Genomic DNA, 55,316 nt, shown 5'->3' with positions numbered 1-55,316 from the left:
CTGGTTGAGGGACCGCGCTCAGCGAGGACACCGCGACGGCCCGGGGCCGGTCGGACTCGGCCAGGAGCGGGCGCAGGGCCTCCAGGGTCGCCAGGGTGCCGAAGAAGTCGAGCCGCACGGTGGGCGGCGACGGCAGGCCGGCCCCGGCCGCGGCGACCACGCCGTCGATCCGTCCTCCCGTAGCCTTCTCCTCCTGGGACACGAGCTGCTCGGCTTAGCCGGTCGTAGTGATCCGGTGGCACAGTGTCACATGCACGCCCGGTGTCCAGGCGACGTCGGGCGCCCTCCCCGGTCGGCATCCGGAGGGACGTGTCACGCGGGTCTATGGCTCCGGTCATCGGTACCAGGGCACGAAGGCGGGCTGCACGGCATATGGTCGTACCCTGGTCCTGTGCGAGATGCGGGATCACTAAGCCAATCAGGGACGCTTCGAGACGGGCGGGAACGGATCAGCTCGGCGTCGCAGATTGTTGTCAAGGTCGGCTCCTCGTCGCTCACCACTCCCCAGGGAACGATCGACGTCGATCGTGTGGACGCCCTGGTGGACGTGCTGGCGGCGCGGCGCCGTGCCGGGACGCAGGTCGTCCTGGTCTCCTCCGGGGCGATCGCGGCGGGTCTCGGCCCGCTCGGGCTGACCGCGCGACCGCGCGACCTCGCCACCCAGCAGGCGGCCGCGTCCGTCGGACAAGGCGTCCTGGTGGCCCGCTACACCTCCTCCTTCGCCCGCTACGGGCTGCGCGTCGGCCAGGTCCTGCTGACCGCCGACGACATGATGCGCCGTGCCCACCACGTCAACGCGCAGCGCACCCTGACCCGGCTGCTGGAGCTGGGCATCGTCCCCATCGTCAACGAGAACGACACGGTGGCCACCGACGAGATCCGCTTCGGCGACAACGACCGGCTGGCGGCGCTGGTGTCCCATCTGATCAGGGCCGACGCGCTGGTGCTGCTGTCGGACGTGGACGCGCTCTACGACGGCCCGCCCAGCCGTGGCGGCGCCCGCCGCCTGGCGGAGATCCGCGGGCCCGAAGACCTGGTCGGCGTCGAGCTGGGCAGGAGCGGCGCGGCCGTCGGCACCGGCGGCATGGTGACCAAGGTGCAGGCGGCCAGGATCGCCACCGGGGCGGGCGTCCCCGTGGTGCTCACCGCGGCCGCTCACGCGGCCCAGGCGCTGAGCGGCGCCGACGTCGGCACCTACTTCCACCCCGGCGGCCGCCATCCCGGCACGCGCCTGCTGTGGCTCGCGCACGCCACCACCGGGCGCGGCCGGCTCCACCTCGACGAGGGCGCGGTGGAGGCCATCGTGACGCGGCGCAAGTCGCTGCTGCCGGCCGGGGTGACGTCCGTGGAGGGTGACTTCGCGGCCGGCGACCCGGTGGACCTGTGCGCGCCGCAGGGCCGCGTGGTGGCCCGCGGGCTGGTCAACTTCGACGCCGGTGAGATCCCCGGCCTGCTCGGACGCTCCACGAGAGAGCTGGCGAGCGCGCTCGGTCCGGAATATGAACGCGAACTCATCCACCGCGACGACATCGTCATACTGGAAGCCCACTCTTGACGGCCCGGCAGGCTTTGCACCGGGCGGCGGGGTGGCGAGGGAAGAGCGGGCTGGAGCAGCCCGGAGCAGCGAAGCGGAGCAAGCCATGAGTACAGAGTTCCTGAAGGTCGCCCACGCGGCACGAGAGGCCGCCGCCGAGCTGGCCCCGCTGCCGCGGGCGCCGAAGGACCGGGCGCTGCGCGCGATCGCCGGCGCCCTCGTCGCGCACGCCGCCGAGATCGTCGAGGCCAACGCCAAGGACGTCGAGCAGGCCGGGGCGCAGGGCACCTCCGAGGCGATGATCGACCGGCTGCGGCTCGACGAGGCCAGGGTCGCCAAGATCGCCGACGCCGTGCGCGAGGTGGCCGATCTGCCCGACCCGGTCGGCGAGGTCGTCCGGGGCGCCACGCTGCCCAACGGGCTGGAGCTGCGCCAGCTCAGGGTGCCGCTGGGCGTGATCGGCATCATCTACGAGGGCCGCCCCAACGTCACGGTCGACGCCGCCGCGCTCTGCCTCAAGAGCGGCAACGCCGTGCTGCTCAGGGGCTCCTCCAGCGCCTACTCCTCCAACACCGCCCTGGTGAAGATCATGCAGGCCGCGCTGGAGGGCACCGAGGTGCCCGCAGGAGCCGTCCAGCTCGTGCCCGGGCAGACCCGCGACTCGGTCAAGGAGCTGATGCGGGCGCGCGGGCTGGTCGACGTGCTGATCCCGCGCGGCGGCGCGTCACTGATCAACTCGGTGGTCGAGGAGTCCACGGTGCCGGTCATCGAGACCGGCGTCGGCAACTGCCACGTCTACGTCGACGCCGAGGCCGACGTGGACCTCGCCGTGCAGATCCTGGTCAACGCCAAGGCGCAGCGGCCGTCGGTGTGCAACGCGGCCGAGACGTTCCTCGTCCACGAGGCCGTCGCCGACGCGTTCGTGCCGAAGGCGCTGCAGGCGCTGGCCGAGGCGGGCGTGACCGTGCACGGCGACGAGCGCATCGCCGGCTACGGCTCCGGCGTCGTGCCCGCCACCGAGGACGACTTCTACGCCGAATACCTCTCGCTCGACATCGCCGCCGCGGTCGTCGGCTCGCTGGAGGAGGCCGTCGCCCACATCCGGCGCTACGGCTCCGCCCACACCGACGCCATCGTCACCAGGTCGCAGAAGGCCGCCCGCCGGTTCGTGGCGCTGGTCGACTCGGCGGCCGTGGCGGTCAACGCCTCGACGAGGTTCACCGACGGCGGCGAGTTCGGGTTCGGGGCGGAGATCGGCATCTCCACGCAGAAGCTGCACGCACGCGGCCCGATGGGGCTGCCGGAGTTGACGTCCACCAAGTGGATCTATACCGGTGAGGGGCATCTGCGCACGTCAGAAGGTACGGTGCTGCCCTGCTGACCGGCGTGTCGGGCTGACCGGCGCCGCGCATCGCGGCTTGACTGGGGGACATGGACATTGTCGTCGCCCTCATGTTCTCGGCTGCGGTGCTGCTCGGCGCCGACCGGCTGATGCTGTGGCTGGAGAGCCGCGGCCACGTCCGCTGGCGCAGGAAGGGCCGCAGGCGGCTGTCGGAGGAGCCCACGGCCCGGCTCGACAGCATGCTGTCCGAGCCCACACGCCGATCATGAAGGCCCGGCGGACCCGGTGCCGGGGTGCCGTGCAGGGCGGAGGCGTGGACTGAGGGATACGGCTTGAAGCGCATCGGCCACGGCGGGGAGCGCTTCGAAATCCTTCGGCGTGCCTCGAGCGGCGACTCGCGTACCGGCGCTAGGGTTGTGTCCCTTATGGGCGCGCCCGGCGGGGAGGGACGGTGAGCAAGCTCGGCAAGGTCGGGCCGTACACCCTGGTCGAGCGGCTCGGCCGAGGCGGCATGGGCGAGGTCTATCTCGCCACCACCCGCCGCGGCGAGCGCGTCGCTCTCAAGGTCCTGCACGACCTGGCGGAGGACGAGACCTCGCGGGTCCGGCTGGAGCGCGAGGTCCGCGCGCTGCGCAGGGTCGAGAGCCCGTACGTCGCCAAGGTGCTCGACGCGGATCTGAGCTGCGCGCGGCCGTACCTCGTCATGGAGCACATCGAGGGCGCCACGCTGCTGGAGCGGGTGCGCCAGAACGGCCCTCTCGACGTCTCCGAGCTCGTGGAGCTGGCGCAGGGCATCGCCGCGGCGCTCGCGATCATCCACGCGGCCGGGGTGGTGCACCGTGACCTCAAACCCGGCAACATCATCATGGGCGCCGAGGGCCCGGTTCTGATCGACTTCGGGATCGCGCAGGTGCTGGACGCGACCCGGCTGACCATGACCGGCACGTTCCTCGGCACGCCCGGCTACACGGCGCCGGAGATCTTCGCCGACGAGCAGGTCGACTCGCCCGCCGACGTGCACGCGTGGGCGGCGACGGTGGCGTTCGCGGCGACGGGGCGGCCGACGTTCGGGCGGGGGACGGCCGAGGCGCAGATGTACGCGGTGCTGAACGGGCAGGCCGACCTCAAGGGCGTGCCCGTCGAGCTGCTGCCGCTGGTGCGCGCCGCGCTCAACCGGGAGCCCGGCAAGCGGCCCACGGCGGCGCTGCTGGCCGACCGGCTGTCGCGGCTGGCCAGGGCCACCAGCGCGCCGGAGCCCGAGCCGCCGGCGGTCGGCGCGCGCGCCGCGGCCGACGTGGCGGAGGAGGCTGGCAAGGGAGGGCCCGCGCGGAGCCGCACCGCCGAGGACGCGGCGGCGAGGTCGGCGCGCGGCCGGCCCAACAGCCTGGGCGCGGACGGCAAGGTGCCCCCGCCCCGGGGCCGCACGAGCACCAACCGCACCACCGGCACGGACGGCAAGGGCGCCGCGACGCGCGGCCGTGCGGGCGCCGAAGGGACGGCGGCACGCGGCCGCACGGCTGGGGACGGGACGGCGGCGCGCGGCCGGACGGCTGGGGACGGCACCGCGGCGCGCGGCCGGACCGGCTCGGACGGAGCTGTGGCGCGCAGCCGGATGGACGGTCCGGCCGTGGCGCGGAGCCGTACCGGCGCGGACGGCAAGGTGCCCGCGCCGCGGGGCCGTACGAGCGTCGACGGGAAGAACACCGGGCCGCGCGCCAAGCTGGGCACCCCGCGCCAGCGCGCGGCGGCGGCCGTCAGGAGCAGGCCGCAGAGCAAGCGGAGCGCCGACTCCCCCACCACGCTGCCTGCGGGCAACGGCGCCCTGCTGCTGCTCGCGGTGCTGGCCGTGCCGTGCGTGGTGACCTCGGTGATCTGGCCGATCGCCTCGATCGCGATCACGACGCTGTTCGTGGTGCTGACCAGGACGCTGTGGATGGGTCACTGGATGGTCAGGAACCGCAGCTCGCGGCGTACCCGGGTGACGCTGCGCGTGCTGCTGTTCCCGATCGCGCTGACGGGCGCGGCGGCGACCGCCGTGGTGTGGCCAGGCGTGCCCGTCGCGGTGGCGTCGGGTGGCGCGCTCTGGGTGACCGGCGGCGGTGAGATAGACAGTGATTGGTGGCAACAGCCCGCGCCCGTGACGGTGGCGGGCGTGGTGTTCGGGATGTTGTGCGGCGGCATCACCGGGCGCGAGATCGAGCGGATCGGTGGCCGGCTGCCGGAGCTGCGCAGGGAAGGGCTGCGGGCGCTGGCCGTGCTCGGCGGGTTCGTCGCCCTGTGCGCGGCCGCCGTGCGCGCGATCGCCCTCCTGCTCTGACGCCGGGAGGGCGTGACCGTCCTCCTGCTGTGACGGGAGGGCGTGATCGTCATCCCGCTCTGACCGGTGGGCTCCACTGATGTGGCATCCGGCCCCGCCGCGCCCGGGCCCTGTCCCGCATGATCGCCTCCGCACGATTGGTCACCAAGGACCCGAAGGGCGACACGGGGTCGATCATGCGGACTGTGGGCCCGGGGCGGCGGGTCGGACGCGGCCGATCACGTCGATCGGCCGCGTGCGGCGAGCAGGCTAGCCCTGACCGCCGTCGCGGCGCGAGAAGCGGTTGAAGATGCGCTCGCCCGCGCTCACGGCGCCCTCGGCCACGTCGCGCAGGACGCCGATGAACGGGTCCTGCGACTGCGACCAGGACGCGCGGTAGGACTCGGCCGCCGCCTTGATCTCGTCGGTCACTCGTGCGTTGGGGTCGTCCTCCCGGCGTGGGTAGTCCCCACCGATAATTCTGTCGTACTCGCCGCTGCGCTGCCACTTGTCCAGCTCGGCCACGCGCACCACGGCGAACGGGTGCGTGGTGCCGAGCAGGTTGAGCACCTTGAGGAAGCCGTCGCGAAGGTCGCCCGCGGTGTCGTATTCCTGGTACTGCTCCAGGAATGCCTCGATGTTCATCTCGTGGGTGTAGTCGCCGCCGGCGAGCTTCATCAGCGCCCTCTTGGCCGCCTCGGGGTCCTGGCCGACGAGCAGGCCGCCGCGGTCGGAGGACAGCTCCGACTTGCGGTACCACTCCTCCAGGCCCGCGACGATCGCCCGCAGGCCGATGTAGCCGAGCGGGATCCAGGCGACGCGGGTGGCGAGGCGGGTGAGGATGTCGAGCATCGTGCGGTAGACCGCGTGCCCCGAGAGGATGTGCGCGGTCTCGTGGCCGATGACGAAGCGCTGCTCCTCCTCGTTCATGAGGTTGAGGAGACCGGTGGTGACGACGATGAACGGGTCGTCGAAGCCGATGGCCTTGGCCTGGACCGCCGGATCCTGCTGGATGTAGATCTCCGGGATCCGGTGCAGGTCGAGGGTGTAGGCGGCGTCGCGGCCCATGTCGTAGACGGAGCGGAACTGGGTCTCGCTCACGCGCACGGCCGACGCCAGGTACATCAGGCGCAGCCGCCGCTCACTGATGAGGCCGGACATCTGCTTGAGAACCGTGTCGAACCCACTCAACTTACGCAGAGCGACCAGGGCGGACCGGTCTGCGGGGTGTTCGTAGGCTCGGGACGAGATGCCGGGCAGTTGGACGCGGTTGCGGTCCGGGGTGGTCGTCATGCCCGGCATGCTACGTCCGCAACGGAAGTGATGCGCGGTCATCACCAAGGGGGGTGCCATCATGTTGTGGAGAGTGTCCGCGTAAGGTCCGTTTCATGATGAATGCGCCTGGTGTTCATGGGATCCGGCGAGTGGGTGTGATGGGTGGGACGTTCGATCCCATTCACCACGGGCACTTGGTCGCGGCCAGCGAGGTGGCTCACCATTTCCAGCTCGACGAGGTCGTCTTCGTGCCGACCGGGCGGCCGTACCAGAAGTCGGAGCGCGAGGTCTCCGCGGCCGAGGACCGCTACCTGATGACGGTCATCGCGACCGCTTCCAACCCCCGGTTCTCCGTGAGCAGGGTGGACGTGGATCGGCCGGGACCGACCTTCACCATCGACACGTTGCGCGACATCGCGGAGATCTACGGCCCTGAGGTCGAGCTCTACTTCATCACCGGCGCCGACGCGCTCGGGGCCATCCTCGGCTGGCAGAACGCCGAGGAGTTGTTCGAGCTGGCCCATTTCGTCGGCTGCACGCGCCCCGGGCACCACCTGCACGACCCCGGCCTGCCCGAGGGCAGGGTGACGTTGCTGGAAATTCCCGCGCTGTCCATCTCGTCGTCGGAATGCCGCCAGCGGGTGGCCAAGGGTGAACCGATTTGGTATTTGGTGCCAGACGGAATCGTTCAGTACATCAACAAACGAGGGCTCTATCGCGCGCACGGGTGAAGGCCGCCCGCGCCATTCGTGAGGGGTTTCGGCCCGGAAGGGTACCCTCAACATATGGGCATGCTGCCGACACAGGAGGACAGACCCGCATCGTGACCGCATCCGACAGATCCGTCCAGCTCGTGCGCATCGCCGCGGAGGCCGCGGCCGACAAGCTGGCCGATGACATCCTCGCCTACGACGTGAGCGAGCAGCTCGTCATCACCGACGCCTTCCTGCTCTGCTCCGCCACCAACGACCGTCAGGTCCGCGCCATCGTCGACGAGATCGAGGAGCGCCTGCGCACCGAGGCGGACGCCAAGCCCGTGCGCCGCGAGGGCGAGCGCGAGGGCCGCTGGGTGCTGCTCGACTACATCGACATCGTCGTGCACGTCCAGCACGAGGAAGACCGCACCTTCTACGCCCTCGAGCGCCTGTGGAAGGACTGCCCGGCCATCTCGCTGCCGGAGAGCGTCATGCAGGCCAACCTCCAGCGGGCGCGCACTTGAGTAAAAGGATCGTTTGTCTGCGTCACGGGCAGACTCTGTGGAACGTTGAGCAGCGTTTCCAAGGACACTCCGACATTCCGCTCGACGAGACGGGCATCGCGCAGGCCGCCCGTGCCGCGTCGCTGCTGGCCTCGCTCAGACCCACCCTCATCGTCTCCTCCGACCTGCAACGGGCCAACGACACCGCGCTCGCACTCGGGCGTGTCGTCGGGCTCGACGTGGCCGTCGACAAGGACTTCCGCGAGCGCGGAGGCGGCCAGTGGGAGGGGCTGACGCGGGAGGAGATCGCCGCGCGCTGGCCCGAGGAATACGCCGCCTGGGAGGCCCCGGACGGCGAGCCGGTCACGGACGTCGCCGCCCGGGTGGCGGCCGCCATGCGCCGGTGGGCGGCCCGGCTGGACGACGGCGGGCTCCTGGTGGTGGCCTCGCACGGCGCCGCGCTTCGGCTGGGCATCTGCGAGCTGCTGGGGCTGCCCGAGCAGCTGTGGCCGGCGATCGGCGGCCTGGGCAACTGCTCCTGGTCCGTCCTGCAGGAGGGGCGCAAGGGCTGGCGGCTGCTGGAGCACAACGCCGGCACCCTGCCCGAGCCGGTCAACAGCGACGACCGGCCGGACGCCGAGGCATAACGATTCCGTACGGCTCGGGGGCCGTACGGCGGGCGATCTCGTTCGAATAGATCGGCGACAGACATCCGGGGTCGGAGAGGTTCGCCGATGGAGATCCGGTCATTGCGTTATGCGGTCACGCTCGCGGAAGAGCTGCATTTCGGTCGCGCCGCGCAGCGGCATTTCATCGCGCCGCAACCGTTCGGGCGGCACATCCAGCGGCTCGAACGCGAGGTCGGCAAACGTTTGTTCGAGCGTACGAGCCGGCGGGTCGCGTTGACGCCGGCGGGGGAGCGGGTGGTCGCCGAGGCGCGCAGGGTGCTGGCGGCGGTGGACGGGCTCGCCGACGTGGCCCGTGACGACGCGCCGCACGACGGGGCGCCGATCAGTGTGGGGGCATCGTCCAGTACGCCGGGACCGTGGACGGTCTCGTGTCCGACCGGGCCAGGTCGGTGCCGCGGGTGGGCACCGTGAGCTCGCCCGCCGCGAGCCCCACGGCGGTGGCGGTCACCGGCAGGCTCGGGCCGCACGCCGAGGCGGCGAGCACGCCGGCGTGCGGCACGTGCCTCTGGGGCCCGCGTGCCAGGCGGCGATCGCGACACGCGAGTCGGATGATCGGCCGGGCGTGGCGGCGTTCCGGCGCGCGGCCCGGCTGCGGCGCGGATCGTAACCTTTCTGGCTGATGATCCCCGTCCGCGTTCCGTGATGAAGTCTGACGCATCGGACAAGGGGGATGCTCGATGCCACAATCGCGAAGGAACGCCAGGCTGGAGGCGGCGGCGCTGCACGAGATCGTTCCGGGGGTGCGCGCCTGGGTGCAGCCGGACGGCACCTGGTGGGTCAACAACGCCGGCGCGGTGACCGGCGACGACGGCACCGTCATCATCGACACGTGCGCCACCCAGGAGCGCACCCGCCGGTTCCTGGATGCTGTCGCCGAGGCCACAGGGGACGCGCCGGTGCGCGCCGCGGTCAACACCCACCAGCACGGCGACCACACCTACGGCAACTGCCTGCTGCCCGAGCAGGCCGTGGTCATCGGCCACGAGAGCGTGCGCGCGGAGGTGCTGGTCGACTTCGTCATCGACGGCTGCCCGCCGTTCTGGTCGCCGGTGCCCGACTGGGGCGGGGTGACGCGGCGGCCGCCGTCGCTGGTGTTCCGCTCCGAGCTGACGCTCCACAGCAGCGGGCGGCGGATCGACCTGATCCATCCCGGACATCGCGCGCACACGGCCGGGGACGTGGTCGCCTGGTTGCCGGACGAGCGGGTGCTGTTCACCGGCGACCTGCTGTTCCACGGTTTGACGCCGCTGGTGCTGATGGGCTCGGTCGAGGGGGCGCTGCGCTCGCTGGACTGGCTGGTCGGCTTCGGAGCCGGCTACGTCGTGCCGGGGCACGGGCCGCTGGCCCGCGCGGGCGAGCTGCCGCGCATCCTGGCTGAGCACGAGCGCTACTACCGCTTCGTGCTGGAGACCGCGCGTTCCGGGCGCGAGCGCGGGCTCAGCCCGCTGGACGCGGCCCGGCGCGCGGACCTGAGCGAGTTCAAGGACTGGCCGGACGCCGAGCGCCTGGTGCTCAACCTGTACCGGGCCTACGCCGACGCCGAAGGAGGCGAGGTGGATCTCGTGGCCGCCTTCACCGATGCCGTGGCCTGGAACCGCGGCCCCTTCCCGACGGTGGTGTGAGGTCATGCGATTCGTCACGTACGACGCCGAGGACTCCCGTGGGACCGATGTCCGGCCTGGCGACGTGCTGGGGTCCGGGACGTGCGGCGGCGGATGCCTGGCCGAGCTGTGGGGGTGGCTGGGGTTCGAGGCGCACGCGCCGCTCGCGCCCGGGGACACGGTGACGATCAGCGTGGAGCACCTGGGCGTGCAGCGGTGCCGGATCGTCGAGGGGCCGGAGCCGATCCCCGATGATCTGAGGGCGCGGCGTAGTCCTCGAGCGCGATCGGTTTCGGCGCGGTGAGCCTGTTGATCAGGCTCTTACCCGGCAAACGGGACAGAAGGCGCATCGTCTGGTTGCGTCGCCAGATCTGGGTCCTCTTTTGGGGGACCAGATACTTGCCGGCTCCCCGCGCCTGCTTCTGGCACGCCTCGACGTGGGGGCGGAGGGTTTGCTCGTAGCGGGCGAAGGCGGTGTGGTGGTCGGCCGCCCTCGCCAGCTCGCCGGCCAGCACGTAGGCGCCGATCAGAGCCAGGCCCGTGCCCATCCCGCCCGGGCCGGGGGCGTAGCCCGCGTCGCCCAGCAGGGCCACCCGGCCGCGGGAGTAACGCGGCAGCACGACCTGGGCGGCGGGGGCGAAATAGAAGTCCTCCGCCGTCCGCATCGAGCTCAGCAAGGACGGGATCTCCCAGCCCAGACCCTCGAAGGCGGAGGCGATCAGCTCGCGCTGCCGTCGCCGGTCGCGGTGGTCGTAGGCCAGCGGGGGCGAGGCGAAGTCCAGCGCCGCCCTCGTCTCGCCGCCCGTGCGCATGATCGTGGCGCATCTGCCGGGGACGCTGTACATCAGGCCCGCGTGGTCCAGGCCGTACGTGCCGGGGACCGAGAAGATCGCGCCGTACAGGCCCAGGTGGTGAAGCTCCGTCGCCGGGAAGGCCAGCTCGCGTACTTTCGAGCGCAGGCCGTCCGCGCCCACGACCAGGTCGAACGTGCGGGGCGGGGACCGGTCGAAGGTCACGCGCACGCCGTCGGCGGTCTCGGTCAGCGAGGTGATGGAGTCGTCGAAGACGTACTCGGAGGACGACGCGTCGTGCAGGATGCGGCTCAGGGCGCCGCGGAGGATCTCGATCTCGCCGCTGAACAACGCCGACGGGATGCTCGACAGGCGCCTGCCTCCGGCGTCGACGATCGTGATGTCGCCCATGTGGGTCTGGGCGTCCTCGACGGCCGGTCGGACGCCCATGCGGTCCAGGACCTCCAGCTGAGCGCTGCCGCGGAAGTCGACGGCCTGGCCGCCGGGGCGGAGGGCCGGGGCCCGTTCGACGATCGTGGCGCGGCAGCCGTGGCGGGTCAGCCAGTGGGCGAGCGCGGGGCCGGCGATGCCGCCGCCCGAGATCAGGACGTCGAGGTCGCGCATGGCGGCTCCTTGGGGTAGTGCGGACTTTACGCCGTACGCCGACCCTAGGATGATGACGATTCATCAGGCAATAAGGCGACATGCTGCACTAGTGCGCCCGATGGCGTTCATGTGGTTGGATGGCGGCTGGTGCACTAGGGCACCTGCGGGGGAGGCGACGGCGTGAACCGAGGCGATGCTCCCTACCTTCGGATCGCCGAGGAGCTTCGGCGGCGCATCGCGTCCGGGGAGCTCGCGGCGGGTGACAAGGTGCCCTCCACCCGGCAGATCATGCGGGAGTGGGGCGTCGCGATGGCGACCGCCGGCAAGGTGCTCGCCCGGCTCCGGGAGGAGGGGCTGACGCGGGCCGTACGCGGCGTCGGGACCGTGGTGGCCGGGCGCGAAGGGCCGCCCCGCGCGCCCGGCCAGGACCTCACCAGGCAGCGCATCGTCCGGGCCGCCGTCAGGATCGCCGACGGGGAGGGCCTGGCCGCCGTCTCCATGCGGCGCATCGCCACCGAGCTGGACTCCTCCGCCATGTCGCTGTACCGGCACGTGGCCGGCAAGGACGAGCTCGTGCACCTGATGGCCGACGCCGTCTACGGCGAGGACCCGCCGCCCGACCGGATCCCGCGCGGCTGGCGGGCCCAGCTCGAGCTGGTGCTGCGCCAGCAGTGGAGCATCCACCGCCGTCACCCCTGGCTGGCCCAGGCCGTCTCCCTGACCAGGCCCCGGTTCGTCCCGAACGGCATGGCCCACACCGACCGCCTCCTGCGCGCCGTGGACGGGCTCGGCCTCGACGCGGGCACCATGCTGCACGCCGCCACGTCGCTGATGAACTTCGTCCGCGGCACGGCCGTGAGCTTGGAGGTAGAGCAGCAGGCCCGGACGGAGACGGGGATCACCGACGACGAGTGGATGCAGGCCCGTGAGGCGGAGCTGGGCGAGCTGCTCGCCTCCGGCGCTTACCCCACGATCGCCAAGGTGGTGGCGCAGCCGGGACTCGACATGGACCTGGACTCGATCTTCGAGTTCGGGCTGCGCCGCCAGCTCGACGGGCTGGTCGTCCTGGTGGCCAGGGCCCGGGACGGGCGGCGCGATTAGGCGAATCGGGCTGGGTGGCTATATGCTCTCGGAGCGCCGCAACGGGTGGACTCGTAGCGGTGACCAGGGGCTATAGCGCAGTTGGTAGCGCGCCTCCATGGCATGGAGGAGGTCTGGGGTTCGAATCCCCATAGCTCCACCCGTTCTTTTCGCAAAACCCCTCCTGGTCGGAGGGGTTTTCGCGTTAGGTGGTGATGACCACCTCGCCCTGCCCCCTCCGCTACAGGGCCGAGACCGCGCGGCTGGTACGGAAGGCGGCAGTCGGCCGCCACCGGAGGAGTGGTGCGACCACCAGTCGTTCGATCGCCGCCGCCACCCGCGTGATCCGCCGGGACGTGGCCGTTCCGGTCGCCCCGGGCGTGTGATCCACCGCGACATGCCGTTTCCGCCGCCACGAGCACTCGCTTGGCGTCGACTCTCGCCGAGCTGCCCCTAACCGAGGCAGGACCTGATCGTCCCGGCCTCATCCGCTGTTTGGGGGCGCGTACTCGGTCGTCGGGTGTGTGGAGAGGGCGGGTCGCGGCGCACGATGGGGGAGCCGTCGATGCCGGGGGCGTCCGAGTCCGTGATGATCGGCGGTAGCCGAACGGGCCCCCTGCCACCCTCGGAACGGTCAGCGGCCCTTCTCGTACACGAGGAGGCCGTGTGACAGGCGCAGCGGGACCATGATCAGCTCGACCACCATGGCCTTCCAGGCGTAGTAGAGGTTGACGGCCTTGTTCAGGTAGACGAAGGGGAGATTGAACAGGACCTGGTGCAGCGGAAGGCGGCGGCGTCTGGCCGCGTAGAGGAGGGCGGGGACGGTCAGGAGCAGCTCGCTGCCGGCCCACCAGGCCATCGTCGTGGCCACCGGCTCGTGCAGGGCCAGCGTGAGGATCAGCGGGGTGGCCCACCACAGCGGAGCCAGGAGGATCTCCAGGAGGGCCACCACGATCCACGTGGCCAGCATCGGCTTGCGGGTGAGCAGCCTGGGGAGGTGGAGGCGGACGTTCTGCATGAAGCCCGCCATCCAGCGCCACACCTGTCTGCGCAAGTAGGTGAGGGTTTCCGGGTCGGCGGCCCAGGCCGTGGCGTCGGCCACGTAAACCGCCCTGCGGCCCTCCAGTTGCTGGCTCCAGGTGAAGTCCATGTCCTCGACGATGGTGCGCTCGGGGAAGCCGCCGAAGGCGGCGAGCGTGGTGCGCCTGAACACCGAGCAGCAGCCCGAGCACACCATGGGACTGTCGGCGAGTTGCTGGATCGGGCGGTGCCAGTGGAAGCCGAACAGGTATTCCGTCGATCTGCCGCGTTCCCACGGGGTGCGGGCGAACCGGGTCTGCACGTTGCCCGCGGCCACGCCCACGTCCGGGTCGTCGAAGGCGGGCTTGACGCGTTCGATGTAGTCGGGGGCGAGCACGGTGTCGGCGTCCACGGCCAGGACCAGGTCGGCGTGGCAGTGGGGGAGCGCGTAGTTTTGCGCCTTGGCCTTGCTGCCCAGGTTGCGGGGTGGGCGCAGGACCGTCGCGCCGAAGGCGGCCGCCACCTCGCCGGTGCGGTCGATCGAGCCGTCGTCGACGACGATCACCTCCTCGGGCGGGACGGATTGGGCGGCTATGGAGCGCAGGGTCGCCGGGAGGCCGTGCTCCTCGTTGTGGGCGGGGACGATGACCGTGAGGGTCTTCACCTGCGTCGCCTCCTCAGCTTGAGTGAGATCAGGGTCACCAGGCCGACCAAGGCGTAGATGATCAGGCTGAACCCGAGTGTGGGCGGGCCTCCGGGCATCTCGTGCTTCCTCTCGACGGGGGTGGTTGGCGGGTACGAGGATGCTCGGTCGGGCGGGGTCGGCGTGGAGGTGAATCCGGTTCTGGGGATGGCGGGTAGGTGTCGGAATTGTCCTGTGGATGAGGTCCCCGGTTCCCCGGTTCCCCGGGTCCCCGGGTCCCCGGTCCCGAGTCCCGGAAGCCTCTGCCGTGTCGTCGGCGGCTCTCGTGGGTGTGCCGTGTCATGGGCGTCCGGTGGTGAGGAGCCCGACAAGGTCTCTGGCGGTGAGGAGCGCGATGAGGTGTCTGGTGGTGAGGAGTCCGGCGACGGCGGCCGGGAGCCCCGGCCGCCGTCGCCGGTTGCGTTTCACCTCAGCGCATACGCGCGATCGATCGTCTGCGTGACCGACCCGCCCCCCGTGTCCGACGCCGTGATCCGCAGCGACACGTACCCGCTCGTCTCGGCCCGCGCCGGATGCGTCAGCTCCACCTGGAACCGCCCACCGCCCCGCGGTCTCACCCGGGAGGCGTCGCGCCACGTCGCTCCGTCGTCCACCGAGTACTCCACCCTGACCCGGTTGACCGCGGGCGCCCGGCGTACGGCCGAATGCGGAGCGGCCCGCAGGTCGAAGGCGAAGCGGGTCCCGGCCGCCGCCCGGTTGAGCAGATCCAGCGGCAGGTCGTACGTGAGCTGCACGGCCGGCTGGAACGCGCAACCCGTCCCGAAGCTGCACGCGTACCCGCGCGGTGAATCCAAGACCGGCGGCGGGGTGGAGGCGAAGCGGGAGGTCGTGGTCACCTTTCTCGACAGGGCGCGGTCCGTCGTGTCCACCGCCTCCAGACGGTACGGGCCCGCCGCCCGAGGGACGACGAACGACCTGGGCCGCCGCCCCTGCACCGGCACCTCCTGATCGCCGACGAGCAACCGGGGCGCGGACGTGACCGGGCCCAGCCCGCTGTAGTGCCGCGGATCGGAGTCCCGCCACTGCTCGGCGGGCACGAACCGGTCGCCGTCCCGGCACAGCGCGCAGGGCACCTCGACCGGGTATCGGCCGGGCAGGTCGGCGGCGCCCGGCGTCAGCGGCGCCTTGAACCACTGCTCGGTCAGCCGCCGGTCGTGTCCCGTGAACCGGTCGTCGGAGCGTAGGTCCAGCCCGTGGTTGGTGATCGTGCGCGACCAGGTCACCTCGTCCGAGACCGGGCCGAAGTACTCGGTGCGGGCCACCGGCATGCGCAGTGAGCCGCCGTACGTCATGCGCCCCGGCTCCTCTCCGGTCGACGACTCCCCGTACTCCCAGCCGCTCGTGTCGGGCTGGTCGGCGTGGTACGCGGCGTCGATCCGGACGAGCTCTCCCATACCGACCTTGACCGGTTTGGCGGGCACCCGGCCGCGCTCGTCGAAGCGGAGGTGGTAGGTCACCTTCGGACCCGCATAGGGTTCCAGCCGCAGGGAGACGGGGCCGCCGGCGAGCGCGGACCGCACGGCGCGGCCCTCGGCGGCGCTCAGGCCCAGCCGCAGGAACGCCGGGCCGCCCGCGGGCACCCGCGCCCGGGCGCCGTCGGCGTCCAGGAAGCCGAGGATGCCTGCCGCTCCGCGCCGGGCGGCGTTCTGGGCGGCGTCGTCCATGGCGGCGCTCGCGGTCACGTACGGCCGCTCCCCGCCCTCGACCGGGATCCCGGCCAGGACGACCTTGCCCGTCACGTCCACCCCGGCGAAGTCCTCCGGCCGGCCCCGGCCGACGTAAATGACGGGATATGTCGTGACGGAGGCGAGCGAGCGCAGGGCGTCCATGTCGTACGCCGGCCGCAATCCGACCGGCCCGGCCGTCGCGGAGGCGAGGACCGGAGGCTCCAGGTTCCACTGGTGCGACAACCGCAGCTTGCCTGCCTTGGGCGCGCGGACCGGCGTGACGTACAGGTCGTGGCCGCCGCCCACCGAGCCGCCGTACAGGGAGACGGGCGAATTCCGGTCCGTGAACGTGCGCACGTAGTACGCCTGCCCGCCCCCGTCCGCCGCCTTCGGGGTGTCCGGCCTGATGGGCACCGTCTTGCGGGCGTCCAGGGTGACCGTCTCGTCCCCGTCCAGGGTGACGGTCTCGATCACCCAGCTGTTGCGGTTGCTGATCCGGTTCTCGACGGCCACGCCGATCAGCTCGTGGTCGCCCGCGGGCAACATGAACTCGCCGTGCCCCGAGAAGTCCGTGCGCAGGTAGTAGTACCCGTACGGGTTGAACGGGTCCTCAGGGCTGTTGGGCCGCTTCAGCGGGATGGCGTACACGATCGGCTCGGCCTGGTAGCCGGGGAAGAACTCCTTGGTCCCGTACGAGTTGACCAGCGACACCCCGAGCCGGTGCGTGGCCGGTCCCGTGTAGTAACTGAACGGCGTCACCAGCCGCACGTCGTCGCCCCCCGCGGCCGTCACCCAGCCGCCGCAGGCCCCGATCGGCCCCGCCGCCGGATCCACCTTGAGATCCACGGTCGCGGTGCCGTTCGCGGGGACGGTGACGCTGTCCGCGCCGAGGGCGACGGCCCTGGCGGGGCCGGGCTTGCCGCTCCAGCCTCGGGTGAGGAGGGAGAGGGACAGCGTGACGGGGGCGGCGCCGGTGTTGCGGTACGTGATCTGGCGGGTGGCACGCGATGCGCCCAGGAGGCGGAAGTCGACCACGGAGGTCGCGAAGACGGACTGGCCGATCGCGCGGGCCACGTCGACCCGTCCGCTGCCCTGCTCGAACCAGTTGTACGCGTCATTGCGCACCGCCGTGGAGGTCAGCGCGTCGCGCAGCTCGCCCGCCCGCCAGTCCGGATGCCGCTGGGCCAGGATCGCGGCCGCGCCGGCCACGTGCGGGGCCGCCATCGAGGTGCCGCTGTTGGAGGTGTAACGGTCGTCCCCGGGCGCCGGGGGAGCGCCGGAGGCGGCCGAGCGGGCGGCCACGATGTCCACGCCGGGGGCGACGAGGTTGGGCTTGACCGCCGCGTCGCCGAGCCTCGGGCCCTTGCTGGAGAAGCCGGCGAGGGTCGTGCCCGCGGTCTTGTCCACGGCGCCCACGGCCAGCGCCTCGTCGGCCGCGGCCGGGACGCTCACGGTGAGCGGGTGCGACGCGTTGCCCGCCGCCGTGACGAAGAGTGTGCCGTGCTTCTTCGTCAGCTCGTCCAGCGCCCGGCTCATGGGGTCGGTGCCGTCGCCGCAGCAGGTGCCCAGGCTCATGTTGACCACGTCGGCGCCCTGCTCGGCGGCCCACTCCATGCCGGCGATCGCCCACGACCAGTCGCCGCGGCCCCCGTCCCCCAGCACCTTGCCGACGAGCAGGGACGCGGCCGGCGCCACGCCCCGGTACTTCTCCCCGGCGCCCGCGATCGTCGAGGCGACGTGCGTGCCGTGCCCCTGCCGGTCGGCGATGCCGGGGGCGTCGGAGAAGTTCTCGGTGGCCAGGATGCGGCCGGCGAAGTCGGCGTGGCCGACGTCGATGCCGGTGTCGAGGACGGCGACCTTCACGCCCTTGCCGTCGTAGCCCCGCTCCCACGCCGTGGGCGCGCCGATCAGGGGGACGCTGCGGTCGAGTGACGCCTCCGTCCTGCGGTCCAGCCAGATCTCGGCGATGCCGGAGGCGGTCCTGGCGGTGCGGAGCCCGGCCCAGAACTCGTCCGTCCCGTCCGCGGGCACGGTGACCGCGGCGCCGTTGACGCTGTCGAGCACGCGGACGTTCTCGGCGGCCGGAAGGGCGGCCGCGGCCCGCGCGAGCGGCTGCTCGCCGGTGTACGTGATGATCAGCGGGATCGCCGCGGACCGCTGGTCGCGGGCCAGCGTCTCGACGTCGAACAGCTCCTCGTCCAGGGTCCCGGCGGCGACCATGGAGGCGGCGTCCGAGGGCAGGACCAGATGGCCCCCGTCCCTGCTGGGCAGCGTGGCGAACGTGATCGGGACGCCGTCCGGCCTGGGCGCCGGTCGGATGGCGACCGACGGGGCGCCGCCCTGTCCTGGCCGGTAGTCGACGACGTCTCCGGTGATGAGGGCGAGGGTGACGGCACCGGTGGGTCGGGTCTCAGCGGGTGCGGTGGCCGCGGGAGCCGCCTGGTGGTGCGGTGCGGCGGCGCTGGGCGCGGTGCCGGCGGCGAGGACTAGTGCGGTGCCCGCCAAGACCGCCGCGAGCCGGGTCCGTAAGGCCGGACGCCGCGTTCGTAACGCCGGGGTTCGTGAAGGGGACAAAGCCTGCCTTTCAGCTGCGATCAGGGCGCTCGTGCGGGAGCGCTCCCACCTCTTCCGAGACGGCTTATATCCAACAAATGATCAAGCCAATCGCAACCGGGATCAGGTCCGGCCGCCCCTCATCCGTCACAGCCGGTGGGACGGCGTCCGGCGGGGCGGTGGCCCAGGAGCCGCACTCCCCTCAGGAGCGCCGAAGACGCCGGCCTGTTTGGTCACGTGCGAACCCCGGGCGGCGGGCCGCGATTCCCTTCCAGGGATGTGAGGCCGCGCACCGCCCGGGGGACCGGCCGTCAGGTGCAGGCGGTGCCGTTGAGGGTGAAGGCGCCCGGCCGGGAGGTGTTGCCGTTGTGGGTGGCCTGGAAGCCGAACTGGGCGGAGCCGCCCGGCGCGAGGGTGCCGTTGTAGCTCACGTTCCTGGCCGTGACCTGGCCGGAGGTGGGGGAGATCGTCGCGTTCCACGCGGAGGTGACGGTCTGGCCGGCGGGCAGCGCGAAGGCCAGCGCCCAGGAGGAGAGCTGCGCCGTGCCCGTGTTGGTGATCGTGACGGTGGCCGTGAAGCCGGTGTTCCACGTGTTCATGGCGTACGTGACCCGGCACGGCCCCGGCGGCGGGGGAGTCGGCGTCTGCGACGGGCCGGGACCGCCGGTGTCCAGGCCGAGGAACGCGATCGCGGCGGCGGCCATCCCGCCCTGCGGCAGGTTGTGCCCGACGCCCGGGAGGCTGATGCCCTCGACCGGGACGGTGGTGCCGGTGCCGCCGTACCTGGTGCGCATCCAGCCGGGGCGGGGCTGGTCGGACAGGCTCGGGGTCTGGCTCAGGCCGTGGACGTCGGTCCACTGCTTGATCTGCTCCTGGAAGTTCGGGTAGCGCAGCGTGGAGTCCTCGGTGCCGTGCCACACCTGGATGCGCGGGCGGGGGCCGCTGTAGCCGGGGTACGCGGCGCGTACCAGGTCGCCCCACTGCTGCGGGGTCATGATGCGCTGGCCGTTGGCGCACTGGCTGTTCCAGCTCGACCCGTCGGTGGTGGCGAAGCAGCCGAACGGCACGCCCATGAACGACACTCCCGCCCTGAACACGTCGGGGTAGGCGCCCAGCAGCACGTTCGTCATCATGCCGCCGGAGGACGCGCCGGTGACGTACGTGCGGCCGGGGTCGGTGTTGTAGCGCTGCTGGACGTACCTGACCATGGAGACGATGCCGACCGGGTCGCTGCCGCCGTCGTGCCGCAGCGCCTGCGGCGAGGAGACGTCGAAGCAGGAGCCGCTCCTGGTCGCCGACGGGTAGATCACGATGAACTTGTGCTGGTCGGCCAGCGAGGCGAACTCGGTGCCCGAGTAGAAGGCGGGGCCGGATCCGGTGCAGTAGTGGACGGCCACCAGCAGTGCCGGGCGGGCGGGGACGCCGTCGGGGACGTATAAGTGCATGCGCAGGTTCGTCGGGTTGGTGCCGAAGTTGGTCACCTCCGTGAGCTGGGCCGAGGCGGCCGGTGGGGCGGCGATCAGGCCCGCGACGATCAGCGTCACCGCGGCCATCACGGCGCCTGCGATTCTGGCTTTCACCTTCATGGGGCTCCTCTCATGCCTGAAACATTGCGAGTGTGTGATGAAAGTTTCACGGTCGCACTGTGCCTGGTGGAGTCCCCGTGAGTGTCCCTTTGTGGGCTTGACGACGGCATGGATCAAGCGGCGAACGGTATGAAACTTTCGACGAACGGTCGTCCTCAGGCCCTGAGCGCGGAAGCCGTCAGCTCCCGCCGCCACCGCTCCCGTACCGCTCGGCGAGCACCTTGGCCGTGGCCGCCAGCCGGTCGCGCAGCTCCCCGGGCGCCAGCACCTCGGCGTCCACGCCCAGCCTCAGGAACTCGGCCAGCGCGTGCTCGATCGACTCGATCGGCACCGTGACCCGCGTCCAGCCCTCCTCGTCCGGCGGCTCCGCGGTCTCCCGCGCCGCGGCCACCACGCCCGGCGTCATGAGATCGGCCAGCCGCTCCACGCCGCGCGGCGAGAGCCGCACGACCGCCTCGCCCCACCGCAGTCTGGCCTCGAACTCCGCCAGGTACCCCTGCCAGTACGCCGCCAGGTCGAAGCCCTCGGGCCGGGTGAACCGCTCGTCGAGCGGGTGCAGGTCGAGGATCTGGGAGACGCGGTAGGTGCGCACGTCCTCGCCCACCGCCGCCACGAGATACCACCGCCCCGCCTTGACGACCAGCCCGTACGGGTCCAGCCGCCGCTCCACCTCCTGTGGCGCCCTCCACCGCCGGTACCTGACCTGGACGCGGCGCTCGTTCCAGACGGCGTCGGCCACGGCCGGCAGGTACGTGACGGGCTCCCGTTCCCGGTACCACGTGGGCGCGTCCAGGTGGAAGCGCTCCTGAATGCGCCCGGCCCGGTCGCGCAGCTCCACCGGCAGCGCGGCCATGAGCTTGAGCTGCGCGGCCGTCACCACCGCGCCCAGCCCCAGCTCGGCCGCCGGGCCCGGCAGCCCGGCCAGGAACAGCGACTCGGCCTCGTCCGCGGTCAGGCCGGTGAGCCGGGTGCGGTAGCCGTCGAGCAGCTGGTAGCCGCCCTTCGGGCCCGCGTCGCCGTACAGGGGGATGCCGGCCGCGTGGAGCGACTCGACGTCCCGGTAGATCGTGCGGACCGAGACCTCGAGCCGGTCGGCCAGCTCCTGCGCGGTCATCCGGCCGCGCGTCTGCAGGAGCAGCAGGATCGAAACCAGGCGAGAGGCACGCATAGACGCTGACACTACCTGTCAGTGACCCGGGCCTACGGTCGGCCGCATGAACGACTTCGACTTTCTCGCCGGCCGCTGGAACGTCACCAACCGCCGCCTGGTGAAACCCCTCTCCGGGAGCGACGAATGGGACGAGTTCCCCGGCCGTTCCGTCGCCACCCGGCACTTCGACGGGGCCGCCAGCTTCGACGAGATCACATTTCCGACCAAGGGGTCCAGCGGACTGACCGTGCGCGTGTACAACCCCGAGACGAGGCAGTGGTCCATCTACTGGGCCAGCAGCACCCGCGGGGTGCTCGACACCTCCCCGATGGTCGGCGCGTTCGAGGGGGAGCGGGGCGAGTTCCACGGTGAGGAGACCTGTGAGGGCAGGCGGGTGCCGTGCCGGTTCGTCTGGACCGTGCTCGGCCCGGACCGCGCCCGCTGGGAGCAGGCGTTCTCGGCGGACGGCGGGGAGACCTGGGAGACGAACTGGATCATGGAGTTCACCCGAGCGTGACGGTCCCCAGCGCGCGCGGCGTGGTGGACGGGGCCACGCCGGCGGTGCTGCGCACCCACAGGACCGCGGCCACGGCCAGGGCCGCGATCAGCAGCACCAGCCCGCCCACCACGACCACCCACCACCAGGCGGACCTCGGCGGCTTGGTCTCGTAGTGGGTGACGTCGGGCAGCATGTCCGGCGTGTACGGCAGTCGCTGCGTCGAGGGCACCTCGGGCGGGTCCGCCCGCGGCGGCTGCGTGGGGCGGGGGTAGCGGCGGCGGACCGTCTTGTCGGGATCCGCCTCCTGTCCGTCATGCTGGTCTGGGTTCATGATCCCCTCGAGCACGCTGCGGAGTGTGGGTTTCCGCGAACATTGTCACACTCGTGAGGGCTGTCCCGTCCAGATGGCATGACATGTGTGCTGGTGACGGGAGGGAGCGGCCGCCTCGGCCGCGTCGTGGTGGAGCGGCTGGTCGAGGCCGGGTTCGAGGTGCGGGCGGCCAGCCGGTCCGCGCGCGCCCCGGGCGGTGGCGTGCGCTGGGTCGCGGCGGATCTGACCACCGGCCGGGGCCTGGCCGAAGCGGTGGCCGGGGCGGATGCCGTCGTGCACCTGGCCTCGGCGCCGTACAAGGGCCGCTACACGCTGCGGGTGGAGCTCGACGGCACGTCCGCGCTGCTCGCGGCGGCCCGCGAGGCAGGGGTGGGACACATTCTCTACACCTCGATCGTGGGCACGGACCGGGTGCCCTGGGGCTACTTCAGGACGAAGGTCCGGGCCGAGCGGCTCATCCAGGAGGGCGGGGTGCCGTGGACGATCCTGCGGGCCACGCAGTTCCACGAGTTCATCGAGCAGGCCCTGCGCGGCATGGCCAGGCTCGGTGTGCTGGTCGCCGATCCCGGGATCCCGGCGCAGCCGGTGGACGTCAGGGACGTGGCCCGTCATCTGGTGTCCCTGATCGAGCGCGGGCCCGGCCGGGAGATCGAGGACTTCGGCGGACCCGAGGTGATGACCATGGCGGAGGCCGCCGAGCGCTGGTTGCGGGCCCGGGGGCTGCGGCGGCCGGTGCTGCGGGTGCGGGTGCCCGGCACGCTGGGCCGGGCGTTCCGGGCCGGCCACCTGACCACGAAGGCCCAGCCCACCGGCGAGATCACCTGGGGCGACTACCTGAGGGGAGCGTGACCGGCTCAGCCCTGCGGCGGGCCCTGCCAGCCCGGGGGCTGCTGCTGGAACGGCGGCTGCCCCCATGGCGGCTGCTGCGGTTGCTGCCAGCCCGGCCTCTGGGGCGGCGCGGGCTGCTGTGGGTTGCGCCGGGCCACCACGGCGAAGATCAGCAGGCCAGTGCCGATCAGGCTGAAGCCGAAGGAGATCACTGTCGAGATGGTGAAGGCCACTCCCAAGTCGAACAGGTCGGCCAGCATGCCGTCCAGGAAGCCCCGTGCGACGTTGAACAACGCTCCCAGCAGGAGCACCACGCAGCCCAGGATCCCGATCACCGCCCCCCGCCCGTGCTCGCGTCGGCGCGCCGCCATGAGGGCGATCCCGGCGATCAGCAGGATGCCCAACAGGACGACCCCGATGAGGCTGAGGATGCTGATGAGTTGGTAGGGGGGCGTTTCCTCCATCAAGCTACTCCCGCGCGTAGAGGGGTATCCCACAGTAGCGTCAACGGGACGGGTGCATCGAAGGATGTATGGCAGGTTCGATCCGCTGGAGGAGGCGTCCACCCCGGCCTGACCAGCAGGATCGCTGTATGACAATCGGACTGATGCTCACCCTCGCCGCCCTGGCGGTGATCGACAGCACCAGCTTCGGCACCCTGGTCATCCCCGTCTACCTGCTGCTGGCCTCGGAGCGGTCGAGGGCGACGCGGCTGCTGATCTATCTCGGCACCATCGCGGTCTTCTACTTCCTGGTCGGGGTCGCGCTGATGCTGGGGCTGTCGGCGGCCATGGAGAGCTTCGGCGACGCGCTGCACAGCCGCCCGGCGTACTGGGCGCAGCTCGCCCTCGGCGTGGGGCTGTTCGTGCTGAGCTACCGGTTCGATCCCAAGTGGCGGGCGAAGCACGGCAAGCCGGAACGCCGGCTCGAGCCGCGGACGGGCGGGCCCCGTGTGATGGTGCTGCTGGCGCTCACGGCCGGGGTGATCGAGGTGGCCACGATGGTGCCGTACTTGGCGGCCGTCGGCGTCATGACGACCTCCGGCCTGGCCGCCGGTCAGTGGCTGCCGCTGCTCGCCGGCTACGTGATCGTCATGATCCTGCCGCCGCTGGCGCTCATGGGCCTGCGCGGGATCGCCGGGCACCGGCTGGAGCCGAAGCTGGAGCGGCTGCGGGCGTGGCTGACCAAGCACTCGGCCTCCATGGTGAGCTGGACCCTCGCGATCGTCGGCTTCCTGCTGGCCCGAGATGCCGCGTTCTACCTGTTCTTCCAGTCCGATTGATCAATAATTTCGTGCTATGTCGCGGCTCATGTCGGTCATTCTTCTCGTGTTGTCCCCCTTCGTCGTCCCCTCCGCCGCCGAGCCCGCCGGGGAGCTGGTGGTGCTGCTGGACGTCTCCGGGTCGATGGAGGAGAGCGACGGGTCGGGGTCCACCCGCATCGCGGCCGCCCGCAAGGCCATCGGCGGCATCGTGGACGCCGCCCCCGACGGGGCGCTGCTGGGCCTGCGGTCGTACGGCGGCGGCTGCACGGAGACGGATCTGCACCTGCGCCCGTCCCCGTTGGATCGCGACGCGTTCAAGCGCAAGGTCGCCGCCCTGCGCCCTCGCGGCGACACCCCCATCGCGTACGCGCTCAAGCAGGCGGCCGAGGACTTCACCGGCGACGGCCCCAAGACCATCCTGCTGGTCTCCGACGGCGAGGAGACCTGCGGCGGCGACCCGGTCGCCACGGCCGCGGAGCTGGTGAAGAAGGGCGTCGACGTGCAGATCGACGTGGTCGGCTTCCGGGTGCGGGACGCCGCGAGGAGCCAGCTGGTCAGGATCGCCAAGGAGGGCGGCGGCCGGTACGCCGACGCCCAGAACGGTGACCAGCTCGCCGGACGCCTGCGCAGGCTGGCCCAGCGCGCCCTGCGCGGCCAGTCCCCGGTCGGCACTCCGGTCACCGGCACCCCCGACCGGCAGTCGGCGCCGCTGCTCAAGCCGGGCGCGTACCTGGACGAGATGCCGCCGGGCGGCGACGTCAAGCGTCACTACGCCTTCGACCTGCCCGCCGGCGCCACCGCGTACGTCGGGCTGAGGATCGGCGTGACCACCCCGCTCGGCGCCAGGGCCGTGATCGGCTCCGGCCTGTCCATCTGGCCGTCGGACGGCGCCGCCGCGTGCGTCACCCGCGACCTCATGACCGACCTGCCCAGCGGCGGCAGCGCCTTCGTGGTCGGCAACGCCCAGATCACCGAGGGCGGGGGCCCGTGCGAGAAGGCCGGCCGCTTCACGATCGAGGTGGACAACAGGGGCGACCAGGTGCGCGACTCCACCGCCCCACTCGAGCTCACGCTGATCGTCGAGCCGCCGGCCGTCGACGCCGGCTCCCTCCCGCCCCCCGCCACGGCCGCGGAGACCGTGGAGCCGCAGGTCCAGGCCTCAGGGGCGGCCCACATCGCGGGCAGCGGCTCGTACGGCGACGGCCCCGTGCTCGCGGACGGCCGCTACACCGACACCATGATCCCCGGCGAGGAGGCGTACTTCCGGGTGCCGCTCGCCTACGGGCAGCGGCTGACGTACCGGATCGAGGTCCCGGGCCTGTCCGAGGGCGACCGGCGCGCGCTGGGCGGCGCGCGGCTGCGGCTGTCGAGCTCCATCCTCAGCCCCGAGAACCCGCGCGTGCTCGGCGGCCGCGAGAACTACGCGTGGCAGCCGACCCTCGGCGACCAGCCGCAGTCGTTCACCGGCTCGTCGGTGCCGGTGGCCTACCGCAACCGGGAGTCGGACCAGGACTTCATCAAGGACACCACCCTGCCGGGGTACTACAACCTGTGGGTGCGGCTGTTCACCGACCGCGGCGACCCGTACGTCGAGGTGCCCGTGACCCTGACCGTGGACGTGCAGGGCGAGCCCGCGGGCGTGCCCACGCTCGCCGACCCGACCGGGCTCGGCCCGCCCGACCGGCAGCAGGGCCTATCGCTCGTCCCCGAGCCGCGTGTCGTCACCCCGCGGCCCGCGGCGTCCACGGCCGCCGCGCCGCCGGCGACCCAGGCGGGCGCGTCCAGCGTGCTGCCGCTGCTGCTGGTCCTGTCGACCACCGCCCTGGCCGTGGTCACGGCCGGTGCGATCTGGATCGTGCGGCGCACCCGCCGACGCCCCCTCCGGTGAGCTGAAACCGCCCCTCTAGGATCGGGTCTCCGGGGGGAGATCCGAGATGTTGCGTTCCTTTTTCAGGACCGAGGCCGGCAGCACCAGCGTGCTTCTCGTGGCCACCGTCCTGGCCCTGCTCTGGGCGAACTCTCCCTGGGGAGACACCTACGAGGCCTTCTGGCACACGCCGATGGGCATCACCTTCGGCGACGCCGTCTTCTCGCTGGACCTGAGGCACTGGGTCAACGACGGCCTCATGACGCTGTTCTTCTTCGTCGTCGGGCTCGAGGTCTCCTACGAGATGCGGCTCGGGCAGTTGCGCGACCGGCGGCTGATCGCCGTGCCGGCGGTGGCGGCGTTCGGCGGGATGCTGGTGCCGGCCGGCGTCTACCTGCTGCTCAACTTCGGTGGGCCCGGCGCCGGCGGGTGGGGCGTGCCGATCGCCACCGACACCGCCTTCGTGCTGGGCCTGCTGGGCGTGGTCGGGGCGCGGTGTCCCGATCCGCTGCGGGCGTTCCTGCTGACGCTGGCCATCGTGGACGACGTGCTGGCCATCATGATCATCGCGGTGTTCTACACCGAGAGCCTGGCCGTCCCCGCCCTCTTGGCCGCCGCCGCGTTGCTGGCGGCCATCGTCACGTTGCGGTGGCTGCGGATCTGGCGGGCGCCGGCCTACATCGTGCTGGGGTTCGCGCTCTGGGTGGCCACCCTGGAGAGCGGGGTGCATCCCACGCTGGTCGGCATCGCGCTGGGCGTGCTGGTGTTCGTCTACGCCCCCTCCGACCAGAAGCTGCTGCTCGCCGGCGAGGCCGTGCACGAGTTCACGAGCGAGCCGAGCGCCCGGGCGGCCAGGGAGGCCACACGGCGGGTCCAGCGCGCGGTCTCCGTGAACGAGCGGCTGCAGCTGCGGCTGCACCCGTGGAGCAGCTACGTGATCGTGCCGGTGTTCGCGCTGGCGAACGCAGGGGTGCGGCTCGACGGCGCGACCCTGGCGGCGGCGGCCACCTCACCGGTGGCCATCGGCGTGGCGCTGGGACTGGTGCTCGGGAAGATCGCCGGCATCTCGCTCGGCACGTGGCTGCCGCTCAGGTTCGGGTGGGGGATCCTGCCGGGAAACCTGGTGTGGGGGCAGTTGCTGGGCGGGGCGGCCGTGTCCGGGATCGGCTTCACGGTGGCGCTGTTCATCGTGGACCTGGCCTTCGACGACACGGCGATCCAGGATCAGGCGAAGATCGGGATCCTGGCGGGGTCGCTGCTGTCCGCCCTGATCGGATGGGTGATCTTCCGGTTGGCGTGGGATCGGGGCGGGGTCTGCGCGCCGCCGGAGGCCGAGCCCGGCGAGGAGCTGCCCGAGCTCCTGTCCGTGCCCGTGGGGCCGGACGACCACGTGCGGGGGCCGGAGGACGCCAGGATCACGATCGTGGAGTACGGCGACTTTGAGTGCCCGTACTGCGGCCGCCTCCATCCCGTCCTGGAGGAGCTGCGCGAGAAGAACCCCGACGTGCGGCTGGTGTTCCGGCACTTCCCGCTCCGGACCCTTCACCCGCGGGCCGCCCCCTCCGCGATCGTCTCCGAGGCCGCCGCCGACCAGGGCCGGTTCTGGGAGATGCACGACATCCTCTACGACAACCAGCGCTTCCTCACCGACGCCGACCTGGCACACTACGCCGCCCAGCTGGATGTCGAGCCCTGGTCGGACGTGCCGGGGCACGTCGCCAGGGTCGCCGTGGACGAGGCGTCGGGCCGCGACAGCGGCGTGCGCGGCACGCCGACCCTCTTCCTGAACGGCGTCCGCTACCAGGGCCCGCTGGACCTCGACTCGATCACCCGGGCAGTGGAAGCACTTCGCGACCAGGGCACCGGAGGAACGGAGCCGCCGCACCGGTGAACCGCTGGGGCGCCGAGCCCCCAGCGGGTGTCACAGATTGCGCAGGTACGCCAGCGACGGCGCGAAGAAGTACTCCCCGCCCTTCATCGTGACCGTCTGCGCCACCTGGGTCTGCGGGAGCGACATCTCCGGCTTGCCCCAGGCCTTGGGGAAGGAGACCTTGATGTCCCGCTCGCCCTGGCCGATGACCGGGTCATGGCCCGTCGCCGGCTGCTCGAAGTCCGGGTTGTTCGCCCAGGTCTGCTGCGTGAATTCGAACTGGTCGCGCAGGCTGCCGTTGAACGCCATGAACAGCAGGCCGACCTCCCCACTGGGACGGTCCTCGGGCGGCGAGTCGTTCCACGGGTCGTCGGTGCGCTCCCCGTACGTCTGCCCTCGCCTGGCCATGATCACCTCACGCCCGAACGAGCGCGGGTTGGTCTTCCTGACGTGCCCGCTGAACGGGCACTTGCTGCCGTCGTCCCCGTCGAAGGTGAAGTCGTTGGCCACCGGCCCGCCGCCCGCCTTCGGCTTACTGGTCAGGGGCGTGCCGTCCTTGAAACGGCCGACGAGCATGGCGCCCGCCCGGTCGCGGTCGACGCCGGTCAGGCCGAGCCCGTCGGCCAGGTCGCGCTCGATCTCCTTGAACGCCCGCACGTTCTGCTCCAGCTTCCTGAACACCAGGTAGCTGCCGTGGTGGCGGGCCGGGTTGGGCGCGAGCGGGTCCGGCAGCAGCACGTTGGCCAGCGGGAACGCCGGGTTCCAGCGCTTCTTCGGCTCTCTGTCCACCTCGTCCTTGAGGAACAGCGGCTGGCTGCGGCCGTCCACGTAGCCGAAGTGCTCGATGCCGTCCCCGGCCGGGTTGCGCATGCCCCGGCCGGTCTCCTCGCCGAGCAGCCGGGCGCTCTCCGGCAGCTCGCCGAGGATCTCCTCGCGCAGCGCCGCCACCGTGTCCGGCCCGTCGTCGCCGATGAGGATGGCGGCGTGGATCTCCCGCTGGTAGGTGCGATCCCACTCCTCCACCGGCGGGTCGTTCACCTCGGCGATCCGCCGCTTCATGCCGTCGCGGAACGCCTTGTCGCGGAACTTGAGCAGGTCGTCGTTCGAGTGGCCGAGGTCGACGTATCCGGCCCTGCTGAGGCCGACGCCGACGTACGGTGTGCCACGGCGGCCGCTCGCGGCGAAGTCGCGCACCTCCTGCAGGTGTTTGCGCGCCGACTTCATCTTCGTGGTCGCGAGCCACCGGAGGAAGGCCTTGCCGTCGGCCGCGTCGTTGAACCGGACGAACAGGACGGAGAGGTGCTCGCGTACGTGTGCGCGCAGGATGTTCGGCTGGAGGTTGTCGAGCATCGCCTTGGTGTCCGCGTCCAATGTGGCCGAGTCCCAGGCCAGGGGTCGTGCGTTGTTCAGGTCGACTGGCATTGCCGAGTCCCTTTCCCCGTTGCGGATGAATATCCGAGCCCCACCTCTACGACTTGTGAGAGGCCGGGAAAGTTTCCCGAAATACCGTCGTTTTTCCCGATCTGTATTTTCCGGTCGGTATTTACCGGTCAGTGGTGAGAAACGGTGAGCGTGGTCCTGGCCACGCCGCCGTTCGCGCAGCGGACCGTGACGGGGAACGTGCCGGCCTTGGCCGTCTTCAGGCTCGGCGACCACACGGCTGCGGGCGTGCCAGGACGGCTGCGCGGCGTGGCGAACGCGTTCGAGACCACGGCGCTCACCTGGGAGCCGCCGCACGCCGCGGTGACCTTCACCTGCTGTCCCATGGCGACGGCCGCGGGGGAGACTCCGACGCCCGCGTCGACGGCCGCCAGAGCGCCCTCCCCGGGCTTCGGGGTGGCGGTCGGCGTGGGCTGCGGGGTCGCCGTCGGCGTCCCGGTGGGCGTCGGGGCGGGAGACGGGTTGCTCTGCCCGAAGACCACGTCCGAGCAGGAGTAGAACGCCTCGGGGCTGTCGCTGCGCTGCCAGATCGCGTAGATCAGGTGCCGTCCCCGCTTGGCGGGCAGCTTGCCGGTCATCGTGTAGAAGCCGTCGGCCACCGCCGGGTTCTGCACGGTGAGGAACGGACTGGCCTCCAGGTCCGACCACTTCAGCGGCTTGGCCGGGTCGTAGCCGTCCTTCGTGATGTACAGCTCGAACCCGCCCTTGTGCGGAGCCGTCGCCCGATACCTGAACGTGTGGGATGCCCCGCTCGTCATGGACGTGGCCGGCCAGTCGGCGCGGGCCTGGTCGAAGCCCCGGTACTTGTCCCGGCCGGCGCTGCACAGCCTGCCGTCCGGGATGATCTGGCGGTGCCGGCCGGCCGCGTCGGCGATGTTGACCTCGTTCCAGTCGTAGAGGGGCTGGGTGCCTCCCATCGCGACGGCCTGCTTGCACGCGGCCGACTTCGGGCTCTCCGGGCCCTCGCTGTAGCAGACCATGGTGCGGCTGGGCGGATTGCTCATGGTGCCGTGCGCGGAGGCCGTGCCGGGGGCGACGGCGAGCACGAGCAGGGTGGGGGCGGTCAGGGTGGTGGCGACGAACGCCTTGCGGTTGATCTGCATGCAGATCACCCTGGACTAGGCGATACGGCGAAATAGCGGGCTTAAATGCCCTTTAAGGTTGGCTTAGGCGCCTTTTCAGGGCGCTTGTGGAGCCACAGCTGCACCTCCGCCCCGCCCAGCGACGAGTGGTCCAGCCGCAACGTGCCGCCGGTGGACTCCGCCAGCCTGCGCGCGATGTCCAGCCCGAGCCCGGTGGACCCGCTGCCGCTGGCGCCCCGCTCCAGCGCCGCCTCCGGGTCCGGAATGCCGGGGCCCGCGTCCGCGATCACGACGCCCACCGTCTCCTGTCCCTCGTGCAACGTGACGCTGAACGCCGTGCCCTCCTCCGTGTGCCGGAACACGTTTCCGAGCAGCGCGTCCACCGCCGCCGTCAGCTCGCTCGCCGGCACCGGCACCCGCACCGGCAGCGTCGCGCCGGCCAGCTCCCACGGCCGCCCCTGGTCCTCGGCCAGCGCCGACCAGAACGCCAGCCGCTCGCGCAGCACCTCCGCCGCGTCGCACGAGCGCGCCGCCCGCGCCGACGGCCGCCGCCGGGCCGCCGCGATGATCGTGTCGACCTCGCCCTCCAGCCTGGCCAGGGCCTGCCTGCTGGGCTCTGCCTGAGGCCCGAGGTGGTCCAGGCTGAGCCGGAGCGCGGTGAGCGGCGTGCGCAGCCGGTGCGACAGGTCGGCCGCCATCTCGCGCTCGGCGGCAAGGAGGTGCGTGACCCGGTTCGCCATGGAGTTGAACGCGGTCGCCGCCGCCCGCAGCTCGGGCGGTCCGTCGGGGTAGATGCGCTCGCTCAGGTCGCCGGACCCCAGCGCGGACGCGGCCGTGCCGAGCCGGCGCGCCGCCCGTACCACCCGCGCCCCGAGCCGGTCGCCGACCAGCACCGACCCGGCCACCAGCACCACGGCCACGCCGGTCAGCACCGCCCACGAGGAGAAGACGCCCCGGTTGAGGTCGTCGGCGGGCACGAACACCTCGATCACCGCGCCCCGGTCGCCGTCCAGCGCGACCGGCCGCAGCAGTGCGTACCCAGCGGGCAACTCCACCGTGCCGGCCCGGGTCTGGGTGGCGGCCCTGGCCACCTCGGCGGCCGGCGCGCGGGAGGTCCCGGCCGTGGCGCCGCCCTTGACGTGGATGGCCAGCAGGCCGCGCCGCCCCGCCTCCGTGCGGGCCATGGCATGGCCGAGATCGGCGCTCCTGGTGGTCAGCGCCAGCACCGGCACCAGGGCGGACGCCTGCCGCTCGGCCCCGGCCAGCGCCCTGCTCTGCGCGGTCTCCCTGACGATCAGCGCGAGCGGTACGAGGAAGGCCAGCGCCACCATCGAGGTGACCGCGACCATCAGGACGGCGAGCGTCCGCCTCATCGCGGCCCGCTCACCGGGGCGCCGACAGCATGACGCCGACGCCGCGGACGGTGTGCAGGTAACGCGGCCGGGAGGCGCTCTCGCCGAGCTTGCGCCGCAGCCACGACAGGTGCACGTCGATGGTCTGGTCGTCGCCGTACGACAGCCGCCAGACCTCCGCCAGCAGCTCCTTGCGGGTCACCACCCGGTCGGCGCGGGCGGCGAGGTAGGCGAGCAGGTCGAACTCGCGCCTGGTCAGCGAGAGAGCCCCGCCGTCGAGCGCGGCCTCACGCCGGCCCACGTCCACGACCAGGCCGCCCACCCGGAGCGTCTGGGGCGCGGGCGCCGACCTGGCGCGGCGCAGCACCGCGTCCAGCCGGGCGCTCAGGTGGTCGCCGGAGAACGGCTTGACCAGGTAGTCGTCGGCTCCGGCCCGCAGCAGCCGGACGATCTCGGCCTCGTCGTCGCGGGCCGTCGCCACGATGACCGGCACGTCGGAGATCCCGCGCACCATCCGCAGCGCCTCGGAGCCGTCCAGGTCGGGCAGGCCGAGATCCAGGATGACGGCGTCCGGCGGACGCTGGGAGATCTCCCTGAGCGCGTCCAGCGCGCAGCCCGCGCTGCGGACGGCGTGCTGCCGCCGGTCGAGCTCGTGGATGATCGCTGATCTGACGAATTCGTCGTCTTCTACTACGAGAACCGTCGCCATGCGCCCCAACCGTACATAATTCCTCCCATGCGTCGGGCTCTTCGATACGTTGCGATCTGGTGCGGTGCCACCGCGGTCGCCGTGTCGGTGTCCTGGTTCGGAGTACGCGGGGTGCTGCGCAGCGAGTTCGTGGACGACGTCGCCGTCCAGCCGTTCGCCGCCCGGACGGCGGGTGCCGGCGTCCCCGCGCCGGAGACGCCCGCGCCCGAGACCCCCGCGCCGCGCCGGACCACGAGAAAGCCGGTCGCCCCGAAACCCGCGCCGACCCCCGCCGCGGGGCCGGGATCGCTCAAGGTGGTGACGGTCAAGGGCGGGGAGGTGGCGTTCAGGATCGGGCCGGACGGCTGCCGCCTGGTGTCGGCCACCCCGGTCAGCGGCTACACCGCCAAGGTGGCCCGCGCCGACGGCTGGATCAGGGTGGACCTCGCCAAGGGACAGCACGGCACGGGCGTGTTCTGCATCGGCCACGAGCGGCGCACCGACACCTGGGAATACTGACGCCGTACTGCGGATGTGGTACGGCGACCGCCTCCCCGGGGACGATGGCCGGGCCTCGTCCGAGTGCGAACGTGGTGAGCATGCACGCACTGCGCAAAGCCCTGGGCTGGCTCTCCGTGACGTACGCTGCGGTCTTCTTCACGGCCGCGCTGCTGCACACCGGGACCACGCTCGGCCCGCTGCGCCAGCCCGTGATCGCCCCGGCCGTGATCGTGGAGACGCTGTGCGGCGCCGCGCTGCTCGCCGGGGCCTACGGCGCGCTGGCGGCCACGACGTGGGCCTGGGACGGGCTGATCTACACGCACGCGGGCGCGCTGGCCGGCGTGCTCATGGGCATCATGGCGGTCGGGCTGGGGCCGGGCGGCGCCGCGGCGAACCCGCTGCTCATCTGGTATCACGGCACGATCGCGGCCTTCCTGACCGCCGGGCTGGGCGCGGCCTTCTACGTCTCCAGAGTCCGCTAGGACTCCAGCGTCCGCAGGTATTCGGCCGCCTCGGCGATGTGCTCCTCGGTGAACACGCGGATCCCGTTCAGCTCCAGCAGTGCGGTCGTGACGCCCTGACCGGGCGTGCGGCGCCCGCTGAACGTGCCGTCGTAGATCGACAGCGCGCCGCACGAGGGGCTGCCCTCCTTCAGCACCGCCAGCCTGATCCCGGACGACCGCGCGACGGACAGCGCGGCCCGCGCGCCCGCCAGAAACTCGGCCGTCACGTCGGACCCGTCCGTCGCCACCACGCGGGCGGCGCCGGAGAGCACGGCCGCCCCGCCCGCGCCGCCCTCGATCTCGGCGGCCGGGCGCGGGATCGGCAGCCCGCCCTCCACCTCGGGGCAGAACGGCACCAGCCGCCCCTCCTCGCGCCACCCGGCGAGCCAGGCGTCCGAGCTGGTCTTGGCGCCGCCGTCGTAGCGCACCCGCCGGCCCATCAGGCACGCGCTGACGAGGATTTTCTCCACGCCTTCGATCCTATGAGCGCGATCGGCGTGGGCCCGACGGGCTGCGGCAGCGGGGGCGACACACCTGGGCGATAGCCTTACCCCCGATGAACACCGTCGTCTCCACGATCGTCATCGTCGGCGCGCTGCTGCTGGCGCTGGCGAGCCTGATCGTCGCGATCCGCAACCGGCCGATGGGCATGGTGCTGCTGGTCGGCTTCGCCCTGCTCGAGGTGGCCGTGCTGGTGCAGCTGGGGTTCGTGATCGTGGCGGTGGCCGGCGGCCAGGGGCCTGATGACAAGGCCACGCTGTGGGGTTACCTCGCCGGCGAGGTCGTGATCCCGCCCGCCGGGGTGTTCCTGGCACTGGCCGAGCGGTCCAGGTGGGGGTCGGCGATCCTGGTCGTGGCCGGCTTCGCGATCGCGGTGATGACCGGGCGGCTGCTGCAGATCTGGCAGGGAGTGGCGTGACCGCGTCGCACCGGGACGGCCGGGGCGCCGCCTCGGCCATCGGCACGGGCCCCGGGCGCGCGCTGATCGCCGTCTACGGGCTGTTCTCGCTGGCGGCTGGGGCGCGGGCCGCCGTGCAGATCGCGACCAGGTTCGGCGAGGCGCCGCTGGCGTACTCGCTGTCGGCGTTCGCGGCTCTGGTCTACATCCTGCTCACGGTCGCGCTCTGGCGCGGGGCGCGGCGCCTCGCGCTGGTCGCGCTCGGCATCGAGCTGGCGGGCGTGCTCGTCATCGGCACCGCCAGCCTCCTCGACCCGGCGGCCTTCCCCGACGAGACGGTCTGGTCCGTGTACGGCAGGGGCTATCTGTTCATCCCGCTCGTGCTGCCGCTCGTCGGGCTCTACTGGCTGCTGCGCCGAAGGCGTTAGCCTGCCGCGTGCCCGGGCAGTTGCAGACGCCATGAGCACCATCGAGCACTCAGAAGACGTCGAGGTCCCCATCAGGGTGGCCTACAACCAGTGGACGCAGTTCGAGAGCTTCCCCGAATTCATGGAAGGCGTGGAGTCGGTCAAACAGCTCACCGACACGCGTACCGCCTGGGTGGCTGAGATCGCCGGGGTGCGGCGCGAGTTCGAGGCCGACATCACCGAGCAGCACCCGGACGAGCGCATCGCCTGGCGCACCACCGACAAGCCGCACCAGGCCGGCGTGGTCACCTTCCACCGGATCGACGACAACCGGACCCGGGTCACGCTCCAGATGGAGTACGACCCCGAGGGCTTCGTCGAGACCGCCGGCGACTGGCTGCAGCTGGTCCGCATGCGCGTGGTGGGCGACATGAAGCGGTTCAAGACCTTCATCGAGTCGCGCGGCGGGGAGACCGGCGGCTGGCGCGGCGACGTGCCCGGCCCACACCAGCGCGGCTCCACGTACGGCTCGGACCAGCCGGTCCCGCCCGGCACGGTCGGCGGCGACACCTTCCCGCCCTCCGACACGCTGCCCCCGCCCGGCCCCGTCCCGCCCCGCAACGAGCCCCCGGAGGGCCCGCGCCCGGTCCTGTGACAGCACCAGCCGCTGTCGCGTCGCATCTTGTGCACCGGCCGCCCGCGCGTTCAGCGCGGGCGGCCTGCCTGATGTCGCAGTACCCCTGGGGTCAGGAATAAATGCATGTTTCGGTCCTGTTAAGGTGGTGATTCGTCCCATGATTTGATGAGTGGAGGACCTCCCCCACATGAGTGTGCTCGCCCAAGAGTCCAGAGGAAGAACCACCCCCCTCGCCTGGCTCCTCGTACTGGGGATCGTCCTCGCCGCACTCAACCTCCGCACCGCCGTCACCAGCGTCGGCCCCCTCCTCGACCAGCTCGCGGGCGCACTGGGCATGTCCAGCGTGGGCACCGGTCTGCTCACCACGCTCCCCGTCCTGGCCTTCGCCGGCGTGGGCGCGGTGACCCCGGCGCTCGCCCGCCGCATCGGAGAGCACCGGCTGCTCCTCCTGGCCCTCGTCACGCTCGGCGCCGGCCTGCTGATCAGGTCGCTGGTCGACTCGGCCCCGGTGTTCCTGCTGAGCAGCGCGGTCGCGCTGTCCGGCGGCGCCGTCGGCAACGTGCTCATCCCGACGCTGATCAAGCGCCACTTCCCGGCCCGTACCGGGATCATGACCACCGTCTACACCACGGCGCTGGCGGCGGGCACCATGCTGGCCGCCGCCGCGACCGTGCCGATCGAGCGCGCCTCGGGGGACTGGCACATCGCGCTCGGCGTGTGGGCGGCCCTGGCCGCCGTCGCCGCCATTCCGTGGCTCGCCCTGCTGCGCAGTGAGCCGGAGCGGGACACGGCCGGCGGGGACGCGGGCCTCCGGCGGATGCTCCGCAGCAAGTTGGCCTGGATGATCGCGATCTACTTCGGCACCCAGGCGATGATCGCGTACATCATGTTCGGCTGGCTCGCCACCATCCTCGTCGACGGCGGCTACACCACCTCGCAGGCCGGGCTGATCCTCGGCGTGTTCACCGCCTTGAACATCCCGGTCTCGATCGTCGTGCCCATGGTCGCCTCTCGGTTCCGGGACCAGCGTCCGGTCGTGGTCGGCCTCGTCGCGTTCTACACGGCCGGCTTCCTCGGGCTCTGGATCGGGCCGGTGTCGTGGGCGCCCGCGTGGGTGCTGTTCATCGCCGTCGGGATGGGGTCGTTCCCGCTGGCGCTGATGATGCTGGGCCTGCGCACCCGTACGCCGGAGACCACGGCCGCGCTGTCGGCGTTCGGCCAGAGCGCCGGCTACCTCATCGCGGGCGCGGGCCCGCTGCTCGTCGGCGTGCTGCACCAGCTGGCGGGCGGCTGGTCGCTGCCGTACACACTGATCTTCGCCGTGCTGGTCGCGCAGCTCCTCACCGGCCTGTACGCGGGCCGCGACCGCTTCCTGGAGGACGGAGAATGACGAGGTGAAATCCACCGTCGTCACCTTCCCCAGCGGCCGGGTCGCGGGCCGCTCAGAGATCGTCGGGACCGTGCCGGTGGGAGATCGGCACGGCCTCGTCGTCGCCGAGACCCCCTTCCATCCCCTCGACCACACCTGGCCCGACCAGCCGGCCGACCGCGGCGCCATCGGGGGCGTGCCGGTCGTCGACTGCGTGACCGGAGCCCGGTCCGGCTCCGGCGAGGTCCTCCTCGGCGAGGCCATCCCGGTGCGGCGTGGCACCGAGGGCTGGGAGTGGCTGGTCGTCCACGTGACCGAGACGCCCCTGCCCGTGGGGGCCGAGGTCGAGCTCGAGGTCGACGCCGCGTTCCGCCGGGCGCTGTCGGCCGGGCACACGTCCTGCCACCTGGCGGCGCTCGCGCTCAACGCGGCCCTCGCCCGCCGCTGGCGCAAGGAGGTCGCGCGCGACCGGCTCGGGCACCCCGACTTCGATCAGGCGGCGATCACCTCCTCCCGTATCGCCGAGTACGGCAGCGTGGACGTCTACCGCCTCGGCAAGTCGCTGCGCAAGAAGGGGTTCTCGGCCGACGACCTGGACCCCGCGCAGGTCGCCCGCGAGGTGAACGACCGGCTCAAGGACTGGGTGGCCGCCGACGCGCCGGTCTGGCTCGACGTGCCGGGGCCCGGCCTGACGGCCCGCCGCACCTGGCACTGCGCGCTGCCCGAGGGTGAGGCGTCCATCCCGTGCGGCGGCACGCACGTCGCCCGCACGGCGGAGCTGGGCCGGGTAGAGGTCGCGCTCATGCTGTCGCCGGAGGAATCGACCCTCACCATGCACACCACCTGCGCCGCCTGAATCCTGGAAAATTCCGCGTCAGCATATGCTGACACATCCCCGCGTGTCAGCATATGCTGACACCATGGAAGTCACCGAACTGGCCGCGGCGGCCGCCGATCGCGACCCCGGGGTGGGCCTGGCGGCCGTGGCCGCGCTCAGGGCCCTCCTGGAGGAGGTGGAGGCGACGCACGTGTCCAACGCCCGGGCTCAGGGGTGGTCGTGGGAGCAGATCGCCGACGCGCTGGGGGTTCGGCGGCAGACCGCCCATCGCAAGCATGCTCGCAGGACAAGGGGGTAACGCGTGTTCGCCAGGTTCACCGAAGGCGCCCGCCGGGCCGTGGTCAGGGCGGGGATCCTCGCGCTCGACGCCGGGCGGCCGGCGCTGGACGCCGATCTGATGCTGCTGGCGCTGGCCGAGGTCCGGCCGTTCACACTCTCCACCTTCACCGCCTCCGCACGGGACGTTAGGGAACGGGTGGACGCCGGCGACGCGCGGGCGCTGCTCGCCACGCTGGGCATCGACCTCGACGAGGTGCACCGCCGCACCAGGGCCGGCGCCGACGAGCCCGGGGCCTGGCGCCTGCACCGCTCCCGGCTGCGGCCGCTGCGAGTCACGCTGTACGGGCCGCTGGGGCAGATCCCGCTGGCCATGCACGCCAGGAAGGTGATCGAGGTGGCCCTGTGGCGCCCCGGGCCGGTCACCGGCGAGCACCTGCTGTGGGGCCTGTTGGCCGACCACGCCAACGGCGCCGGCGGGATCCTCGCCGACGCCGGCGTGGACCTGCCCCGGCTGGTGCGGGAGGTCGGCATGCCGGTCCGCCGCACCGCCTAGGAGGCCGGCGCGGCGGGGCGCAGGTGGGCGATCTTCTCCGGGTTGGCGACCAGGTAGATCGTATCGATCTTGCCGTCCGAGACCACCAGCGAGATCACCGTGATCACCTTGCCGCCCGCCGAGATGACGATCGCCGGGGCGTTGTTCAGCTCGGCCATCCCCAAGGACACCTCCATGGTCTCGACCATGCCGATCGAGGCCATGAAGCGGGCGATGTTCGCCGGGGTGTTGAGCGACTGCAGGTAGCGGCCGACGTGGTCCGCACCGGTGATCTCCCGCAGCGCCGCCCTGGCCTTGCCGCCGCCGTCGGCGACCATCGTGACGTCGCCGGACAGCAGCTCGATCAGCTCGTCGAGGTCGCCGTTCGCGGAGGCTCTGAAGAACCGGTCGGTCATCCGCCTCCGCTCGTCCCGGTCCACGTCGAAGCGCGGCCGCCTCTCCTGAACGTGCTCGCGCGCCCGCCGCGCCAGCTGCCTGGTGGCCGGCTCGCTCCGCCCGATGATCTCGGAGATCTCCGCGTACGGCAGGTCGAACGCCTCCCGCAGCACGAACACGGCCCGCTCCAGCGGCGACAGCGTCTCCAGCACCACGAGCAGCGCCATCTCCACCGAGTCGGCCAGCTCGGCGTGCTCGGCCACGTCGGGCTCGGTGCTGATCGGCTCGGGCAGCCACGGCCCGACGTACGCCTCCCGCCGCGACTTCGCCCACCGCAGCCGGTCGATGGCCAGCCGCGAGGTCACCCTGATCAGATAGGCCTTGGGGTCGTCGACCGTCGCCTCGTCCACGTTCGACCAGCGCAGCCACGCCTCCTGCACGACGTCCTCCGCGTCGGAGACGCTGCCCAGAATGCGGTACGCGACCCCGGTCAACAGGCTCCGGTGGTCTTCAAAGGTCGACATGAAACCTTAGACGTAGCACAGGTCCTTCGGCGTGACACGGGCGCTTCGGGATTCCGATACACTTGTTGATCGCAAGGGGCTATAGCGCAGTTGGTAGCGCGCCTCCATGGCATGGAGGAGGTCTGGGGTTCGAATCCCCATAGCTCCACTCATTTCGCAGCCCCGTGGCCTGCGTCAGTGCTGTTTCCAGCCGAGCCCTGGGCGTAGGGAGAGTGCTCAGCGGGTTCGTGGTTAGGTAGAGGCATGGCGCGTGAGGCGGGTAAGACGGCGGCGACGAAGGCGTCCCGCGGCGAGGCGATCGTCACCCCTGCCTCGCTCCTCGCCGCCCCCGGCTACGTCGCCCGCCGGCTCTACCAGTCCTACGTCGCCCTGTGGACACGCCACGTCGACCCCGTCCTGACCGGCCCGCAGTTCGCCGTGCTCACCGCCGTCGACAACTATCCCGGCGTGGACCAGGGGTCGCTGGCCTCGTCGGTGGCGCTCGACCGCTCCACGATGGCTGACATCGTGCGCCGGCTGGAGGACAACGGGCTGATCGTCCGGCACACCGCCATGCACGACGGCCGGCGCAAGCTGCTGCATCTGACCGAGGAGGGGGCGCGGCGCCTCCAAGAGGTCAACCGGCGCGCCAGGGAGCTCGACGAGCAGCTGCTCAAGGGCTACTCGCAGGCCGAACGCGAGCGGGTGCTGCGCGAGATCACCGCGCTCGCGGCCCAGTGGGAGGCGCTCCTCGGCGAGGAGTGACGTCGTCCACCGGCACCGGCGCCCGGTCCTCCTCTCCTGTTGCGCTGACGTTACATCCCGGCTCACCCCTTGCGCTCACTGGATCGTCCGTGTTCGGATTAGTTTGCCGGTTGTAGCCCCGGACCTGCTGCGATAGCGGGATGGCGGTGATTCGCGTGCCCGGAGAACGACACCACAATCCGATGGGATGGAGGAGCGTTGGCGGCGAGCCAGGTGAGTCAGTCGTACCACGTCACGATCGTCGGGGGTGGCCTCGGCGGGCTGACCGCCGCGCTGTCGCTGCGGCAGCGCGGCCTGCGGGTCACGGTTCTGGAGCAGGCCCCCGAGATGGGAGAGGTCGGCGCGGGCATCCAGACCGCGCCGAACGCCAGCCGCATCCTGCTCGGGCTCGGGCTGCGCGCCGCCCTGGAGGAGATCCGCACCGAGCCCCTGGACCAGGTGCGCCGCCGCTGGCAGGACGGCAGCGTGATCGGCCTGACGCCGCTGGGCGAGTTCTGCAAGCGCGAGTACAACGCCCCCTACTGGCACTATCACCGCGCTGACCTGCACAAGGTGCTGCTGGACGCGTGCGTGGCCGAGGATCGGCCCGGCCCGGTGGTGGACGTGCGCACCGGATGCCAGGTCATGGCCGTGGACCGGAGCGACCCCTCCCGGCCCGCCGCGGTCACCGCCGCGGGCGACCGGTACGAGACCGACGTGCTGATCGGCGCCGACGGCATCCGCTCCCGGGTGCGCGAGGCGCTCGGCCTGCCCGGCAACCTGCTCTTCTCCGGTGAGATGGCCTACCGCGTGCTCATCCCCGGAGACAAGATCGCCGCGGACCCGGCGACGCGCTGGCTGGTCGACCGTTTCCAGAGCACCATCTGGTACGGCCCGGACCGGCATCTGGTCCACTACCTGATCCGCGGCGGGGAATGGCTCAACGTCGTCGCGATCGTGCCCTGCACGCCCGAGGTGGAAGAGCGGTGGACCGCCCCCGCCACGGTGGACGAGCTGATCGACGCCTTCCCCGGGTGGGACGACCGGGTCGCCGCGATGCTCTCCAAGGCCGACGGCGACATCTCCGCGTGGGCCATGTACCACCGCCGCCGCGACCCGGTGTGGGTGGACGGCCACGTGGCCCTGCTCGGCGACGCCTGCCACGCCATGCTGCCGTACCAGGCGCAGGGCGCCTCGCAGGCGATGGAGGACGCGGCCGTGCTCGCGGAGGAGCTCGGCGCCGTCCCCGCCGAGGGCGTCCGCGCCGCCCTCATGCGGTACGTGGCACGCCGGGCCAAACACGCCGGGATGGTGCAGGACGCCGCCTGGCGCAACATGTCCTTCTATCACCTGCACGACGGGCCCGAGCAGCGGGCCCGCGACGAGAAACTCAAGCGGTTCGACGGCGAGTCCGACGTCTCCTACCGGTGGCTGTGGCGCGGCACCCCGCTGAACGACCCCGACGAAGAATCCTTCTCCTACCAGTTCCACAGCTGACCGGCTCGGGCATCGACCGGTCCGGCCACCCTCGGGGACGCGCCCCCCTCTACCGCGCTCCCGTCTCCCCAACCCCTCACATCTGGGTGGAAGACCATGAAAACAGGAGACCAGATCGTCCAGGACCTGCCATGGAAGTGGCGCGTCCAAGGCAAGATCTTCATCATCGGCGGCCTCGGCTACATGTTCGACGCCTGGGACGTCGCGCTCAACGGGTTCCTGACGCCCCTGCTGGGTGCCGAGTTCGGGCTATCGGTCGGCGAGAGGGGGCTGGTGGCCACCGCCAACCTCATCGGCATGGCGGTCGGCGCCGTCATGTGGGGCACGATCGCCGACCGTGTGGGCCGCAAGCGGGCCTTCAGCCTGACGCTGCTCATCTTCGCGCTCTTCTCCGTGGTCGGCGCCCTGGCTCCCAACTACGGCGTCTTCCTGGCGTTCCGTTTCCTGGCCGGGGTCGGCCTGGGCGGCTGCATCCCCGTCGACTACGCGCTGGTGGGGGAGTTCTCGCCGAGCCGGTTGCGCGGCAAGATCCTGGCCGCCATGGACGTGTGGTGGCCGGTCGGCGCGACGCTGGCCGGCGTGGTGGCCGTTGCGCTGCAGCCGGTGCAGGGCAACTGGCGCTGGATGCTCGCCGTGATGATCCTGCCCGCGCTGCTGCTCTTCTGGGTGCGGCGCGGCATTCCCGAATCGCCTCTCTACCTGGCCAAGGCCGGGCGTGAGCAGGAAGCGCGCGCGGTCATCGACGATCTCGTCGCCAGGACCGGCGCCCCCGCGCAGCCGTACGTCATCGAGGCGCCGGCGGTGGCGGCGGCCGGCTCCGGGAAGATCCGGGCGGCGCTCGACCAGCTCCGCGGCGTCTGGAGGTTCAGCCCGCGGGTGACCTCCGCCGCGTGGCTGCTCTTCATCACCGTGATGACGACGTACTACGTGGCCATCAGCTGGATGCCGACGATCCTCTTGGCCGGCGGCTACAGCGAGTACGCCGCGTTCGCCAGGGCCACGCTGATGACCGCGGTGGGCATCGCCGGTGTGCTCGTCTCCGCCTGGTTGATCGAGGCGGCAGGACGGAAGTGGGTCATCGGGGTCTCGGCGCCGGCGGCCGCGGCGGCTCTGGTGGGCTTCGCGGTGTTCCTCGACATCAGGTCCGCGGCGCTGGTGTGGCTCGGGATCTTCGGCTTCGTCATCCAGATCACCATCCCGGTGCTGTACGCCTACGTCGCCGAGCTGTACCCCACCCCCATTCGGGCCAGCGGGTTCGGCTGGGCCTCGTCCGCGAGCCGGGTGGCCTCCGGCTTCATCCCGCTCATCTTCGGCAGCCTGCTCTGGCCCGCGCTGGGCCTGACCATGACGTTCGTCGTGCTCGGCGCCGTGGTGCTGGCGGTGGTGGGGTGGATGGTCTTGGCCGCTCCGGAGACCAAGGGACGGAAGCTGGACCACATAACCGACCCCGCAGGCGACGCGGTCCCCATGGGAGCGTGATGAAGCCCGCGCCGTTCACCTACCACCGCGCCCGGGACGTCGCCGGGGCGATCGCCCTGCTCGCCGAGCTGGGCGAGGACGCCAAGTACCTCGCCGGCGGCCAGAGCCTGGTCGCGATGATGAACTTCCGTCTCGCCCGGCCCGCGCACCTGGTCGACCTCGGTGGCCTGCGCGGGGAGCTGGCCTACGTCCGCGAGGACGACGGCGTGCTGCGCCTCGGCGCGCTCACCACCCACCACCAGGTGGAGAGCGCGCCGCTCGGCCCGGACTTCGCCGTGCTCCGCGAGGCGATGAGCTGGATCGGGCACCTGCCCATCCGCACGCGCGGCACGGTCGGCGGCAGCCTCGCGCACGGCGAGGCCACCGCCGAGTGGTGCCTGCTCGCCGTCCTGCTGGGCGCCGAGGTCGTCGTGCAGGGTGTGGGCGGGCGCCGGACGGTCCCGGCCGAGGAGCTGTTCCTCGGCTTCTTCACCACCGCGTTGGAGCCCGAGGAGATGATCGTCGAGGTCGTCTTCCCGCGCCCAGCGCCGCACGCCGCGCTGACCGAGTTCGCCCAGCGGCGCGGCGACTTCGCCACCGTGGCCGCCGCCGTCGACCTGGACGCGGGACGCGTCGTGCTGGGCGGCGTGGCCCCCGTGCCGCTGCGGGTCCCGGAGGCGGAGGCGGTGCTCGCGCGCGGCGGCACGTTCGCCGAATGCGCCGAGGCCGCCGCGGCGGCCATCGACCCGCCCGCCGACGGCGACGGCGGCGCCGGCTACCGCAGGGCCCTCACCCGGACCCTGCTCGTCCAGGCATGTGAGGAGGCGATGCGGCGATGACCTGGGTCGGAAGGTCGGCCGCCCGGCGGGAGGACCCGCGGCTGCTGACGGGGAACGGGACGTTCGTCGACGACATCCACCTTCCCCGCATGCTGCATGCGCAGTTCGTCCGCAGCACGATCGCGAACGGGACCGTGACCGGCGTCGACCTGTCCGGGACGCTGGCCGTGCCCGGGGTCGTCGCCGCGTTCACCGCGGCGGACCTGGAGATGGGCGACATCACCGCCGTACTCGAACGGCCGCCGTCGGAGTTCGTGCCGACCGCGATGCCCGTCCTCGCCCGGGACCGGGTCCGCTTCGTCGGCGAGCCGATCGCCATCGTGCTCGCCGAGGACCCGTACTCCGTGGAGGACGGCGTCGAGGCGGCCCAGGTGACGTACGAGGCGCACCCGCCGGTGCTCGGCGAGGAGGCGGCGCTGGCTCCCGGCGCGCCGCTCGTCCACGCCGCGGCGGCCGCGAATACCTTGGTGGACGTGTCGATGTTCGCCACCGAGGGCATCGACGACATCTTCGCCGCCGCCCACCGCGTGGTGCGCGTGCGGTCCAGGACGGGCAGGCAGAACGCGCTGCCGCTGGAGACCAGGGGCGCCGTCGCGACGTGGGACGCGCGCGAGGAGCAGCTCCTCGTGCGGACCTGCACGCAGGTCCCGCACCAGGTCCGGACGGTGGTGGCCGGGTGCCTCGGCCTCGGCGAGCGAGCCGTCCGGGTGGTGGTGCCCGACATGGGCGGCGGTTTCGGGCTGAAATGCGTGGTCGGCCGCGAGGAGATCGCCGCGGCGGCCGCCGCCCTGCGCCTGCGCCGCCCGGTGAAGTGGATCGAGGACCGCCGGGACGCGCTCACCGCCTCGTTCCTGGCCCGCGAGCAGCGCTACGACGTGTGCGCCGCGTTCGACGAGGACGGCCGGATCCTCGCGCTGGACGCCGACGTGGTGTGCGACATGGGCGCCTACTCCTGCTACCCGTTCACCGCCGGGATCGAGCCGCTCATGGCGTCGGCGGAGCTGCCTGGCGTCTACCGCGTTCCCGCCTACCGCGTGCGCGGCCGGGCCATCACCACCAACAAGGCGCCGTCGGCGCCGTACCGGGGCGTCAGCAGGCCGCAGATCGTCATGGTCATGGAGCGGGTCTTCGAGCGAGCCGCCCGCGAGCTGGATCTGGACCCGGTGGAGATCCGGCGGCGCAACCTGATCACCGAGTTCCCCTACACCGGGATCAACGACGTCACCTACGACCCCGGCTCCTACCTGGAGGCGCTGAACCTCTGCGAGCGGATGCTCAGGGACGAGGGCTGGTACGAGCGCAAGGAGCAGGCCGCGGCCGAGGGCCGCTTCCTCGGGATCGGCTACTCCTGCTTCAACGAGCGCACCGGCTACGGCTCCGGCGCGTTCGCCAAGCGCAAGATGGCCGTGGTGCCGGGCTTCGACCTCGCCCAGATCACGATGGACCTGACCGGCGGCGTCACCGTGACCACCGGGACGATGAGCCACGGGCAGAGCCACGAGACCACCCTGGCCCAGATCGCCGCCGGCCGGCTCGGCCTGGACCTCGCCCAGATCAAGATCCATCAGGGCGACACCGACCGGATCACGTACGGGTTCGGGACGTTCGCCAGCCGCTCGGCCACCATCGGCGGCAGCGCGGTCGCGCGGGCGGCCACCAAGCTCGCGGACCGGCTCCTGCACCTGGGCGCCCACCTGCTGGAGACCACGCCCGACGACGTCGAGCTGCACGACGGGCACGTACGCAGGCGCGACGGGGGCGGGCGCGCCCTGGCCTACCGCGAGCTGGCCGAGGTCGCCTACCTGAAGGCCAACCTGCTCCCCAAGGACGCCGAACCCGGCCTCACCGCGACCGCCTCCTTCGACGTGCACGGCGACGGGACCTTCTCCAACGCCGCCCACGGCGCGGTCGTGGAGCTGCACCCCGGCACGGGCCGGGTGGAGTTCCTGCGGTACGTCTGCGTGGAGGACTGCGGGGTCGCCATCAACCCGCAGGTCGTCGAGGGGCAGTGCCGCGGCGGGATCGCGCAGGGCATCGCCGGGGCGCTGTTCGAGGAGGTCACCTACGACGAGCAGGGCGAGCCGCTGTGCGCGAGCTTCATCGACTACAAGGTGCCCACCGCGAACGAGATCCCCGACATCGAGATCCACCACCTCGAGACCCCGTGCGCCTTCACCGAGAGCGGGGCGAAGGGCGCCGGGGAGGGCGGCACGATCGGCGCCCCCGCGGCGGTGCTCAACGCCGTGAACGACGCCCTGCGCCCCACGGGCGTCGAGCTCGAGGACACCCCCATCCGGCCCGAGACGGTGCAGCGCGCGATCGGAGCGTACGCATGACGGAGAAACTGCTGATCAGCCTGACGGTGAACGGCGAGCAGCACGACGATCTGGTGGTGGAGTCCCGGCACACGCTGGTGGACGTGCTCAGGCATCGCCTCGGCCTCACCGGCACCCACGTCGGGTGCGAGCACGGCATCTGCGGCGCCTGCACGATCCTGCTCGACGGCGCTCCGGCCCGTGCGTGCCTGATCTTCGCGGCCCAGGCCGAGGGACAGGACATCCGAACGGTGGAGTCGCTGGCCGACGGCGGCGAGCTGAACGACCTGCAGCGGGCTTTCTCCGCCCATCACGGTCTGCAGTGCGGCTTCTGCACGCCCGGCTTCCTGATGCTCGCCGAGGGCTTCCTCGCCGAGCGCCCCGAGGCGACGCGAGAGGAGATCCGCGAGGTCGTCTCCGCCAACCTCTGCCGGTGCACCGGTTACCAGACCATCGTCGACGCGATCGAGGACTGCGCCCGGACCAGGCGCGGCGAAGTGGGGGAACCCCGATGATCCTGACCAACGAGATCACCGTGAACGCCTCGCCCGACGAGGTGTTCGCACTGATCAACGACATGGAACGGGTCGTGACCTGCCTGCCGGGCGCCGCGCTCGACGGCCGCGACGGCGATTCCTTCAGAGGCGGCGTCAAGGTCAAGGTCGGCCCCGTCACCGCCGCGTACGCCGGGACAGTGCGCCTCCTGGAGGTCGATCCGGACCGGCGCCACCTGCGGCTGCAGGGCCGGGGCGCCGACACCCGCGGCGGCGGCGACGCCGAGGCCGAGGTGGCGCTCACGGTGGAGGAGGCCGCGGGCGGTGCGGTGCTGCGGGTGCGGACCGACCTGCTGATCCGGGGGAAGATCGTCCAGTTCGGCAAGAGCGCGATCGTGGCCGTCTCCGACCAGTTGCTGCGCCGCTTCGCCGAGAACCTCGCGGCGCTCATCGAGGCCGACCGCACAGGCGTCCGGAAACCGGCCGCCGCGGTGGTGCCGGCGCAGGAGCCGGCCGGGCTCTCGGCGCTCGTTCCTCCGGGCGTGAGCAGGTACGTGCCGATCGCGGCCGCTTTCGCGCTCGGCCTCTTCCACGGCTGGCTGCTCGGCAAGGTGCGGGCCCAGGCCAAACTGATCAAGGAGCTGCGCCGTGACTGACGGGTTGTACGGCAGGGGCACCGACGACACCTACGCGCAGGCCGGGTTCGGCGCTCGGGTGCGCCGGGGCGAGCGTCCCGCGATCGTGGTCGTCGACCTCACCAATGGCTTCACCGATCCCGCCTACCCCACGGGAGCCGACCTGTCCGAGGTGGTCTCCGCCACCGCGACGCTCATCGGGCACGGTCGCGCGGCCCGCGTGCCGGTCGTCTTCACCACGATCGCCTACACGCCGGCCGAGGCCGACGGCGACGCGATCACCTGGCTGCACAAGGCGCCCGGCATGCGCGCGATGCGCGAGGGGAGCCGCGCGGTGGAGATCGACGGGCGGCTCCCGCGCCGCGCCGAGGACATCCTGGTGGTGAAGAAGGGCGCCTCCGCCTTCTTCGGCACCAACCTCGCCGCCATCCTGACCGGGCTGCGCCGCGACACCGTCCTGATCTGCGGCGCGACCACCAGCGGCTGCGTACGGGCCACCGTGGTGGACGCGGTCCAGCACGGGTTCTCGGTGCTGGTGCCGCGCCAGTGCGTCGGCGACCGCGCGCCGGGCCCGCACGAGGCCGCCCTCTTCGACATCCAGGCCAAGTACGGCGACGTCATCGACCTCGCGGAGGCCGCCGGCCACCTCGCCCAAGGAGCCCCCATCGATGTCTGAACGCGTTCTGTCCCAGCGGGCCCTGGCGGATCTGGCCGCCGTGCCCGCGCGAAGCCGGTGGGTGACCTCGGGCCAGATCCGGCTGCACGCCCTCGACTACGGCGGCGACGGCGTGCCGCTGATCGTCCTGCCGGGGATCACCAGCCCCGCCATCGCCATGGACTTCGTCGCCCGCGAGCTGACCGGCCCGGTCCGTCCGGTCGTCCTGGACGTGCGGGGCCGCGGGCTCTCCGACGACGGGCCCTCGTACACGCTGGACGACTACGCCGCCGACACCGAGGCGGTGATCACGCAGCTCGGACTCGACGGCGCGGTGCTGCTGGGCCACTCGATGGGGGCGCGCATCGCGGGCCTGACGGCCGCGAAAGGCAGGGTCGCATTGCGCGGGACGGTGCTGGTGGACCCGCCGATGAGCGGTCCAGGGCGCGGACCCTATCCGACCACGCTGGCCGCGTTCCAGGACCAGCTCCGTCAGGCCCGGCGCGGCACCGACGCCGACGAGGTCGCCCGGTCCTGGCCCCGGTGGCCGCGGCGCGAGCAGGAGCTGAGGGCGCGGTGGCTGGCCAGCTGCGGCGACGAGGCCGTCGCCGCCACCCATCGGGGGTTCGAGAGCGAGGACTTCTTCGACTTCTGGCCGTCGGTGCCCGCGCCCACCGTCCTGGTGTACGGCGCGGACAGCCCCGTGGTCACCGCCGAGGGCGCGCGGGAGGCGGCCCGGGCGAACGTCGCCGCTCGCCTGGTGAAGGTTCCGGACGCGGGACACATGGTCTTCTGGGACAACCCGCAGGTGGCCCTGGAGGCCGTTCGCGACGTTCTGCGGGACATGGTCTGAAGCGATGAGAAAGGGCCGGACCGGCCCTTTCTCATCGCTTCAGTACTTGCCGCTGAGCAGGCTTCCCGCGTCCGGGACCGTGGTGGCGAGGCCCAGCTCGGACAGCACGCGGTGGGCGGTCGCCGTGGCGGCCGACAGCACCGGCAGCCCGGCCTCGTCCTCGATGGTCTGGACGACCGGCAACGACGGCATCTGCACGCAGGCCGAGACCACCAGCGCGTCGGCACGGCTCAGGTCGAGCCTGCGCCAGTGTTCTCGCAGGTCCTGCGGGTCGAGGCGGCCGACGGCCAGGTTGTCGGCCACCTCCAGGCTCAGCGCGTCCACGACCTCGACGCCCGCGTCCTCGAGGTACTCCGCCACTTTCCGGGTCAGCGGCTTCATGTAGGGCGTGATGACGGCGACCCGTGCGGCGCCGAGCGCGGCGAGCCCCGCCAGGAGCGCACCCGCGCTGGAGACCACCGGCGCCGGTGAGCCCTCCTCCCGCAGGACGTCGCGGATCGAGTCCTCGGCGGTGCAGTGGTAGCCCGGCCCCTGAGCCATGATCGCCACCAGGCAGGCGGTGGCGACCACGTCGGGACGGGCGTCCGCGAGCTCGCGTGCGGCGCGCTCGGCCTGCGCGTTCATGGCGCGGAGTTCCTCGGGCGTCACGTGTCGCATCCGCGCCCGGCTGCTGTGGAACACGAACCGGTCGCCGGGGTCGAGCTCCTCGCGGGCGCGCAGCATCCGCGGCAGCTCGGTCTCCATGGTCAGGTTGGAGCTCGGCACGATGAGCCCGATGTGGTGGTCGGTCACGAATCCTCCCGGCCGAGTCAGTGCCGGCCGGCCGGGCGCATCTCCGGCACCACGACGTCGCCGTCCACCACCACGGGTTCGTCGTCGAGGAAGAGGCTGCAGCCGCGCATGGGGATGTCGAAGTGGCAGGGCGTGTCGTTCGGCCCGCCGAGTTCGTTGTTGGGGCCGATGGAGAACATGACGTTGCCGTAGAACGAGCGGAGCTCCATGCCCATCCCGCCGGGGAACTGCATCAGGCCGTGCCAGTGGGCCCGCTCGTCGAGCCCCCATCCGACGTGGGACATCCCGTAGCCGCGGGGGTCGTCGAACGACTTGATGTAGGACGACAGCAGCTCCGCGTCGAGACCGCCGCGGATGTCGGTGATGAATCCCCGCTCGATGGTGAACGTGACGGGGGCCTGCACGTAGGTGTTGAAGGGGAGCAGCACGTCGCCGGGGGACAACACGATGGTGCCGTCCACGCCGTCGTCGGCCCCGCCGGTGAAGACGAACGCGGCGGGCCAGTGGTCCCAGCGTCCGGGCTGGTCGGTGTAGCCGTACTCGCTCATCGTCGGATACACCCCGAGGCGGTAGGTGACGTCGGTCCCGGCCGGGCTGGTGATGCGCATCGAACTCGCCTTGCTCAGCAGTTCGGCCCCCACCTCGACGCGTTCCCGCAGCTCGGGGGTGGGCATGAGGCGGGCGAGCAGTGGTGCGGGCTCGACGGCGGTGAGGATCCGGGTGCCCGCGTCCTGGATGGCGAACTGCTCCTTGCTGAACAGCAGGAACTTCAGGTCGACGAGCATGTCGGCCTGCTTGAGCGCCTCTACCGCCTGGGGGTTGGCGGCGAGCCCGGACTCGCCGACCGCCCACGCGCCCGACGAGCCGGCAGGTGCGGGAAGCCGCAGGTGGTAGGCGGCGGCGCCGAGGCGTCTGGCCGCGTACAGGAACGCGTCGGCGTAGTCGAGGCGTTCGGCGCCCTCTGACAGGATCGCCACCGTCTCGCCCTCGTGCACGCCGCTCAGCGTCAGCTGGCGCAGGCAGATCTCGTTCAGCATGTTCTGGTCCATCGGCCCTCCCATGGTCCCGCGCGTTTAGTCCGGACACGGACGATTGTGCCGAATTAATCCGAACACGGACTAGTCTGCGGGCGCAAGGGGCGAAACGTACTTGTCACAAGCGACCTGACCAGCCGAACGGTCAGCAGGAGTCCAGCGCCTCGTCGTATCGGGCCAGCTCCTCGGGCGTCGGCGGCTCGAAGAGCGTCGCCCAATGGTCGAGCATGTCCCTGGCGATCGGCACCGTGCCCCAGCCGCTGCGGCGTTCCAGCCGGCGATGCAGCTCGTCCAGCGGGACCACGAGATAGCGCAGCTCGACGGCCGCGCCCAGGGTGCGCGCGCCGAGGCGCAGTTCCTCGCGCTCCGCCCGCGACCAGAAGCCGTACTCCAGGATCACGGTCTGACCCAGTCGCAGCAGGTCCTGCGCGTGCCGCCACAGCAGGCGCTCCAGCCGGTCGCGGGCCTGCGCGTCGTGGAAGTCGATGCCGAGGCCGGCCAGCCATTCGTCCGGGCACAGCCGGACCGCCGGGAGCTCGGCGGCGAGCCGCTTGGCCAGGGTGGTCTTCCCGGAGCCCGGCAGCCCGCACAAGAGGATCAGCCGCACATGGCCCCCCACGGTAAGCCTCTAGGCCGTCAGCAGCCGGCCGAGCGTGCGGGGCAGCTCGTCGCGGTTGTGCGGGGTGACCGTGATCAGCTCCGCCTCGATGCGGGACTTCAGCGCCGGCTGGCTGCGCTGATGGACGGTGGCCACGACGGGGACGTCGGCGGCGAAGAGCGCCACGCACCGCGGCAGGAACGCCGGCGACAGCAGCTCCATCGGCCCGATCTCGTCGATGAGCGCGACCGCGCCCTTCGTGGCCAGCGCCCGGTCGATGGCGGGCAGCGCGATGCGTTCGAACGCGGGCACGTTGACGCCGTATTTCCCGACCCGCGGCCCCGACACCCATGAGGCGTGGGCCATGACCGCCTTCGCGCCGCCGAACTCCTCGATCATGAAGCCCACGCGCCGGCCCTGCTCGCGTACCTCGTCGCTGAGGAAGCCGCGCACCGGCACGTCCGCCGCCCGCAGCAGCTCGGCGAGGCGGCGGATCACCGTGGTCTTGCCGGTGCGGGGAGGGGCGGTGAGCATGATGTGCGGGCGCGACACGGGTCAAGGATGTCAGACCCGCCGGTTCGCGGTCAGCACCTCCAGGTAGTGCGGGTTGCGCATGATGCCCAGGATGTTGCCGAACGGGTCCACCACGGAGGCGGTGACGAAGCCCTTGCCCTCGCCCCGCTCGGTGATGGGCTGGTATTCCTCGGCCCCCAGGCTGAGCAGCCGGTCGAACGTGGCCTGCAGGTCGTCCACGTGCCAGTACATGATCGAGCCCGCCGGCCGGCCCGTCGCGCCCTCGGGGGCGTAGCGGCTGTTGATCAGGCCGAGCTCGTGCTGGTAGTCGCCGATGCGGAACTCGGCGTAGGCGTCCGGGATCTCGTAGTACGGCTCGACGCCGAGCACGTCGGCGTACCAGCGCTTGGCCGCCTCGAAGTCGCTCGCGCGGTGAGGTGATGACAAGGATTCTTCCTGTGAAAGTGCTCATCAAATGAGCACTTTCAGCGGTGGAGGGCGAAAAAGGGGACGGGCCGGAGGTCTTCACCTCCGGCCCGTCCTATGGAGAGCGGTCAACGGCGACCGCTGAGGGTCCTGCGCCAGTGCAAGCCGCCGGGCAGGTTGACCGAGAGCGTACGGCGGCCGTCCGCCGTCCGCGTCACCCGGAACAACCGGTTGCCCCAGCTGTGCCCCACGCCGCCGCGGGACAGGTTCAGCCGGAACGGCCCGAGCTTGATCGACTTTCGGTAGCTCCAGCCCATCGCATTCCTCCTATGAGATCGCGAGAGCTCTCAGCTACCCCGACAAAGCGCGATATATCGGATTTAGTAATGCCTGTAGTACTTGCGCTTTCCAAACGATTTACCCACGTGGAACCCGCCGGGCAGACGCACTGACACGTGCCGGCGGCCGTCGGGAGTGGTCGTGACGTGGAAGCGCCGGTTGCCGAAACTGTGGCCGATTCCGCGTCGCGACAGGTTGATCCGGAACGGTCCCACTTTGATCGACTTGCTGTAGTGCCAGCCCATGTCCCTCCTTCGGAATGCGCTCACAAGGAAGAACGGCCGGCGCCTCCGCGAAGTTCCGCGAGCGTCTCGGCCAGGGCGTCGAGCGCGTACGGGTAGGCGCGTTCCGACGGGGCGGCGTACCCCACGAGCAGGCCCGCCGAGACCGGGGGATCGTGCCAGAGCGGTGAGGCCCCGCGCAGGGCGATGCCCCGGCGCTCGCCCGCGGCCACCACCTCGGCCTCCGCGGGGCCGCCCTCCGGGAGCAGGAGCAGCGCGCGCAGCCCGGCGGCCACGCCCGCCAGGGTGACGCCGGGCAGCGGCCGGCCGGGACCGAGGAGCCGAGCGCGCAGGAGGTCGCGGCGGCGGCGATAGCGCAGGCGGGCCGCGCGGATGTGCCGGTCGTAGTCGTGGGTCTCGAGCATCCTCGCCAGCACTAGCTGGCCGGGCACCTCGGTGTGGGCGTCGGCGTGGAGCTTCGCCTCCGTCACGGGGCCGATCAAGGTCGGAGGCACGGCCATCCAGGCCAGGCGCAGCGCCGGGGCGAGGGACTCGGAGGCGGTGCCGACGTACACGACGTGCTCGGGGGCGGTGCCCTGGAGCGCGCCGACCGGCTGGCGGTCGTAGCGGAACTCGCCGTCGTAGTCGTCCTCCACCACCAGCCGCCCGCTCCCGGCTGCCCACTCGCGCAGGGCCCGGCGGCGTCGGGGATGCAGGGGGATGCCGGTCGGGTACTGGTGGGCGGGCGTGACCACGGCGGCCGCGACCTCACGGGTCAGCGTCTCGGCCCGGGCACCCAGCCCGTCCACGGGCAGCGGCACGACCTCCCGTCCGGCGCGGCGGGCCACGTCGCGGTAGAAGTCGTGGCCGGGATCCTCCATGGCGACCGGCCCGCCGGGGAGCACGGCGGCCAGCAGGTTGAGCGCCTGGACGAAGCCCGTCGTCACCACGATCAGATCCGGGGTGGTGATCACGCCGCGCGTCCTGCCCAGATAGCCGGCCAGCGCCGTCCGCAGCTCGATCCGGCCGCGCGGGTCGCAGGGCCCGAGGACGTGGGAGGGCGCGGTCGCGAACACGTGCCGGGTCGCCCGCAGCCAGGCCCGCACGGGGAACGCCGACACGTCCGGCAGCCCCGGCCGCAGGTCGTGCACAGGCACCGCCTCCGGCGGCGACGTCGGTCGATCGGGCGGGGCGGAAGCAGACGAGTGCGGGGACGGGCGCGCCACGCCGGCCGTCCCGGGCGAGGAGGGCAGGGAGGGGCGCGCCATGCCGGCCACCCCGGGCGGGGCGGGCGGGGTCACGTCCGCCACTTCCGTCGCCGCGCCGGGGCGGGTGGTCAGGTAGCCCTCCTCGACCAGCTGGTCGTAGGCGGCGCTCACCGTGCCACGCGCCATCCTCAGCTCGGCGGCCAGCGCCCGCGTCGACGGCAGCCGCGTGCCGCGCGGCAGCCGTCCGTCCCTGACGGCCTCCCGCAGGGCGTCCTCCAGCCCGCGCCGCCGCCCGCCCGTGGCGGAGATCTCCAGATGGAGATCGACCCCAGAACTGGCCCAACCTTTCCGCACGAAACCGGACCTTACCGGTGGTCCGGTCGTGCGGCATACCTTAGGTGAGCTCGCCTGAGAGGGAAGGACCCCCACCCATGATCGTGATCGCCCATTTGAGCGACATCCACATCGGCGCCACACCCGAGAGCGTGGACCGCGCCGCCGCCGTGATGCGCTACCTCGACGCGCTGCCGGGCGACCTGGACGCGGTGCTCGTCACGGGCGACATCGCCGACCACGGGGTCGCGGAGGAGTACGAGGAGGCGCGCAAGCTGCTCACCTCACGCCACCCCGTCCTGGTCGGCCCCGGCAACCACGACGTACGCGAGGAGTTCCGCCGGGTGCTGCTGGGCGACCCCGGCCCCGGCGCCGGGCCGGTCAACCAGGTGTATCGCAGCGCCAAGGCGGTCTACGCGATGTGCGACTCGTCCATCCCGCCGCGCCAGGCCCCGGGGCACCTGGACGACGAGACGATCGCCTGGCTCGAGGGCGTGCTGGAGGAGAAGGAGCTGCCGGTGTTCGTGGCGTTCCACCATCCGCCGGTGACCCTGCACAGCCCGATCGTGGACGCGATCCGCCTGCACCGGCCCGAGCGCCTGGAGGAGGTGATCGGACGGCACCCGAACGTGGCCGCGGTCCTGGTGGGCCACGCCCACACGGCCGCCGCCACGACCTTCGCCGGCCGCCCGCTGCTGGCGGCGCCGGGGGTCGTCTCGACGCTGAAGCTGCCGTGGGAGGAGGGCGGCACGTCGCCGGACCACTGCGCCGACTACGACCTGCCGCCGTCGATCGCCTTCCACGTCCTCGACGACGGCCGCGTGACGACGCACTACCGGGTGATCCAGTAGGGGGTCGTCCGGCCGGGAAGCGGGGCGGGATGCTCTCCCGGCCGGACGACGGAGGGTGGGCGGCGCCGGTCGACGTGGGCGGCGCCGCCCTGGGCTCAGCGCTCCTCGACCTCGATGAACGTCACCGAATGAGCAGGGAAGTCGTAGGTGAAGGAGGACGAGAAGCCGTTCGCCCGCCACTTCACCGGCGCCACCCGCTCGGGCTCGGCGATCGAGTTCGTGTCCGCCGGCGCGCCGGTCAGCGACGTGACCTCAGCCGTGCCGCGGACCCGGAGGCCGCCGAGGTCGACGGTGCTCCGCACCGCCGTGTCCTGGGCGTTGACGACCTTGAGGGTC

At 72.0% G+C, this 55,316-nt stretch carries 58 protein-coding genes and 2 tRNA genes (1 of these 60 only partly in view); 37 read left to right on the top strand and 23 right to left on the bottom strand.

The features are described 5' to 3' along the window. Positions 1–391 precede the first annotated feature (391 nt). The 4 genes from proB to ID574_RS48695 all read left to right on the top strand — a co-directional run bounded on the left by proB (position 392) and on the right by ID574_RS48695 (position 5,193). Positions 392–1,555, top strand: a complete 1,164-nt coding sequence (gene proB, locus ID574_RS48710; protein ID WP_223167851.1) for a glutamate 5-kinase — start codon at positions 392–394, stop codon at positions 1,553–1,555. 31 nt (positions 1,556–1,586) lie between these two features. Next, the gene (locus ID574_RS48705) at positions 1,587–2,915 is read left to right on the top strand and encodes a glutamate-5-semialdehyde dehydrogenase (RefSeq protein ID WP_262496148.1); all 1,329 of its coding nucleotides are present in this window, start codon (positions 1,587–1,589) and stop codon (positions 2,913–2,915) included. Between the two features lie 50 nt (positions 2,916–2,965). Next, positions 2,966–3,145, top strand: a complete 180-nt coding sequence (locus ID574_RS48700; RefSeq protein WP_188195880.1) for a hypothetical protein — start codon at positions 2,966–2,968, stop codon at positions 3,143–3,145. 182 nt (positions 3,146–3,327) lie between these two features. Further along, positions 3,328–5,193, top strand: coding sequence for a serine/threonine-protein kinase (locus ID574_RS48695; protein WP_188195879.1), 1,866 nt, complete (start codon positions 3,328–3,330; stop codon positions 5,191–5,193). Between the two features lie 249 nt (positions 5,194–5,442). On the opposite strand, the gene ID574_RS48690 is transcribed toward ID574_RS48695, so the two are convergent. Then, complete coding sequence (locus ID574_RS48690; RefSeq protein WP_442939422.1) at positions 5,443–6,474, bottom strand: M48 family metallopeptidase; 1,032 nt, start codon at positions 6,472–6,474, stop codon at positions 5,443–5,445. An 86-nt stretch (positions 6,475–6,560) separates the two neighbouring features. Here ID574_RS48690 and nadD point away from each other — a divergent pair, with 86 nt between their 5' ends. The 6 genes from nadD to ID574_RS48660 all read left to right on the top strand — a co-directional run bounded on the left by nadD (position 6,561) and on the right by ID574_RS48660 (position 10,239). After that, positions 6,561–7,178, top strand: a complete 618-nt coding sequence (gene nadD / locus ID574_RS48685) for a nicotinate-nucleotide adenylyltransferase (protein WP_188195877.1) — start codon at positions 6,561–6,563, stop codon at positions 7,176–7,178. 92 nt (positions 7,179–7,270) lie between these two features. After that, positions 7,271–7,666: a ribosome silencing factor gene (gene rsfS, locus ID574_RS48680; protein WP_127935454.1), complete on the top strand. Its 396-nt coding sequence runs from the start codon at positions 7,271–7,273 to the stop codon at positions 7,664–7,666. Next, positions 7,663–8,292, top strand: a complete 630-nt coding sequence (locus ID574_RS48675) for a histidine phosphatase family protein (protein ID WP_188195876.1) — start codon at positions 7,663–7,665, stop codon at positions 8,290–8,292. The genes rsfS and ID574_RS48675 overlap by 4 nt, the downstream gene beginning before the upstream one ends. A gap of 87 nt (positions 8,293–8,379) precedes the next feature. Then, positions 8,380–8,745: a LysR family transcriptional regulator gene (locus ID574_RS60915; protein WP_223167850.1), complete on the top strand. Its 366-nt coding sequence runs from the start codon at positions 8,380–8,382 to the stop codon at positions 8,743–8,745. A 266-nt stretch (positions 8,746–9,011) separates the two neighbouring features. Beyond that, positions 9,012–9,956, top strand: coding sequence for an MBL fold metallo-hydrolase (locus ID574_RS48665; RefSeq protein WP_188195875.1), 945 nt, complete (start codon positions 9,012–9,014; stop codon positions 9,954–9,956). Next, positions 9,913–10,239 (top strand): fumarylacetoacetate hydrolase family protein, encoded by a 327-nt coding sequence (locus ID574_RS48660; RefSeq protein ID WP_188195874.1) that lies wholly within the window; start codon positions 9,913–9,915, stop codon positions 10,237–10,239. Before ID574_RS48665 ends, ID574_RS48660 begins: the two co-directional genes overlap by 44 nt. On the opposite strand, the gene ID574_RS48655 is transcribed toward ID574_RS48660, so the two are convergent. Continuing rightward, positions 10,124–11,350, bottom strand: a complete 1,227-nt coding sequence (locus ID574_RS48655) for an FAD-dependent monooxygenase (protein ID WP_188195873.1) — start codon at positions 11,348–11,350, stop codon at positions 10,124–10,126. The genes ID574_RS48660 and ID574_RS48655 overlap by 116 nt on opposite strands. 162 nt (positions 11,351–11,512) lie before the next feature. Between ID574_RS48655 and ID574_RS48650 the strand changes: the two genes are divergently transcribed. Together ID574_RS48650 and ID574_RS48645 are read left to right on the top strand one after the other, a co-directional pair. Beyond that, complete coding sequence (locus ID574_RS48650) at positions 11,513–12,433, top strand: TetR/AcrR family transcriptional regulator C-terminal domain-containing protein (protein WP_188195872.1); 921 nt, start codon at positions 11,513–11,515, stop codon at positions 12,431–12,433. 66 nt (positions 12,434–12,499) lie between these two features. Further along, positions 12,500–12,572 (top strand) — tRNA-Ala (locus ID574_RS48645). 474 nt (positions 12,573–13,046) lie between these two features. Here ID574_RS48645 and ID574_RS48640 read toward each other — a convergent pair. The 4 genes from ID574_RS48640 to ID574_RS48625 all read right to left on the bottom strand — a co-directional run bounded on the left by ID574_RS48640 (position 13,047) and on the right by ID574_RS48625 (position 21,109). Beyond that, a complete protein-coding gene (locus ID574_RS48640; protein WP_188195871.1) occupies positions 13,047–14,096 on the bottom strand; it encodes a glycosyltransferase family 2 protein in 1,050 nt (349 codons plus the stop codon). Between the two features lie 443 nt (positions 14,097–14,539). Then, entirely contained in the window at positions 14,540–18,307 is a 3,768-nt protein-coding gene (locus tag ID574_RS48635; protein ID WP_188195870.1) for a S8 family serine peptidase, read from the bottom strand. A 359-nt stretch (positions 18,308–18,666) separates the two neighbouring features. Further along, positions 18,667–19,941, bottom strand: a complete 1,275-nt coding sequence (locus tag ID574_RS48630) for an extracellular catalytic domain type 1 short-chain-length polyhydroxyalkanoate depolymerase (RefSeq protein ID WP_188195869.1) — start codon at positions 19,939–19,941, stop codon at positions 18,667–18,669. Between the two features lie 178 nt (positions 19,942–20,119). Continuing rightward, complete coding sequence (locus ID574_RS48625; RefSeq protein ID WP_188195868.1) at positions 20,120–21,109, bottom strand: helix-turn-helix transcriptional regulator; 990 nt, start codon at positions 21,107–21,109, stop codon at positions 20,120–20,122. A 46-nt stretch (positions 21,110–21,155) separates the two neighbouring features. Here ID574_RS48625 and ID574_RS48620 point away from each other — a divergent pair, with 46 nt between their 5' ends. Beyond that, positions 21,156–21,608, top strand: a complete 453-nt coding sequence (locus ID574_RS48620; RefSeq protein ID WP_188195867.1) for a hypothetical protein — start codon at positions 21,156–21,158, stop codon at positions 21,606–21,608. Here ID574_RS48620 and ID574_RS48615 read toward each other — a convergent pair. After that, positions 21,595–21,936: a hypothetical protein gene (locus ID574_RS48615; protein WP_188195866.1), complete on the bottom strand. Its 342-nt coding sequence runs from the start codon at positions 21,934–21,936 to the stop codon at positions 21,595–21,597. The genes ID574_RS48620 and ID574_RS48615 overlap by 14 nt on opposite strands. A gap of 72 nt (positions 21,937–22,008) precedes the next feature. Between ID574_RS48615 and ID574_RS48610 the strand changes: the two genes are divergently transcribed. Continuing rightward, positions 22,009–22,770 (top strand): SDR family oxidoreductase, encoded by a 762-nt coding sequence (locus tag ID574_RS48610; protein ID WP_223167848.1) that lies wholly within the window; start codon positions 22,009–22,011, stop codon positions 22,768–22,770. Between the two features lie 5 nt (positions 22,771–22,775). Here ID574_RS48610 and ID574_RS48605 read toward each other — a convergent pair whose 3' ends face one another. Further along, positions 22,776–23,213, bottom strand: coding sequence for a hypothetical protein (locus ID574_RS48605; RefSeq protein ID WP_188195864.1), 438 nt, complete (start codon positions 23,211–23,213; stop codon positions 22,776–22,778). Between the two features lie 128 nt (positions 23,214–23,341). On the opposite strand from ID574_RS48605, the gene ID574_RS48600 reads away from it, so the two are divergent. From ID574_RS48600 to nhaA, 3 genes are read left to right on the top strand one after another with little or no spacing between them, the layout of a single operon-like run. Then, positions 23,342–24,031, top strand: coding sequence for a GAP family protein (locus ID574_RS48600; RefSeq protein ID WP_188195863.1), 690 nt, complete (start codon positions 23,342–23,344; stop codon positions 24,029–24,031). Between the two features lie 28 nt (positions 24,032–24,059). Next, complete coding sequence (locus ID574_RS48595; protein ID WP_188195862.1) at positions 24,060–25,901, top strand: VWA domain-containing protein; 1,842 nt, start codon at positions 24,060–24,062, stop codon at positions 25,899–25,901. A gap of 46 nt (positions 25,902–25,947) precedes the next feature. Next, entirely contained in the window at positions 25,948–27,771 is a 1,824-nt protein-coding gene (nhaA, locus tag ID574_RS48590) for a Na+/H+ antiporter NhaA (RefSeq protein ID WP_188195861.1), read from the top strand. A 30-nt stretch (positions 27,772–27,801) separates the two neighbouring features. On the opposite strand, the gene ID574_RS48585 is transcribed toward nhaA, so the two are convergent. The 4 genes from ID574_RS48585 to ID574_RS48570 form a co-directional block, all read right to left on the bottom strand. Next, a complete protein-coding gene (locus ID574_RS48585) occupies positions 27,802–29,172 on the bottom strand; it encodes a Dyp-type peroxidase (protein WP_188195860.1) in 1,371 nt (456 codons plus the stop codon). Between the two features lie 128 nt (positions 29,173–29,300). After that, entirely contained in the window at positions 29,301–30,293 is a 993-nt protein-coding gene (locus ID574_RS62315; protein ID WP_188195859.1) for a lytic polysaccharide monooxygenase auxiliary activity family 9 protein, read from the bottom strand. 41 nt (positions 30,294–30,334) lie between these two features. Then, positions 30,335–31,645 (bottom strand): sensor histidine kinase, encoded by a 1,311-nt coding sequence (locus tag ID574_RS48575; RefSeq protein ID WP_188195858.1) that lies wholly within the window; start codon positions 31,643–31,645, stop codon positions 30,335–30,337. Positions 31,646–31,655: 10 nt separating this feature from the next. Then, positions 31,656–32,333 (bottom strand): response regulator transcription factor, encoded by a 678-nt coding sequence (locus tag ID574_RS48570; RefSeq protein WP_188195857.1) that lies wholly within the window; start codon positions 32,331–32,333, stop codon positions 31,656–31,658. A 27-nt stretch (positions 32,334–32,360) separates the two neighbouring features. Between ID574_RS48570 and ID574_RS48565 the strand changes: the two genes are divergently transcribed. Both ID574_RS48565 and ID574_RS48560 read left to right on the top strand, forming a co-directional pair. After that, complete coding sequence (locus ID574_RS48565) at positions 32,361–32,831, top strand: hypothetical protein (RefSeq protein ID WP_188195856.1); 471 nt, start codon at positions 32,361–32,363, stop codon at positions 32,829–32,831. Between the two features lie 80 nt (positions 32,832–32,911). Continuing rightward, the gene (locus tag ID574_RS48560) at positions 32,912–33,295 is read left to right on the top strand and encodes a hypothetical protein (protein WP_188195855.1); all 384 of its coding nucleotides are present in this window, start codon (positions 32,912–32,914) and stop codon (positions 33,293–33,295) included. Here ID574_RS48560 and ID574_RS48555 read toward each other — a convergent pair. After that, positions 33,292–33,786, bottom strand: coding sequence for a 2-thiouracil desulfurase family protein (locus ID574_RS48555; protein ID WP_188195854.1), 495 nt, complete (start codon positions 33,784–33,786; stop codon positions 33,292–33,294). The genes ID574_RS48560 and ID574_RS48555 overlap by 4 nt on opposite strands. An 86-nt stretch (positions 33,787–33,872) precedes the next feature. Here ID574_RS48555 and ID574_RS48550 point away from each other — a divergent pair, with 86 nt between their 5' ends. The 7 genes from ID574_RS48550 (at position 33,873) to ID574_RS48520 (ending at position 38,297) form a co-directional block, all read left to right on the top strand. Next, positions 33,873–34,235 carry a hypothetical protein gene (locus ID574_RS48550; protein WP_188195853.1) on the top strand — a complete coding sequence of 121 codons (363 nt, stop codon included), beginning with the start codon at positions 33,873–33,875 and terminating at the stop codon, positions 34,233–34,235. Beyond that, the gene (locus tag ID574_RS48545; protein ID WP_188195852.1) at positions 34,232–34,642 is read left to right on the top strand and encodes a hypothetical protein; all 411 of its coding nucleotides are present in this window, start codon (positions 34,232–34,234) and stop codon (positions 34,640–34,642) included. Before ID574_RS48550 ends, ID574_RS48545 begins: the two co-directional genes overlap by 4 nt. A 31-nt stretch (positions 34,643–34,673) precedes the next feature. Continuing rightward, positions 34,674–35,276 (top strand): SRPBCC family protein, encoded by a 603-nt coding sequence (locus tag ID574_RS48540; protein ID WP_188195851.1) that lies wholly within the window; start codon positions 34,674–34,676, stop codon positions 35,274–35,276. 151 nt (positions 35,277–35,427) lie between these two features. Next, positions 35,428–36,648: a CynX/NimT family MFS transporter gene (locus ID574_RS48535; RefSeq protein ID WP_336245624.1), complete on the top strand. Its 1,221-nt coding sequence runs from the start codon at positions 35,428–35,430 to the stop codon at positions 36,646–36,648. A 4-nt stretch (positions 36,649–36,652) separates the two neighbouring features. Then, a complete protein-coding gene (locus ID574_RS48530; RefSeq protein ID WP_188195850.1) occupies positions 36,653–37,483 on the top strand; it encodes an alanyl-tRNA editing protein in 831 nt (276 codons plus the stop codon). 64 nt (positions 37,484–37,547) lie between these two features. Continuing rightward, positions 37,548–37,763 carry a helix-turn-helix domain-containing protein gene (locus ID574_RS48525; protein WP_223167847.1) on the top strand — a complete coding sequence of 72 codons (216 nt, stop codon included), beginning with the start codon at positions 37,548–37,550 and terminating at the stop codon, positions 37,761–37,763. A 3-nt stretch (positions 37,764–37,766) separates the two neighbouring features. Further along, on the top strand, positions 37,767–38,297 hold the full coding sequence (locus tag ID574_RS48520; protein ID WP_188195848.1) for a Clp protease N-terminal domain-containing protein: 531 nt from the start codon (positions 37,767–37,769) through the stop codon (positions 38,295–38,297). On the opposite strand, the gene ID574_RS48515 is transcribed toward ID574_RS48520, so the two are convergent. After that, on the bottom strand, positions 38,294–39,196 hold the full coding sequence (locus ID574_RS48515; protein WP_188195847.1) for an RNA polymerase sigma-70 factor: 903 nt from the start codon (positions 39,194–39,196) through the stop codon (positions 38,294–38,296). The genes ID574_RS48520 and ID574_RS48515 overlap by 4 nt on opposite strands. A gap of 75 nt (positions 39,197–39,271) precedes the next feature. Here ID574_RS48515 and ID574_RS48510 point away from each other — a divergent pair. The 10 genes from ID574_RS48510 (at position 39,272) to ID574_RS48465 (ending at position 48,665) form a co-directional block, all read left to right on the top strand. Continuing rightward, positions 39,272–39,344, top strand: a tRNA-Ala gene (locus ID574_RS48510). A gap of 95 nt (positions 39,345–39,439) precedes the next feature. Further along, positions 39,440–39,940: a MarR family winged helix-turn-helix transcriptional regulator gene (locus ID574_RS48505; RefSeq protein ID WP_188195846.1), complete on the top strand. Its 501-nt coding sequence runs from the start codon at positions 39,440–39,442 to the stop codon at positions 39,938–39,940. A 198-nt stretch (positions 39,941–40,138) separates the two neighbouring features. Beyond that, positions 40,139–41,416, top strand: coding sequence for an FAD-dependent oxidoreductase (locus ID574_RS48500; RefSeq protein WP_223167846.1), 1,278 nt, complete (start codon positions 40,139–40,141; stop codon positions 41,414–41,416). A gap of 96 nt (positions 41,417–41,512) precedes the next feature. Then, complete coding sequence (locus ID574_RS48495; protein WP_188195845.1) at positions 41,513–42,895, top strand: MFS transporter; 1,383 nt, start codon at positions 41,513–41,515, stop codon at positions 42,893–42,895. Next, entirely contained in the window at positions 42,895–43,713 is an 819-nt protein-coding gene (locus tag ID574_RS48490; RefSeq protein ID WP_188195910.1) for an FAD binding domain-containing protein, read from the top strand. Before ID574_RS48495 ends, ID574_RS48490 begins: the two co-directional genes overlap by 1 nt. Further along, positions 43,710–46,049 (top strand): xanthine dehydrogenase family protein molybdopterin-binding subunit, encoded by a 2,340-nt coding sequence (locus ID574_RS48485; RefSeq protein ID WP_188195844.1) that lies wholly within the window; start codon positions 43,710–43,712, stop codon positions 46,047–46,049. Before ID574_RS48490 ends, ID574_RS48485 begins: the two co-directional genes overlap by 4 nt. After that, a complete protein-coding gene (locus ID574_RS48480) occupies positions 46,046–46,543 on the top strand; it encodes a (2Fe-2S)-binding protein (RefSeq protein ID WP_188195843.1) in 498 nt (165 codons plus the stop codon). Before ID574_RS48485 ends, ID574_RS48480 begins: the two co-directional genes overlap by 4 nt. Then, positions 46,540–47,178, top strand: a complete 639-nt coding sequence (locus ID574_RS48475) for an SRPBCC family protein (protein WP_188195842.1) — start codon at positions 46,540–46,542, stop codon at positions 47,176–47,178. The genes ID574_RS48480 and ID574_RS48475 overlap by 4 nt, the downstream gene beginning before the upstream one ends. Next, a complete protein-coding gene (locus ID574_RS48470; RefSeq protein WP_188195841.1) occupies positions 47,171–47,833 on the top strand; it encodes an isochorismatase family protein in 663 nt (220 codons plus the stop codon). Before ID574_RS48475 ends, ID574_RS48470 begins: the two co-directional genes overlap by 8 nt. Further along, positions 47,826–48,665, top strand: coding sequence for an alpha/beta fold hydrolase (locus tag ID574_RS48465; protein ID WP_188195840.1), 840 nt, complete (start codon positions 47,826–47,828; stop codon positions 48,663–48,665). Before ID574_RS48470 ends, ID574_RS48465 begins: the two co-directional genes overlap by 8 nt. Positions 48,666–48,704: 39 nt before the next feature. Here ID574_RS48465 and ID574_RS48460 read toward each other — a convergent pair whose 3' ends face one another. From ID574_RS48460 to pdxR, 8 genes are all read right to left on the bottom strand, one after another. After that, a complete protein-coding gene (locus ID574_RS48460) occupies positions 48,705–49,457 on the bottom strand; it encodes a maleate cis-trans isomerase family protein (protein WP_188195839.1) in 753 nt (250 codons plus the stop codon). 17 nt (positions 49,458–49,474) lie between these two features. Then, entirely contained in the window at positions 49,475–50,506 is a 1,032-nt protein-coding gene (locus ID574_RS48455) for a 2,5-dihydroxypyridine 5,6-dioxygenase NicX family protein (protein WP_188195838.1), read from the bottom strand. A gap of 130 nt (positions 50,507–50,636) precedes the next feature. Beyond that, positions 50,637–51,098, bottom strand: a complete 462-nt coding sequence (locus ID574_RS48450) for a P-loop nucleotide/nucleoside kinase family protein (RefSeq protein WP_223167845.1) — start codon at positions 51,096–51,098, stop codon at positions 50,637–50,639. Positions 51,099–51,119: 21 nt separating this feature from the next. Continuing rightward, entirely contained in the window at positions 51,120–51,641 is a 522-nt protein-coding gene (locus tag ID574_RS48445) for a nucleoside-triphosphatase (protein WP_188195836.1), read from the bottom strand. A gap of 12 nt (positions 51,642–51,653) precedes the next feature. Then, positions 51,654–52,049, bottom strand: coding sequence for a VOC family protein (locus ID574_RS48440; RefSeq protein WP_188195835.1), 396 nt, complete (start codon positions 52,047–52,049; stop codon positions 51,654–51,656). 107 nt (positions 52,050–52,156) lie between these two features. Next, positions 52,157–52,345 (bottom strand): DUF4236 domain-containing protein, encoded by a 189-nt coding sequence (locus ID574_RS48435; RefSeq protein WP_188195834.1) that lies wholly within the window; start codon positions 52,343–52,345, stop codon positions 52,157–52,159. 63 nt (positions 52,346–52,408) lie between these two features. Next, entirely contained in the window at positions 52,409–52,612 is a 204-nt protein-coding gene (locus ID574_RS48430) for a DUF4236 domain-containing protein (RefSeq protein WP_188195833.1), read from the bottom strand. A 20-nt stretch (positions 52,613–52,632) separates the two neighbouring features. Then, positions 52,633–54,150 (bottom strand): MocR-like pyridoxine biosynthesis transcription factor PdxR, encoded by a 1,518-nt coding sequence (gene pdxR / locus ID574_RS48425; RefSeq protein ID WP_188195832.1) that lies wholly within the window; start codon positions 54,148–54,150, stop codon positions 52,633–52,635. A 77-nt stretch (positions 54,151–54,227) separates the two neighbouring features. On the opposite strand from pdxR, the gene ID574_RS48420 reads away from it, so the two are divergent. Continuing rightward, the gene (locus ID574_RS48420) at positions 54,228–54,980 is read left to right on the top strand and encodes a metallophosphoesterase (RefSeq protein WP_188195831.1); all 753 of its coding nucleotides are present in this window, start codon (positions 54,228–54,230) and stop codon (positions 54,978–54,980) included. 95 nt (positions 54,981–55,075) lie between these two features. Here the strand turns inward: ID574_RS48420 and ID574_RS48415 are convergent, their stop codons facing one another. After that, positions 55,076–55,316, bottom strand: the final stretch of a protein-coding gene (locus ID574_RS48415) for an alpha-L-arabinofuranosidase C-terminal domain-containing protein (RefSeq protein WP_188195830.1). Its footprint extends 3,164 nt past the window's final position; the window shows 241 of its 3,405 coding nt (coding positions 3,165–3,405); its start codon lies off the right edge, out of view; the stop codon is at positions 55,076–55,078.

The organism is Nonomuraea sp. SYSU D8015, assembly GCF_008065375.1.
Taxonomy (GTDB): Bacteria; Actinomycetota; Actinomycetes; order Streptosporangiales; family Streptosporangiaceae; genus Nonomuraea.
Note: the sequence above shows the minus strand (reverse complement) of the source record. Positions and strands in the feature narration are given on the sequence as shown.

What these genes read in the sequence shown, in the direction of transcription:
- ID574_RS48515 (WP_188195847.1), bottom strand. Translation starts at nt 39,196, where the DNA reads ATGTCGACCTTTGAAGACCACCGGAGCCTGTTGACCGGGGTCGCGTAC.
- ID574_RS48595 (WP_188195862.1), top strand. Translation starts at nt 24,060, where the DNA reads ATGTCGGTCATTCTTCTCGTGTTGTCCCCCTTCGTCGTCCCCTCCGCC.
- ID574_RS48605 (WP_188195864.1), bottom strand. Translation starts at nt 23,213, where the DNA reads ATGGAGGAAACGCCCCCCTACCAACTCATCAGCATCCTCAGCCTCATC.
- ID574_RS48465 (WP_188195840.1), top strand. Translation starts at nt 47,826, where the DNA reads ATGTCTGAACGCGTTCTGTCCCAGCGGGCCCTGGCGGATCTGGCCGCC.
- ID574_RS48495 (WP_188195845.1), top strand. Translation starts at nt 41,513, where the DNA reads ATGAAAACAGGAGACCAGATCGTCCAGGACCTGCCATGGAAGTGGCGC.
- ID574_RS48435 (WP_188195834.1), bottom strand. Translation starts at nt 52,345, where the DNA reads ATGGGCTGGAGCTACCGAAAGTCGATCAAGCTCGGGCCGTTCCGGCTG.
- ID574_RS48505 (WP_188195846.1), top strand. Translation starts at nt 39,440, where the DNA reads ATGGCGCGTGAGGCGGGTAAGACGGCGGCGACGAAGGCGTCCCGCGGC.
- ID574_RS48630 (WP_188195869.1), bottom strand. Translation starts at nt 19,941, where the DNA reads ATGAAGGTGAAAGCCAGAATCGCAGGCGCCGTGATGGCCGCGGTGACG.
- ID574_RS48560 (WP_188195855.1), top strand. Translation starts at nt 32,912, where the DNA reads ATGCACGCACTGCGCAAAGCCCTGGGCTGGCTCTCCGTGACGTACGCT.
- ID574_RS48550 (WP_188195853.1), top strand. Translation starts at nt 33,873, where the DNA reads ATGAACACCGTCGTCTCCACGATCGTCATCGTCGGCGCGCTGCTGCTG.
- ID574_RS48665 (WP_188195875.1), top strand. Translation starts at nt 9,012, where the DNA reads ATGCCACAATCGCGAAGGAACGCCAGGCTGGAGGCGGCGGCGCTGCAC.
- ID574_RS48600 (WP_188195863.1), top strand. Translation starts at nt 23,342, where the DNA reads ATGACAATCGGACTGATGCTCACCCTCGCCGCCCTGGCGGTGATCGAC.
- ID574_RS48655 (WP_188195873.1), bottom strand. Translation starts at nt 11,350, where the DNA reads ATGCGCGACCTCGACGTCCTGATCTCGGGCGGCGGCATCGCCGGCCCC.
- ID574_RS48620 (WP_188195867.1), top strand. Translation starts at nt 21,156, where the DNA reads ATGAACGACTTCGACTTTCTCGCCGGCCGCTGGAACGTCACCAACCGC.
- ID574_RS48575 (WP_188195858.1), bottom strand. Translation starts at nt 31,645, where the DNA reads ATGAGGCGGACGCTCGCCGTCCTGATGGTCGCGGTCACCTCGATGGTG.
- ID574_RS48525 (WP_223167847.1), top strand. Translation starts at nt 37,548, where the DNA reads ATGGAAGTCACCGAACTGGCCGCGGCGGCCGCCGATCGCGACCCCGGG.
- ID574_RS62315 (WP_188195859.1), bottom strand. Translation starts at nt 30,293, where the DNA reads ATGCAGATCAACCGCAAGGCGTTCGTCGCCACCACCCTGACCGCCCCC.
- ID574_RS48625 (WP_188195868.1), bottom strand. Translation starts at nt 21,109, where the DNA reads ATGCGTGCCTCTCGCCTGGTTTCGATCCTGCTGCTCCTGCAGACGCGC.
- ID574_RS48700 (WP_188195880.1), top strand. Translation starts at nt 2,966, where the DNA reads ATGGACATTGTCGTCGCCCTCATGTTCTCGGCTGCGGTGCTGCTCGGC.
- ID574_RS48570 (WP_188195857.1), bottom strand. Translation starts at nt 32,333, where the DNA reads ATGGCGACGGTTCTCGTAGTAGAAGACGACGAATTCGTCAGATCAGCG.
- ID574_RS48490 (WP_188195910.1), top strand. Translation starts at nt 42,895, where the DNA reads ATGAAGCCCGCGCCGTTCACCTACCACCGCGCCCGGGACGTCGCCGGG.
- nhaA (WP_188195861.1), top strand. Translation starts at nt 25,948, where the DNA reads ATGTTGCGTTCCTTTTTCAGGACCGAGGCCGGCAGCACCAGCGTGCTT.
- ID574_RS48475 (WP_188195842.1), top strand. Translation starts at nt 46,540, where the DNA reads ATGATCCTGACCAACGAGATCACCGTGAACGCCTCGCCCGACGAGGTG.
- ID574_RS48585 (WP_188195860.1), bottom strand. Translation starts at nt 29,172, where the DNA reads ATGCCAGTCGACCTGAACAACGCACGACCCCTGGCCTGGGACTCGGCC.
- ID574_RS48480 (WP_188195843.1), top strand. Translation starts at nt 46,046, where the DNA reads ATGACGGAGAAACTGCTGATCAGCCTGACGGTGAACGGCGAGCAGCAC.
- ID574_RS48540 (WP_188195851.1), top strand. Translation starts at nt 34,674, where the DNA reads ATGAGCACCATCGAGCACTCAGAAGACGTCGAGGTCCCCATCAGGGTG.
- ID574_RS48485 (WP_188195844.1), top strand. Translation starts at nt 43,710, where the DNA reads ATGACCTGGGTCGGAAGGTCGGCCGCCCGGCGGGAGGACCCGCGGCTG.
- ID574_RS48420 (WP_188195831.1), top strand. Translation starts at nt 54,228, where the DNA reads ATGATCGTGATCGCCCATTTGAGCGACATCCACATCGGCGCCACACCC.
- ID574_RS48690 (WP_442939422.1), bottom strand. Translation starts at nt 6,474, where the DNA reads ATGCCGGGCATGACGACCACCCCGGACCGCAACCGCGTCCAACTGCCC.
- ID574_RS48455 (WP_188195838.1), bottom strand. Translation starts at nt 50,506, where the DNA reads ATGGACCAGAACATGCTGAACGAGATCTGCCTGCGCCAGCTGACGCTG.
- ID574_RS48660 (WP_188195874.1), top strand. Translation starts at nt 9,913, where the DNA reads ATGCCGTGGCCTGGAACCGCGGCCCCTTCCCGACGGTGGTGTGAGGTC.
- nadD (WP_188195877.1), top strand. Translation starts at nt 6,561, where the DNA reads ATGATGAATGCGCCTGGTGTTCATGGGATCCGGCGAGTGGGTGTGATG.
- ID574_RS60915 (WP_223167850.1), top strand. Translation starts at nt 8,380, where the DNA reads ATGGAGATCCGGTCATTGCGTTATGCGGTCACGCTCGCGGAAGAGCTG.
- ID574_RS48565 (WP_188195856.1), top strand. Translation starts at nt 32,361, where the DNA reads ATGCGTCGGGCTCTTCGATACGTTGCGATCTGGTGCGGTGCCACCGCG.
- ID574_RS48430 (WP_188195833.1), bottom strand. Translation starts at nt 52,612, where the DNA reads ATGGGCTGGCACTACAGCAAGTCGATCAAAGTGGGACCGTTCCGGATC.